The sequence below is a fragment of the Bacillus sp. FH genome, from assembly GCF_052216825.1.
Lineage (GTDB): Bacteria > Bacillota > Bacilli > Bacillales > Bacillaceae_G > Bacillus_A > Bacillus_A paranthracis.
On record NZ_JBQOUU010000001.1, the window covers coordinates 2,544,893 to 2,602,563 of the forward strand.

The following is a 57,671-nucleotide window of genomic DNA, read 5'->3' on the forward strand; positions in this document are numbered from 1 at the left end:
ATTACGTCTGCGAATAAAAGTAAAAACGTTCCTATTAGTGCAGCTGTAGGCAGCATAATTTGATGTTTCCCACCAACAAGGCGCCTCGCTAAATGGGGAGCCATTAAACCGATAAAACCAATTCCTCCGGCAACAGCGACAGATGCACCTGCTAAACAAACTGCAATAAATAATAATTTACGTCTTTCCTTTTCTACGTTTACACCAAGACCAACTGCTGTAGAGTCGCCTAGGTTCATTACATTTAGTATGTGTGCTTTACTAATAGCTAGTGGCAAGAAAATAACCATCCATGGAAGGACACTTAGCACGAACTTCCAATCTGTGCCCCAAAGACTTCCTGCTAACCAAATCGTAGCAAAGCGGAAATCGTTAGATGTCATCTTCATAGAAAAAATTAAACTAACAGCACCAAACCCGGCTGCAACAGCGATACCCACAAGTATCAATCGAGTAGATGAAACGCCGTCTTTCCATGCTAGTAAATAAATAATAACAGCTGCTAATATCGCTCCAACTAGTGCGAAGAACGGAAGAATGAATACAGATAAAAATGTACCAGTTCCTACTTTCCCGAAGAAAAAGTAGACAAAGATAACAACTGTTAATCCCGCTCCAGCGTTAATACCGATAATACCTGGATCAGCAAGTGGATTTCGTGATAACCCTTGCAAGATCGCACCTGACATAGCTAAAGCAGATCCAACTAATATAGCAATGACCATACGCGGCATACGGAATTCAAATAAAATAACAGACTGATCTTCAGCCCCGAGTCCAACCAATGACTTTAATACGTCCATTGGCGGTATTTTAAATGTCCCTGTATTTAAACTCACTAAAAATACAGTAACGATTAATCCTACTAAAATTGTTAAAACCGAAACGTTCTTTTTTGTTAAGACACTTGTCCTCACATTTTTCCTCTCCCTTCGTTACGTGCTAAGTAGAGGAAGAATGGAACCCCAATTAGCGCTGTAATTGCTCCAATTGGCGTTTCAAACGGCGGATTAATAACGCGAGATAACATATCTGCACATTCAATTAACAGCCCGCCTAAGACCGCAGAACATGGAATAACCCATCTATAGTCTGAGCCTACAAGGAAACGAGTCATATGTGGGATGACAAGACCAACAAATCCAACCGATCCTGCCATAGAAACTGCCGAACCTGTTAACACAAGAACAAGTACTGTCCCGATAAATTTAATTAATGTCGTATTTTGACCAAGTCCAATCGCAATTTCTTCACCGAAGCTTAAAATTGTAATATACCTCGACATCATAATTGCAATGAAGAGACAAACTAGACCAATCGGTACTAACATATTAATACTTTCCCATTTCACTCCAGCAACTCCGCCTGCATTCCACATACTTACCTCTTGGGCAAGATTGAAATATAGCGCAATTCCAGATGAAATGGCCCCTAATAAAGCACTAATCGCGGCACCCGCTAAAGCTAATTTCACAGGCGTTAATCCACCTGGTGAAGAAGATCCAATTCCATATACAATGCTCGCTCCAAACGCAGCACCAATAAAAGATGCGATAACGAACATTAAATAAGGTGAATTAGGGAAGAATGCATACATAATTGCAATTCCAAACACAGCCCCATCTGTAATCCCCATTAACGATGGTGATGCAAGTGGATTTCGCGTCATACCTTGCATAATTGCTCCTGATACCGCTAAAAAGGCACCTGCTACTACGCCCCCTATTGCTCTAGGCATGCGAAGTTCTTGAATTACATTATGATGCGTAATAGAACCGTCAAACTGAAATACAGCTTGCCATACAGTCTTTAAACTAATATCTGCAGCACCAAACGAAATAGACAGTGCCATGCTTAAAGCTAACAAAATTGTACCTGCTACTAAAATAATAGAGGCAATGAGCGGCCTGCTCTTAATCTCTTTAACATTCACATCTTGCTGTTCTATACTCCTTGCGCTCGCTTCCATCCCTCAACCATCCTAACCAACAACATATGTTTAATTTAATGAAATGAAATTTATTCTCAAATAGCAATAAAAAAATTAAATGAATCGGCCCTTTTCTGATAATGATTCTCAGAATCAGACACCTTCTATTCTACCTATCGCTTCAAAAGACTGTCAACCATTATTTTGAAATACAAATTCATATAGGCCGAGACCTTAATAAATAGATAATGCCTATCTGTCATGAACTATTATCATCACCAGTTAAGCTTTCTCAGAATAGATTCTTCCTCTTATGGGCATAAAAAAAGAAGAGTAATCTGTTCACTCTTCTTTTCCTTACTTATTTAACTTTGCCTCAATTTTTACAATTAATTCGTCTTCTGTTGGCGCTGCAACTGGACGATTATTTACAAATGCGAATGATTTTTTACGGCCAGGGCCACAGTAAGACTGACATCCAACTTCAATCGTTGCACATGAATCTACTTTTTTTAGCTTTGGAATCAGCGTTTTAACGTTCGTTGCCTGACAATCATCACACACACGAAATTCGTTTCCCATTATATAACACTTCCTCTATTTTAAACTTTTCTCAAGTACATTTAAAAATAAACACTAAATGGTATTTTACCGCTCTTTGAAGCTCGTTGCAAGTTTCCTTTCGACGCTCTTTCCACATATAATGCTACATATGTATATGTTTTCCTACAGCAGCTTCCGTCATTCTTGGCAAAATTTATCCCGCTTTAATGGGCAGTAAGATCCCCACCTTAAAATTCAGCGAAAGCAAAGAAGTTAGGTAGGGGATGAAGAACCTCCCCACTGATGAAAGTTTCACTTTATACCTCTCATCGAAATCTACCATATTTTTAAAAGCTTTGTATAAAAGCTCACTTTTTTGCCCATTATAAAAATAGGAAGTTCATAAAAAGAAAGGGAGTTGAATCTATGAAAGTAAGACAAGATGCTTGGACGGATGAGGATGATTTATTACTTGCTGAAACTGTACTTCGTCACGTTCGAGAAGGAAGTACCCAATTAAATGCATTTGAAGAAGTAGGAGACAGATTAAATCGTACATCGGCTGCCTGTGGTTTCCGTTGGAATGCTGTTGTTCGCTATAGCTATGAACAAGCTCTTCAACTAGCAAAAAAACATCGTAAAGATAAAATGCGTGCTGCAAGTGGTGAACAAGCGAAAAAGCGTTTACTTTATACACCACCAGCTTCAGATTCGATAACTAATTATGAAGAGTTCGTACAAGAGGAATCAATTGTACAATATAAAGAAGCTACTCCATATCAAGAAACTACCGTTCCTACCGCAAAAGGCTCTATGACAATGCAAGATGTTATTTATTTTTTACAAACAGTCGGATCTTCAAATATAAAAGTGACAGCTCTTGAAAACGAGAATACGAGATTGAAACAAGAAATTAAATCACAAATCCTTCGAAATGAAGAACTAGAAAAGAAACTGGAAAAATTAGAAAAACAATCTCATACTGTACAAGAAGATTACGAAACACTTATGAACATTATGAACCGCGCTCGTAAGTTGGCAGTCATGGATGAAGAAGAACGTTCTCAAACATCTTTCCGAATGGATCGAAACGGTAATTTAGAAAAAATTGCAGAGTAAAAAGGATGCATTACATGCATCCTTTTTGTTATTTCACTTCAACCATATGTGCTTCTTCTACTTTAGAATCCCTCTTTATATCTGGAAAAATCTTTTCCTTTGGATTCTCTTTAAAGGATGCTAAACCAATTGTTTTTACCGGTTTACTTATTTTTGCATATTCTGCATCACTAACAACTGCATACATATCTGTATATTTACGCGCATCACCAATTACTACATTGCCTTCGTACTTCATTTTCTTTCCATCAATTACTACATCTTTTTGTTCCTCTTTAGCAAATACAATTCCAGCTTCATCAGAAATAGCCGGCAATGCTTTAATAGGTTCTACATCTTCTTTCACTACTTTTTTCAGCATGTTTTCCTTTACCATCTTCTCAGCCGTTGTTTTATTCATGATTAAAACCTTTTTCTCATTAACAGTACCTAGTTTAGCTTCAAATTTATTTTGAGATTCAATTTTATCTTTATATTGATCCATTGTTTGTTGAACGCCTGTTTCATCTCCGTACATAACAACACCCGTTGCTTGTGGTGCAATCATATCCATAATAGAACAGCCACTAAATACAGCAGCTGACATAATCGCTACGATTCCTAATTTAACATTTTTCATTTGTATGCCTCCTAAAATCAATAATTACATCTCTTAGTTTAGCCATCTTAGATCATTTAACCAATTCACTTTCCTTACAACAACCTTACAATTCAGTAAGGTTTTCTCTTAAAAACTACTTTCATTATTTTTTGCTATAATAGAGATTGTCATTTTAAAGATAAGGGGTTAGTTATATGAGCAATTCCCGTTCCATTTTATCTCAGCCAGAGTGGCGTATTGTAGATCAGTCTAGTTTAGGACCAACATTCCATGCACTTCAATCATTCGCAATGGATGATACATTATGCACAAGCATTGGAAAGGGCGAATCAGCTGCAACAATGCGCTCTTGGGTTCATCACAATACAATTGTTCTTGGCATTCAAGATTCACGCCTACCACACTTAGAAGAAGGTATTTCCTTTTTAAAAGAAAACGACTTCAATGTTATCGTTCGTAATTCTGGCGGGCTTGCAGTCGTACTTGATGAAGGTGTGTTAAACGTATCACTTTTATTCCAAGAGACGGAAAAAGGTATCGATATTGATCTTGGATACGATACAATGTGGCATTTAATTCAGGAAATGTTAAAGGATTACGATGTTACAATTGAGGCAAAAGAAATCGTTGGTTCTTACTGCCCTGGTAGCTACGATTTAAGTATTCGCGACCAAAAATTTGCTGGTATTTCACAGCGCCGTATTCGCGGTGGTGTCGCTGTCCAAATTTATCTCTGTGCTACAGGAAGTGGCTCTGAACGTGCCGCACTTGTTCGTGATTTCTACAACCTAGCCATTCAAGGAGAAGAAACACGCTTTACTTATCCTGAAATTGTACCGAGTACGATGGCTTCACTTTCAGAATTACTTGGCGAAACCATTACAGTACAAGATTTAATGATGCGCCTTTTAAAAACATTGCAGCAATTCGCTCCAAAGTTAACACCATCTCAATTAACAATAGATGAAATACCTTTATATGAGACGAATTTACAACGTATTATTGATCGTAACAATAAAGCACTTGGCTTAGAAAAATAAAGACCGTCGCTATTTTAGCGACGGTCTTTATTTCAATTCGTTATAGAATTAAAGTGCTTGAGCTGCTGTAATTAAAGCTAACTTGTACACTTCTTCTTCGTTACATCCACGAGATAGGTCGTTTACAGGCATGTTTAAACCTTGTAAGATTGGTCCTACTGCTTCGAAGTTACCTAAACGTTGAGCGATTTTGTAGCCGATATTACCAGCTTCTAAGCTTGGGAATACGAATACGTTAGCATCACCTTTAATTGTAGAACCTGGAGCTTTTTTCTCAGCTACAGATGGTACGAATGCAGCATCGAATTGGAATTCTCCATCTAGAGCTAATTCTGGAGCCATTTCTTTTGCAATGCGAGTTGCTTCTACAACTTTTTCTGTTTCTGGAGATTTCGCAGAACCTTTTGTAGAGAAGCTTAACATAGCAACGCGTGGATCAATGCCGAATAGTTCAGCAGTTTTCGCACTTTCGATACCAATTTCAGCTAAATCTTGGCTATTTGGTGCAATGTTAATTGCACAATCAGCGAATACATATTTCTCTTCTTCACGTACCATGATGAATACGCCAGAAGTTTTTGTAACGCCTGGTTTTGTTTTAATGATTTGAAGTGCTGGACGAACTGTATCAGCTGTAGAGTGAGCTGCACCACTTACTAAACCGTGTGCTTTGCCCATGTATACAAGCATTGTACCGAAGTAATTTTCGTCTTTAAGGATTTTGCGAGCGTCTTCTTCAGTTGCTTTACCTTTACGGCGTTCAACGAAAGATGCTACCATTGCATCCATTTCTTCGTATGTAGCTGGATCGTAAATATCAACGCCTGCTAATGTTAAATTCATGCTAGCAGCTTTTGCGCTAATTTCTTCTTTATTACCAACTAAGATTGGTTTTACTAACTCTTCTTTTGCTAAACGCTCTGCAGCGCCTAAAATTCTTTCATCAGTTCCTTCAGGAAGTACGATAGAAATGCCTTTTCCTTGAACTTTTTCTTTTACTGTTGTAAATAAGTTGCTCACGAATAAACCCTCCTACATATGTTAAAAAACTCTATCTTTAAGAATACTTCTTTTCCTCTATATTTTAAACTTATAGCTCCCAAAAAATAGATAAAATAAAAATGATTATATTTTCATAAAATTCAGCCGTTAAATTCACCTTGCTTAAACACTTAAATGTGACAATTTTATGCGCCAAGGTTTTATATAGATGATTTTAAAACTATATATGCTATAGTTAACGTGTAAAACTATCATTAACTGAGGTGAATAGAATGAGTGAAGCAACAACAACGTTAGATGGCTGGTATTGTTTACATGATTTACGTTCTATTGATTGGGCTGCATGGAAAACATTATCTAGCGACGAACGCGGACAAGCTGTGTCTGAATTTTTAAATGTCGTTGAAAAATGGAACGACGTAGCTGCTGCAAAAAAGGGCAGTCACGCAATGTATACAGTTGTTGGCCAAAAAGCTGATATTATGCTTATGATTTTACGTCCAACAATGGAAGAGTTAAATGAAATTGAAACAGAATTGAATAAAACAACTTTAGCTGAATATATGGTTCCTGCATACTCTTACGTATCTGTTGTTGAACTAAGCAACTACCTTCCAGCTGATGAAGATCCATACCAAAATCCACAAATCTTAGCTCGCTTATATCCTGAGTTACCGAAAGCAAATCATATTTGCTTCTATCCAATGGACAAGCGTCGACAAGGTGATGACAACTGGTACATGCTTCCAATGGAGGAACGTAAGAAAATGATGTACAGTCATAGTAAAATTGGTCGCCAGTATGCAGGTAAAGTACGCCAAGTTATTTCAGGATCTGTTGGATTCGACGATTTTGAGTGGGGCGTAACATTATTCGCTGACGATGTTCTTCAATTTAAAAAGCTTATATATGAAATGCGCTTCGATGAAGTAAGTGCTCGTTATGGTGAATTCGGAACATTTTTCGTCGGAAACATTTTACCAGACGAAAAGGTAGAGAAATTTTTACACATATAAATCGTGAAAAAGGAACGAAATTCGTTCCTTTTTTATTCCCCTCTATATTTCTCCTCAAAAAACTTCTTTTTTCCGCAAATTTGAACAAAAATCGACAAATCCTTTTAAATACCTTACAAAATTGTAACCTTTCTATATCCAAATTTATGCTAAAATGGTACGAGCTATATGCTAATAACGATGCGAAGGTGATAATGTATATGAAGAAAATCTTTTCTATTTTACTAGTGTTTCTATTGTCAATTTCTTCCTTAGGAGTAACAACATCCCATGCGGAAGAAAAAATACACATTGAGGCAGCTGCTGCACTTCTATTTGATGCAGATACAGGAAAAATACTGCATGAACAAAATCCAGATGAATTACTAGCTATCGCTAGTATGTCAAAATTAATTGTTGTTTATGCCGTGTTAGAAGCAATTAAAGAAGGAAAAATCACTTGGGATACAAAGGTAAATATTTCCGATTACGCTTATGAAGTTTCACGTAATAATGAATTCTCTAACGTGCCGTTCGAAAAAGGACGTCAATATACTGTAAGAGAACTATATCATTCTATCGTTATCTTCTCTGCAAACGGATCTAGTATTGCCTTAGCAGAACTTCTTGCAGGAAGTGAGAAAAACTTCTTAAATCTTGCAAATGAACATGCAAAAAAACTAGGGTTAAAGAAATATAAATTTGTAAACGCTACTGGTTTAAATAACGCTGACTTAAAAGGAAAACATCCTGAGGGTACTGATCCAAATGCAGAAAACTCTATGTCAGCTCGCGATATGGGTATACTTTCAAAAGCAATGATTACAAAGTATCCAGAAATGCTAGAGGATACAAAACAAAGATTTAGAAACTTCCCAGATAATCATCCAAAACCAATTCGTATGGAAAACTGGAACTGGATGTTACCAGGAGCTGCTTTCGCTTATGAAGGTGCTGATGGTTTAAAAACCGGAAGTTCTGATACAGCTGGATACGGATTTACTATTACTGCTAAACGTGGTGATGTACGTCTTATTTCGGTTATTATTAAAACAAAATCAATGGACGAGCGCTTCACAGAATCTCGTGAGTTAATCGAATACGGGTTTAATAACTTCGAAAAACAAAAACTAAAGGTCGATAAAAACAATACACTCTCTGTAGTACAAGGGAAAGAGGATCAAGTAACTGTTGCACCGGAAAAAGAAATAACCGTAATTGCAAAAAAAGGTAGCAAAGACCCTTATAAAATTGGAACTGAAGTAGATAAATCTCTTGCTGAAGATGGTCATTTAATTGCTCCTATTAAGAAAGATGCAAAAGTAGGATCGATTACTTTAGAATCAACCGATAAATATGGTTTCTTAGACGGTAGTAAAAGTATGAAAGTTACTGCAAAAACGACAGAAGAAGTTGAAAAAGCAAATTGGTTTGTATTAACAATGCGCTCTATCGGTGATTTCTTCTCAAACTTATGGTCTAAAGTTTTTTAATAAAAAAGCTGGCTCACGCTAGCTTTTTTTATTTTCCACTCTCCATGTAAAACTTTGTTTGGTTGTCATATCTGAGTCCTTTTTCTCATACGTATGAACTAGTAATTGTTACACACTTCATCTAGACATAAACCTCTTTCCACAAGGTATTCCAAAAAGAGAGGTGACACATAATGGGCGTTATCGCGTATAACGAAGAAGATGTAAAGTTATTAGCTAGACTGATGCGTGCTGAAGCTGAAGGTGAAGGACAACAGGGGATGTTAATGGTCGGAAACGTTGGAGTAAATCGTGTCCGTGGGAATTGTTTAGACTTTAAAAATATTCGTAATTTACGTCAAATGGTGTATCAAAATCCTGGTGGTTTTGAGGCAACTCAAAAAGGTTATTTTTATCAACGTGCAAGGGAACAAGATATCGCATTAGCAAGGCGAACGATTCAAGGACAACGTTTTTGGCCTGCAAATTTTGCCTTATGGTTTTTTAGGCCTGAGGGTGCATGTCCACCAACTTGGTATAATCAGCAAAACTCTGGTCGCTTCAAAAAGCACTGCTTCTTCCAGCCAAATGCTCGGGATTGCCCTAGCATATATTAAGGAATGAAAACAAGGAGGGATTTTTGAATGGCACAGCAACAAAATCCGTATTACGGAACAGGTTTCTATCAACCATCTGGAACTTACGTACAACCGCAACAAATGACCCCACAACAACAGCAACAGCAGCAAGCAATGCAACAACAAGCTGCGCAAGCTCAATATGCTGTTTCTCAAGGCATGTTACCTCTAGAACAGTCATATATTGAAAATATTCTTCGCTTGAACAAGGGCAAGCAAGCCACAGTTGTAATGACTTATGAGCGTGGTAGTTCACTCGGTACACAATCCTATACGGGTATTATCGAAGCGGCTGGTCGTGATCACATCGTAATTAGTGAGCCACAATCAGGGAAACGTTATTTATTATTAATGATTTACTTAGATTATGTAGAATTCCCAGAAGAAATTACGTATTTGCCTAGTCAACAAGCAACTTATGCTCCAAGACCATAAAAAAGCTGGCGTATGCCAGCTTTTGTTTTTTATAATCCTTTTACAACTGCAGTTCCAACTAAGATCCATGCCACAATAAACGCTACACCACCAAGAGGTGTAATTGGACCAAAGAACTTAATACCTGTTGTACTTAATGCATACAGACTACCCGAGAACATAATGATCCCAGCTACCATAAGCCAACCAGCAGTAGTTAAGAGTGATGATTGAATTTTATCCATCAATAAAGCAACTACAAATAGTCCACCTGCATGAAACATTTGATATGTAACACCTGTTTTCCAAACCTCTAACATTTTTGCAGAAACTTTATTTTCTAAACCGTGTGCTCCGAAAGCCCCTAACGCAACAGATAGCCCCGCTGCAATACAACCTAGTAAAAAGAAAATTTTCATCTTAATTCCCCTTTTTTACTTTTATCATAAGCAATTTTTTCATATAAGCCAAACGATTTATCCTCTAAAAATCAAATAAAGAATTACCGTTTGCATCACTTTCTTTTATATATACTGGCTCATTAGAAACCGGTGCAATTGGTTGCATCGTGATTGGGTGTGATCCAATTATTTGTGATTGAACTTGTGGCTCTCTATACGTAGAAGATTCAACTTGCTCATCTAATAATAAATCACATAAAGCACGCACAACTAATACATGTTCTTTTGATTTTTGTCCTTCACTACTTTTTGCCTTTGCAATTTCATTCGCCATTTTATTTAAAATCTTATCGCTTGATATTTGCATCCCTTATCACCTCGTACTTTGTAGTTCTTTCTCAAATTGTCCCAGCTTCTCTACTGAACCAAATACTATTATCATATCATGTTCTTGCAACTTTTCCTGCCCCGTTGGATTATGTATAACATTCCCATTTCTCAAAATCGCTAAAATTGTTACATCAAATTGATTTCTAACATCACTCTCTAATAACGATTTATTAGCTAAAATAGAGCCCTTACCTACTGCAATTTCTTCAATTACAAATGACTGCTCCACGCCATACAGTACTGTATCAATATAATGAACTGTTAACGGATTCGCAATACCTTTTGCAATATGAATCCCTGCCATACTAGATGGATTAATCACCTTATTTGCACCAGCCCTCTTTAATTTGTCTTCGGTTTCTGGTTTTTCTGCTCTTGCCACAATTTTAATTGCATCGTTTAATCCTCTTGCAGTTAACGTAATAAATACATTTTCAGCGTCATTTGCTACGATAGCAACTAAACCAGCTGCCTTTGAAATCCCAGCATGATGTAACACTTGGTCTTCTGTTGCATCTCCATGTACATATAAAAGCTTTTCCTTCTCTAATATGCTTTCATCCTTATCCACGACGACAAATGGAATTTTCTTTTCTTGCAATTCATGTACAACTTGAAGCCCTACTCTACCGCAACCACATACGATAATATGATTTTGTAACTGTGCTATTTGTTTATCCATCTTCTTCCTCCGTACTGCATGAAATAAATTCCCTTCAATAATCATAGCTGCCACTACACCAATTGCATACGTAACAATACCGACTCCAACCGGTATGATAAGGAGCGCAAAAACTTTTCCTGCATGTGTTACAGGAATGGCGTCTCCGTATCCCACCGTTAATACGGTAATCATCGTCATCCAAAATGCTTGAAATAAGCTAATCTCTTCAATTGTCATAAATCCTAATGTTCCTAGAATTACAACAAAAGTCATACATATAACTGCTATCCATAATTGCTTACGTGCATTCATATCATGTTTCAACTCTTTTCTCTATCTACAATCTTTGCCAGTGGAAATGAAATACATATATACTAGATACGGAATCTATGAAAGAGGTTGATATAATGAAAACATTTCTTTCCGCCTTACAATGGGCACTATTTATTTTAGCTGGGAGTCTTATTGTACCAATTAGCGTCGCAACTAGTTATGGTCTTGATGGCGCTGAAGCTATCGCATTCGTACAAAGAACATTATTTGTTCTAGGCTTTGCTGGTCTCTTACAAGCTATATTTGGGCATAAACTTCCTATTCAAGAAGGTCCTGCTGGCCTTTGGTGGGGAATTTTCTCCCTATATGCAAGTTTAGGTGTCGTATTATTTGGATCAAACAATGAGACACTTAAAGTTCTTCAATATGCTTTCTTATTAAGCGGTATCATTTGTATTATTCTTAGCGTTTTTGGACTTATTGATAAACTCGTTCGCTATTTTACACCGACAGTCATTGGAACGTACTTATTTCTTCTTGTTGCACAACTTAGTGGTTCCTTCTTAAAAGGAATGTTCGGCCTGGATGGAAAACATACAGAAGTACAACCTAACGTATTTATTCTTTCACTCATTGTTATTTTACTATCCTTTTTCATCATGAAGCTACCTATTATCGGACAATATTCTGTTCTTTTCAGTATCGTTTGCGGCTGGATATTATTCGCATGCTTTGGATTATCCAATCCAATAACACCAGTGACAGACATAATCCGTTTTCCATCCTTATTTGTTTTCGGAATGCCTCGTGTTGAATGGAACATGGTAATTACGGTCATTTTCGTTACACTCTTACTTCTAACAAATATGTTAGCAAGTATTCGCGTTGTACAAAAGGTTGTCTCTAAATATGAAGAAAATGCTGCATCAGATCGTTTTAAACAGGCCGGTATTATAACAGGAATCAATCAATTACTAGGCGGCCTGTTTTCGGCTATCGGACCTGTCGCTATTTCTGGATCAGCAGGTTTTATTGCAACGACTAATATTTATAAACGCCTCCCATTTATATTAGGGTCAAGCTTTATTATTGTCGTTAGTATATTCCCAAAGATCACTTCATTCTTTGCGGCAATCCCAGTTGCAGTTGGTTATGCTGCCATTTATCCTGTATTTGCAAGCATGATCGGTCTCGCCTTTCGAGAATACGAAACAGTACAGGATAAAGAACGATTATTTAAAGTAGCAGGTCTGTCAATCTTCACAGGAATTGGGGTTATGTTCGTTCCAGCAGGAGCATATTCCACGCTTCCACCATTTCTAGCTTCATTCCTAAGTAATGGTCTCGTTCTTGGAGCTGTAATGGCAATCTTACTAGAAATACTATTTTCTCGTTCGACAATAAAACAAGTATCGTAAATTGGAAAACTTCCATTATTGCACTCTACCTTTAGAGTTGTTACGATAAAATAAACATTTAATCATTGGGGTTTTCTCCATCCCCAATGATTATTAATTAATATGATGAGAAAAACACTCATAAAAATGAATCTACTTCTTTTTAAAGAGGTTCGATGTCTTACTATTATTTCTTACATCTCCATGAACATATATTTGATTTAAATAAAGAAGGGAATTTTCAATATGACTTATAAAATGATTGTTTTAGATTTAGATGATACTTTATTACGTGACGACCATACTATTTCACCTCGTACGAAAGAAGCTCTAATGACTGCACAAGAACAAGGTGTAAAAGTTGTACTTGCTTCCGGACGTCCAACGTTTGGTATGCGCAATGTAGCGAAAGAACTTCGTTTAGAAGAATACGGCAGTTTCATTCTATCTTTTAATGGTGCAAAAATTATTAACTGTAAAACAAACGAAGAAATCTTTAGTAGTACGCTTTCTCCTGAAATCGTTCACAACTTATTTGAAATTAGTAAAACTGAAGATGTATGGATTCATACTTATATTGGCGATGATATCGTAACAGAAGAAAATAATCCTTACACTGAAATTGAGGGCGATATTACTGGGATGCCTATCGTTGTAGTAGATGACTTTAAAGCTGCTGTTAAAGAGCCTGTAGTAAAAGTATTAATGAATAAAGAAGCTGAACGCCTTGTTGAAGTAGAAAAGAAATTACAAAAACAACTAGAAGGACAATTAAGCGTTATGCGTTCTAAACCATTCTTCTTAGAATTTACTGAAGCCGGTGTTACAAAAGGAACGAGCTTAAACCAATTAATCCAAAAACTTGGCATTAAGCGCGAAGAAGTTATCGCAATGGGCGATAGCTATAACGATCAAGCGATGATTGAATTCGCCGGTCTTGGTGTCGCAATGGGCAATGCACCTGATGATATTAAGGAAATTGCAAATTATGTAACAGATACAAATATGAACGATGGTGTAGCAAAGGTTGTAGAGAAGTTCGTACTAAAAAAAGAAGCACTTGTTTAATATTTCCACTCATAAAACCTATTTGAAGTCAAACACTTCAAATAGGTTTTTATTTAAATTACCATGCTTTTGTGACTATATTTTGAACTTTACACTATTCTCGTAGTGTAAACTTTCTTTTTGTATATAATGAAACAAAATAGACTATTTTATTTTAAAAAAGAATACAAATTTACTATAAACAAGCATACGTTAAGGGAGGCTATTTTACATGTTATCTACACCAATCGGACGATTAAGAGCAATTGGACTTATTGAGGGGATTTCTTTTCTACTACTATTATTTGTAGCAATGCCATTAAAATATTTCGCAGGATTTGCAACAGCTGTTAAAATTACAGGCATGGCTCACGGTGTTTTATTTATTTTATTTATCTTCGCAGTAATTCAAGTAACAATCGTACACCGTAAATCAATTTTATGGGCACTTGGGGCATTCGTTTCATCAGTTATCCCATTTGGCACGTTTGTACTAGATGCAAAATTAAAGAACGAGCAACAATAATGAAAAGGTAGTTAACGACTGTTAACTACCTTTTTTATTTACAAATTTGGAATTTCCCAATCAATTTCCCTCTCGCCCATATTAGCTAAAATCGTATTTACTTTAGAGTATGGCTTACTTCCGAAGAAACCACGTCTTGCTGATAGTGGGCTTGGATGTACAGATTCGATAATGTGGTGCTTCGTATTTGTAATTAATTTTTTCTTCGCCTGTGCATGGCGTCCCCACAATATGAAAATAACTGGCTTTTCACGTTCATTTAATAGCTCAATTACGCGATCTGTGAAATGCTCCCATCCTTTTCCCTTATGAGAATTTGCTTCACCTTGTCGAACTGTTAATACAGTATTTAATAATAAAACGCCTTGCTCTGCCCACTTTACTAAATAACCGTTATTTGGAATATCATACCCATATTCATCTCGAAGTTCTTTATACATATTTAACAACGACGGTGGCGTTTTAATACCGGGTTGCACAGAAAAGCTTAAACCATGCGCTTGATTCGGTCCATGATATGGATCTTGTCCTAAAATAACGACCTTTGTATTTTCATAACTTGTATACTCTAGAGCGTTAAAAATATCTTCTTTCTTTGGGTAAACAACATGTGTACTGTACTCTTCTTTCAAAAAATCAGCTAGCTTACGATAATATTCTTTCTCAAATTCTGGTGCCAATAATGGCCCCCAATCATTCTTTAAAACATTTTCCATACTGTCACTTCCTGTCTAATTAATTCACCATATCCTGTTTTGTAAATACTACGAACGAAATAATAAGGGAAACAACTGCCCAAACCGTTAAATTCATTAAAGAAAACTCCATCGATAAACCTTGTAATGCAGGTAGTTTTCCTGATAGATAATCTGTTAATGATAAATTCACACTAAAAATATATTTCGCACCTTCCCAAGATGTTGCGAACGAGCTTAAAATACCGCCTGCAATTAATGCAGCTAGCATAACGCCCATACCAGCTGGTGTATTACGAATTAAAACAGAGACCATAAATGATATAGTTCCGACAACGATAGCAACAAACCAAGCTAATCCATACGCCATCAAGATATATTGCCATTGCGGAATAAGATGTACAAAATTCGTATTTAACGTTTCCTTATCAATAACAAATCCAGTTAACACAGGTAAATTCCATCCCGAGTATCCAAATACAAGCCCTGATAATATGTATGCAAACACACCTACAAGGAGCAGTATGAGCGAAATGAAAAATAACATCGTTACGTATTTACTAAGGAGTATTTTCCAGCGCCTAATCGGCCGCGTAAGTAACATCTTCATCGTTCCATCACTTCGTTCTCCTGAAACAATATCAATGGCGACAATCATTACGAGAAGTGGAATAAATAATGTAATTCCTTGCTCAATAAACGCCCTTACAAAAGTTGGTGCGCCCGGTGCCATCGGGTTAATATCATGATCTAAATAATATTGTTGCTGCTCAACTCTTACCTTTAACCAATCACGCCATTCTTCTGGCAACCTAGAATTGTTCAACCGGTTCTGGGAATCAACAATTTGCTGTTGCAATGAAACCTTCCAATCAGTTGTACCGAGTCTTTTTTGTGTCGTTTCTATTTCACGATACTGCGCATATACAAAAAGCGGGATCAAGATTGCTAAAATAAGCATAACAACAAAAATACGCTTCTTACGATAAATCTTCTCCGATTCGTTTAAAACTAGATTCGCAAATTCACGCATGCTGCTCACCCCTTGTGAGTTCAATAAATAAATCTTCTAGCGTAAATACAAGTTCCTTAACACTATGTACATCTATCCCGTTTTCTACAAAATGTTTATTCCAATTACTTATAGATGCGATATTCATGCGGCATAGTAATCGATCACCTTCTATACTCACTTCTCTTACTTCCTCAGCATCTTCTAGCATATCTTTTGCCTTCCCAATCGGCGTAACAATCCATTCTACACGATCACTTGCTGTTTTAATTAACTCTTCAACCTTGGCAACTGTTATCATCTTTCCTTTATGAATAATAGCAACGCGATCGCATATCATTTGCACTTCACTTAGCAAATGACTTGAAATAAACACGCTCATATTTTCTTCTTTTACAAGCTTATGTATAAATTCCCTAAGTTCTCTAATCCCTGCTGGATCTAAACCATTCGTTGGCTCATCTAATATGAGCAATTTTGGATTCCCAAGGAGCGCCTGCGCAATTCCAAGTCGTTGTTTCATACCAAGTGAGTACGTTTTTACCTTGTCATGAATTCTTTCATCTAAATGAACCATTTCAGCAATTTCAATAATACGTTCATCTGATATATCACCTAACATACGAGCAAATTGCTTTAAATTTTCCCATCCCGTTAAATATGTATACAACTCTGGGTTTTCAACGATACTCCCAATTTGACGCATCGCTTCTCTAAAATTTTCCTTAATCGAATAACCACCGATAGAAATCGTACCTTCTGTCGCCTTAATTAATCCGACTAACATTCGAATGGTAGTCGTCTTTCCAGCACCATTTGGTCCTAAGAACCCGAACACTTCTCCTTGCTTTACATCAAAGGAAATATTCTCTACAAGAGTCTTCTTTCCAATTACCTTCTTCAAGTCTCGTACGGAAAGTATCGTCGTCATTTTACCCCTCCTTGTTCTAGTTTTAATTTACTTACAACATTTTGAACTAAACGTTCTGCCATATACGTATAACCTACTTCGTTCGGATGAAAATGATCAGAGTATAATAAATCTTTCCCACGGTTTTGGAATAAATCAAATGTCGGTGTAATATACACATTTTTATCGTTTAGCGCTAACTTCTCTAAAGATGCATTCCAGTCCACAACAATGTTTGAAGACCCTTTTAAATCTTCTACATCTTCAAAAGGATTGTATAAGCCAAGCCAAAAAATCGGACTATCTGTATTTAATTTACGAATTTCTTCTATAATTTTCTTCGCTTCATTTTGGAATGTTTCTGTATCAGGACGATATGTTTCTAAATCTATCTTTCCAAGCGATTCCCAGCCTGGAAATAAATCATTTCCTCCAATCGTTAAAACGATTACATCTGCTTGTTTAATTGAATATTGAGCGCCACTACTTTCAATTTGCTTTAATAAATCAGGCATTTTTGCACCACTAACTGCTAAATTTGTTAATGCAATTTTTTGCTTATAATCTTTTTGTAAATCCTCTTTCATTCGCCCAACATAGCCAATTCCTTCTTTATCACCAACACCGCGTGTTAATGAATCACCTAAACTGACGATTTGTAACGTTCCTGTTTTCTTTTTCTCTTTTGCCACTACATCGGTCTTTTTAATTAAATTTGAAGCTTTCGGATTTAATACATCATTTACACCTGAAACAAAGCCATATGCAAATAAACAGAAAGATGCAATTGTAATGAGTAGAATTACTTTTACTACTTTTGATCTCATATCAAAACCCCTTTTAGCCCTCATAGATTGTCCATAATTATACCAAACGCAATTTTGAAAAGCGATTTTCATACCTTATCTATTATGTTGTTTCCCTTTGTACGAATTCTGGCAATAACTCTACGTGCTTTACATCTATTTGCTCATCATTAATCTTTTCATATAATAATTCAAATGCCTTCACGCCAACATTTTTACTAGAATATGAAATCGTCGTAATGCCTAAAATGTCTGCTACATCTTGATCATCACAACCGATAATCGTAACATCTTCTGGAATACGAATTCTTTGTTTTTTCGCCTCCGTTACCATTCCCGCTGCAATATGGTTACAAGATACAAGAAACGCAGTTGGCTTTACTGACATAGAGGCCCACTCCCTAATTACATTACGCCCATCTTCCACCGTAAAACAGCCTTCAAACTTCCAAGTTCCTATCGGTTTTTCAGCAATCTGTTGAAGTGAATCCGCATATGCTTGTTTTCTTCTCTGGCTATTAATGCTATTACTTCTTCCAATGCAATATCCAATACGTGTATGACCAGCATCTATTAAGTTTTTCATCCCTTGTGAAAACACTTTATAGTAATCAACATGGACACTTGAAATGCATTTTGAATCTATTTCTTCACACATAACAATTGGACCAAATTTCGTATATTCTTCAAGCTTCTCCTTACTATTTGCCCGAGAACAAATAATAACCCCATCAAGCTTTTTCATTTTTAACATATTTAAAATTTCTAGTTCTCTTTCTTCACTATAATTCGTCTGACAAAGCATCATATTATAATTATTCTTTGCTGTTTCCTTTGATATTCCCTCAATAATGGCACTATAATATTGATCATTAACGTGCGGTAATAAAACGCCAATTACATTCGTTTTTCCTTTCACTAAATGAATTGCATTCACATTTTGCGTATAATTTAACTCTTCTATAATTGCTAAAATTTCTTTTCGCTTCTGTTCATTCACATATGGATGATTATTTAGTACACGTGAAACAGTTGAAACAGATACCCCAGCAAGTTCAGCAATCTTTCTTATATTCGTCATCTCATTTTCCCCTCCCCTGCAAAAATTCTCCCTTGACCTGGTAAGCTTTCCACAATATATCCTTTCCTAGCAAATACATTTTGAAAGGATATACAACTATGCTTCGATTCAAATTAGAATATATATTTTTCATTGGTGGTCTACTCATTCTCGCCATCGGTATTAATATGATGACGACCATTACTTCCTTTGGACTTAGCCCTTATGATTCCTTCTTTATTGCACTATATCAAAATTTCGGGATAAGTATCGGTTTTTGGATTTTCATGATTAATTTTGCCTTTACCCTTATCGTCCTCTTTTGGAATAAAAGACAAATTACAATCGGTACAATCGTAACAATGGTTCTTATCTCTCTTTTTGTTGATTGGATTGGTTCCATTACAACTATTATGGACGCTGTCCGTTCTCTTCCAAAATATATAACACTTATTTGCGGAAATCTATTCGTTGGAGCCGGAATTGGTCTTTATGTCTCTACAAACCTTTGTGCAGCACCGCAAGAAGCTTTCGTTTTAACAGTTGCTGAGAAAAAGAAATGGACATTTAGAAGAACAGAAATTTCGTTAGCGTTTTTATTTTTAACATTAAGCTTTTTATTAGATGGACCTATCTATTTTGGAACAATCATCTTATCTTTTACAACAGGCTGGATTATCCAAGCATTTATTCAAGTTGGTACGAAGATTTTAAATAGAAAAAAACCTATTAAGCAAGCCGCTTAATAGGTTTTTTCTTAGAGGAGATACTACTTTGCATCCCCTTCAATTCGATAGTTTGCTTTCAAACAATCTATTTCTTCATACCCTTGCAACGTATGTAGAATATAATCATAATCAGCAAGAGAAGCACGATGCGTTACAATTACAATTTCAGCTTTTCCTTTCTCTTCAAGTGGCATTTGAATAATTTTTTCAAAGCTAACGCCACGCTCAGAGAATAACGAAGTAATTTTTGCAAATACACCAATTTCATCTTTCACATGAAGTCTTAAAAATTTCTTCACAACAATTTCGTCTGGCTCTTTTAATACTTTTTGATATTGTGGGACTACAGCACTATTTCCTGTTACCCCTAATCTAATATTTTGCATTACAGCTACTAAATCGGAAACAACAGCTGTTGCTGTCGGTAAACTTCCTGCACCTGGTCCATAAAACATCGTTTCTCCAACTGCTTCACCATACACATATACAGCGTTATATTCATTTTGCACGGCCGCAAGAGGATGTGTATTTGGAAGTAAAGTCGGTTCAACTGTAACCTCTAATTTTTCACCATCTCGCTTCGCAAGACCGATTAGTTTAATCGTGTAACCTAAACTCTTACTGTATTCGATATCTTCCTCTGTAATAGAAGTAATCCCTTTTACCTTCACATCTCCAAGCTCTACATTTGTAGAGAAACCAAGGGTAGCCAAAATTGTCATTTTTCTTGCTGCATCTAAACCTTCTACATCTGATGTTGGATCCGCTTCTGCAAATCCAAGTTGCTGGGCTTCTTTTAACACGTCGTTATATGCTCTCCCTTCATCTGACATTTTCGTCAAAATAAAATTTGTCGTTCCATTTACAATTCCCATTACTTTCGTAATAAGATCTGAAGAAAGTCCCTCTACAATACTTCGTAAAATCGGAATCCCTCCGGCTACACTTGCTTCATAAAACAAATCTGCTTTATTATCTTTTGCTACCGCTAAGAGTTCCGCCCCATGTAACGCCATTAAATCTTTATTGGCAGTCACAACATGCTTCCCGCTTTGTAAAGCTTGCAAAATATATGCTTTTGCATCATCAATGCCACCCATTACTTCGATGACAACGTCGATGTTTGGATTGTCTAAAATTTCATGTGCATCTTGTGTTAATAGAGTAGAAGGTACCTCTACTTCTCTCTCTTTTTCAATATTTTGTACTAGTACTTTCGTTACTTTTACAGGACAACCTACTTGGTGTATAAGTCGCTCTTGGTGATCTGTAATGATACGAACTACTCCGCTACCAACTGTCCCAAGGCCTAATAAGCCAACTTGAATTTCTTTCATAATACTGTCCACCCCTCAAAAATTGTGTTTAGATGAAATTATATGAATAAAAAATCTGAAAAACAATGTTTTTTGAACATTCGGAAAAATATAGATTAATCTTTACAGAGAAAACGTTGCCACGTGTGACACAATCTTTTTTTATAATACATAAGGGGTTTCTTGATACACGTAATAATTTAGCCAATTAGAGAATAATAGATTCCCATGGCTTCTCCACCTTACAAGCGGCTTCTCATTTGGATTATTATGCTTAAAATAGTTTTTCGGCACATCAATATTTAACCCTTTTTGGCGGTCCCGTTCGTATTCTTGCTTTAACGTATCACAACTATATTCACTATGCCCGAGCGCAAACACTTGTCTTCCTTCTTGCCCAATAACAAGGTGAACACCTGCTTCCTCAGAGTTTGCTAATAATGTTAATTCTTTCACCTCTCTAATATCACTCTCTCGTACTTCTGTATGACGCGAATGCGGGGCGAAAAACAATTCATCAAAACCTTGTAACAGTTTCACATGTTGCTCACGGACTTCATGTTCAAATACACCAAACATTTTTTCCTTAAGAGGATACTTTGGAACGCCATAATGATGATACAAACCAGCCTGTGCCCCCCAGCAAATATGAAGCGTAGATGTTACATTCGTTTTTGAATACTCCATAATACGTTTAAGCTCTTCCCAATAATCTACCTCTTCAAAAGAAAGGGTTTCAACTGGTGCTCCTGTAATAATGAGTCCATCAAATTTCTCATTCTCAATATCACGGAATGTTTTATAGAAACTCGTTAAATGTTCCTGTGCAACATTACGAGACAAATGCGATTCCATATGAAGTAAATGAACATCTAATTGCAACGGTGTATTTCCAATTAAACGAAGTAATTGCGCTTCTGTTTCTTGCTTTGTAGGCATTAAATTTAATATAGCAATTTTCAATGCCCGAATATCTTGTGTTTCTGCTCGCTCTTTTGTCATTACAAAAATATTTTCCTCCTGCAACACTTTGCGAGCTGGCAAATCTTTATCAATTATGATCGGCATGTTGTTTGCCTCCGACTAGCGCTGCTTCTAAATCTGCAATAATATCCGAAACATCTTCTATACCAACTGATAAACGAATTAAATCTGATGTGACGCCAGCTAAGCGCTGATCTTCGGCACTTAATTGTCTATGCGTTGTACTAGCAGGATGTATAACGCAAGTTCGTGCATCAGCTACATGCGTTACGAGAGTTGCTAGTTTTACATTTGCGATAAATTCTTTTGCTGCTTCTAATCCTCCCTTAATGCCGAATGTTAAAACACCACTCGCACCTTTTTTCAAATACTTTTGTGCTAACGAATAATTTTCATTACTATTTAATCCCGGATAATTCACCCATTCAATACGTTCATGATCAGCAAGCCATTTAGCAACTGCAAGAGCATTTTCACTATGACGCTCCATTCGTAAATGCAATGTTTCTAAGCCGATATTGCTAATATACGCATTAAATGGGCTCATACAGTTTCCGTAGTCTCTTAATAATTGAACACGTGCCTTCACAATATAAGCTGCTGCACCAAAATTTTGAACGTAACTTACGCCGTGATAACTTGGATCCGGTTCAACTAGTTCAGGATATTTCCCGTTTGTCCAATCGAAGTTCCCTCCGTCAATTACAATGCCACCTAACGAACTTGCATGACCATCAATATATTTCGTCGTAGAATGAACGATAATATTTGCTCCATGTTCAAATGCTTGGCATAAATAAGGAGTTGCCAATGTATTATCCACGATAAAAGGTACTTCCAACTCTTTCGCTGCATCTGAAAGTTCTTTGAAATTTAAAACGTTCATCGCCGGATTTCCTAGCGATTCTGCATAAACAAGTTTCGTCTTATCATTAGCAAGGGCCACAATTTCATCAGCAGTTAAATTCGGATTAAAGAATGTAACATCGATACCAAGTTTACGCAAACTCACTCCAAATAAATTAAACGTCCCGCCATAAACTGTGGAAGAACAAAGCAAGTGGTCTCCGCTACTACAAATATTTAAAACAGCAAGCATAATAGCAGCTTGCCCAGAAGCCGTTGCAACAGCACCTACACCACCCTCTAAATCCGCTAACTTTTGCTCAAATGCAGCTAAAGTAGGATTTCCAATACGCGTGTAGATATATCCTTCTGCCTCTAAATTAAATAGCGCTGCTAAATCATCTGAAGTATCGTATTTATACGTTGTACTTTGATAAAGCGGTAAAACACGCGGTTCACCATTCTTTGGCGTATAGCCACCTTGCACACAAATCGTTCCTTTCCCCCATGATTCTCCCATTTCTTATTCTCCTTTCTTTTATACAAAATAAAAAACTGCCCCTTTCCTGAAAACAAGAAAGGAGCAGTTTGAAAACACGCTCTAAAGGCTCTTTCTTATCTCTCAGGGTTATTACCTGCAGGATTTGGCACAATTCCGTTATACGGCTGTTGCCAAGGTTTCATCGGGCCTGTCCCTCCACCTTTTCTTGATAAGACTATGCAATTACCGTTGATTTTATAGCAATAATTTCCTCATGTCAATTAGTTTTTCTGAATGTTCTAAATTAAATACAAAGAACTTAATGTACATAACAAAAGAAATATATTCTATATCCATTTGAAAAAGACCTTTTAAAACCTCCGCTTAATTTACTATTACCAATGCTTGGGGCAGCTACTATCGGAAATGCATTTCCACTTCCAAAACATAACGAAACTACAAATAAAAAAAATAGGCAGTGTGGACAAAAGTTCCACTGCCTATTCTCATTACACATGCTGCTTCAATAATGCATATAACTCCTCAAAATTATGCACTTCATATGTCGGTATAATCCCACTATCATTTAATTTCCTTTCTGGATTAAACCAACAAGTATCAATTCCCGCTACATATCCACCTTTCATATCAGCGCTTAACGAATCCCCAATAATGAGCCCTTCTTCAGGAACAAAGTTAGGAATCCTTTCAAAAACATAATCAAAATACTCTTTCATCGGCTTTTGATAACCTGTATCTTCAGAAACGAAAATATCTTGAAACAAGGCATGTAACCCTGCATTACGTAATCGTTTATCTTGCGTCTTAGAAATACCGTTTGTCACTATATATAAATCGTACTCACTTTGAATTTGATTTATAAATTGTAAGGCACCTTCCATGAGCTGATTTCCTTCTTCTAAGTAACTGCGATAATTATTTTCGAATAATATCCCATCTACTTCTTCCCCGTATTCTTTAAACAAAATTGAAAATCGTGTATTTACAACTTCATCACGATTTATTTCACCTTCTTCAAAAGCAGTCCAAAGACTTTTATTAATTTTTTTATATTGCGCTTCAATCTCGCTAGTGAGAGACATCCCTTTCTCTTCAAAAAGCATACGTAATGCCGATTTTTCTGCCTTTTGAAAATCCAACAATGTATCATCTACATCGAATAATAATGTTTTATATTTTTTCATAAGCCCTTCACACTCTCTTTTCTACAAAAACAAATTTACGTAAATCGTATCATTCTTTCTTGTAAAAATAATAGGAGATATCTCATACTAAACATGAGGTGAAAACATGAAAGTCAGCAGAAATAGCGAAGAAATCTCTCATTACATACAAACTTACAATTTCCATACTCTTTTTTCTTTTGATATCTTACCGTATGCTGAACTACATTCCTTTCAGAAGAGAGAAAAGATATGTAATGAAGGGGTCGATGTTCCTTATCTTTATTACTTAATTTCTGGGAAAGCAAAAATATATATGAGTCACAAAAACGGAAAGGTCTCCTTGATTAACTTTATTCAGGCACCTTCGTTCATTGGGGAATTAGGATTAATTGGCGTAGAATCTGTTACGAAAACGGTGGAAGTAATGGAAGATTGTATATGCTTAGCGCTTCCTCTTAAAGATTGTCAGCATCTTTTGTTACAAGATGCTACCTTTCTACAGAAACTATGCAAATTTATCGGTGAGAAAACCATTACCCGAACAGAAAGTTATGCTAAAAATAATAGTTATCCGTTCGAAAATCGATTAGCGGCGTTTATTCTATTAACAGAACAAAATAACAGTTATATAGAAAAACATACTGAGGTTTCGGAATACTTAAATGTTAGCTACCGTCACCTTTTATATGTATTAAACCAATTTTGCCAACAAAATTACTTAAAGAAAGATGGAAGAACCTATTACATACAAGATCGAATTCAGTTAGAAAAACTAGCTGACGAACTTAAAATATAAAAAAGTAGCATTAACGTTTATCTGTTAATGCTACTTTTTTGAGTGACGATTCTATTTTCAATTAAAATTTACTTGCTACTTTAGCTGCTTCTTCAAGACCAGCTGTAATGATTTCTTCTGCTTTATCTGGGAATTGGTTATGTCCTTCAATAACTACTGTTTCCATGTTTGTTGCGCCGAAGAAGCCCATCATGCTTGCTACATATTTAACAGCCATTTCTACTTCTGCTGCGGGACCTTCAGAGTATACACCGCCGCGCGCGTTTAATAATGCAATCTTCTTATCTCCAATTAGACCAACTGGACCTTCTGGCGTATATTTAAACGTTTTACCAGCACGGTTTAAATAATCAATATATGTGTGTAACACTGCTGGAATCGTTAAGTTCCATAATGGGAAACCGAAAACGACTTTATCAGCTTCTAGGAATTGATTTAAATACTTATCAGCAACTGCTACTGCTTTTGCTTCCTCTTCAGTTAAATCAAACCCTTTACCAGCTTTGAATGTACCATTAATCATATCTACGCCTACATATGGTAATTCTTCTTTATATAAATCAAGTTCTACTACTGTATCGTTTGGATGCGCTTCTTTGTAACTTGCTAAAAACGCTTCATATAATTTTACACTAACTGCTTGTTCCGCTGGACGGTTGTTTGCTTTTACGAATAAAACTTTTGTCATTATGTTTTCCTCCTAGTACTAACTCTTCTGTTGTTATATGCTTTCAAAAAAGGTATCCCTTGTAATTGTTGTTTTGTTGCTTACAAACATATTTTATCTTTATATCAAGACAATTTCGTCCTCACATAGACGTATTTTTCCATAAAAAAAGTCCACCTTCTAAAGGCGAACTAGGTCTTACGACTTTCGTCTTATACAATTCCATTTTTTACTGCATATAATGCTGCTTGCGTACGATCAGATAAATTCAACTTACTCAAAATACTACTTACATGAGCTTTTACCGTTTTTTCCGTAATAACTAAAACAGAAGCGATTTCTTTATTACTCATCCCTTTCGCTAATAGCTGCAATACTTCATTTTCTCTCGCTGTTAACACATCCACTTGAATAGAAGGCTCTTCTTCCTTTTCTTCTACAGGTAATGTTTGAGAGAGAAGAGCATTTGCTATATCAGGATGTAATTGAATATTACCTTTATATGCACTTCGAATAGCCTCAACAAGCTGATCCGGTTCTACATCTTTTAAAATATACCCGCTTGCTCCAGCCCTTAATGCTGGTAACACATGCGCCTGATCAGAAAAGCTAGTTAATACAATTACTTTCACATCCGGATATTCTTTTTTAATACACGCTGTCGCCTCAACACCATCCATTTCGGGCATATATAAATCCATTAGTACAACATCAGGATTCGTCTCCCCTACTTTCATTAGTGCCTCTTTCCCATTACTTGCTTCTCCAACTAACTCTATATCTTCCTGTGTACTTAAGAAAAATGCTAATCCTTTTAAAACGACTGTATGATCATCAACTAACAATACTTTTATTTTCACAAACTTCCCTCATTTTCACATCATAATGGCACGTTTATTTTTACACTTGTCCTTTTCTTATCACTTACAATTTTAATTGTTCCACCGACTAATTCTACTCTTTCTCGCATCGTAGTCATGCCAAGTGATTTCTTCTCTTTTATATCCTTTTCTACGAAGCCGGTTCCTTGATCGACTATTTCTAATGATACATTCTTCTCCGTCACTTTGAAATAAATCGTCGCTTCTCTAACATTTGCATGCTTACTTACATTATTTAAAGCTTCTTGTCCAATTCTCCATAGCGCTTCCTCTACTACGCGTGGCAAATCACGGACACCTGTAACTTGTTCTCGAATTTTCAATCCCAAACTTTCACCATATTGCTTTAAAGCTGGTAATAATCCTTTCTCCAAACCCGCTGGACGTAATTGCCAAATTAACGTCCTCATTTCTTTTAAAGCTCCTTGCGCTAGTTCACGCATATCATGCAAAGATCGATCCACTTTTTCGTTTTGACCTTTTAAAACCGCCTCAGCGCCTTTTGTCATAAAGGTTAACGAAAATAGCTTTTGTGAAACAGAGTCATGTAAGTCCCTTGCTAATCGATTTCTTTCTTCCATTCGTACGAGTTCACGTCGTTGCTCATTTAACCTTAAATTTTCTATCACGAAAGAAATATGAGTTGTTATTGCTTGAAGTACATCTAACGTATTTACATCAAATTCACCATTATTTGAACTAACACATAAAACACCAAATATGTGAGTTTGAATCTGTATTGGGGTGGCGATAACCGTCCTATTAGAGGCAATCTTATGACTGATTTGATCGTTTAATAAAATAGGTTCACCTTTTTCTAACGCTTCTTTCGCTGCTTCTTTTATATCCTCCTGCCATTCTTCCTGGCAATAAGATGCCCGCAAGGATAATTCTTTCTCTTCCCTAATAAAGAATGCGACTTGATTCCACTGAAACACTTCACCTAATTGACCTACAACTTTTTCAGGCAATATATTAAATTGATGAATCGTTCTTAAAACTTGAATGAACCGTTCTAATTTCACATAATAATGTGCTCTTCGCTTTTCATTTTCATATAACTTTGCTCGTTTTAAAGCCGTTCCAATTTGGAAAGCAACTGATTGAAGCAATACTAATTCTTCTTCTGAAAAATGTGTTTTACCTGGGCTTGCCACATTTAACAAACCAAATTTTTCTCCTCCAGCCTTTAAAGGAACCGTAGCATGATGAAGAATTCCTTCTGTATCTCCCCAATTATATTCAATTGCATTATTAATTCTTTTACATTCAATAATATTAACAGCTCGTTCTAATTTTCCATCCACAAAGCCACGTAAACACCAACATTCTCCTTCACACATCGGACGTTTGTTTTCATATGTAAGTGCCTCTGGTAATTGATAATCAATTAATTTTGTATACCTACCATTTTCATCCGCAAGAAATATCCATCCTGTCGTTAAACCTGTTACACTCAGCAATTTTTCTAGTACTGCTTGCAATACATGATATGTATCATTTGATGTATTTAGTGTTTCTGCAATCTCTTTTAATATAACTAATTCATTTGTACGATTCTCTTGAAACATAATTCGTCTCCTACATACAAGATTTTACATAGTTCCTAACATAAATCATCTACTTTTCACTTTGTACTTATTCGTAACATTGATATAATGGTGAAAACATAGTTTTCATTATATCACCTGAGGGGGCTTTTCATAATGACATTAAATAAAGCACTTACTATCGCTGGTTCTGACACAAGTGGCGGTGCTGGTATACAAGCAGATTTAAAAACATTCCAAGAACTTGGTGTGTACGGAATGACATCTCTTACGACAATCGTAACGATGGATCCACATAACGGTTGGGCACATAACGTATTCCCAATCCCAGCTTCTACATTAAAACCACAATTAGAAACGACAATTGAGGGCGTTGGCGTAGATGCTTTAAAAACAGGTATGCTTGGATCGGTAGAAATTATTGAAATGGTTGCTGAAACAATCGAAAAACATAATTTCAAAAATGTAGTAGTTGACCCTGTTATGGTATGTAAAGGTGCTGATGAAGCATTACATCCTGAAACGAATGATTGCTTACGTGACGTTCTTGTTCCAAAGGCATTAGTTGTCACACCAAACTTATTTGAAGCTTACCAATTAAGTGGCGTAAAGATTAATTCTCTTGAAGACATGAAAGAAGCAGCGAAAAAAATCCATGCTTTAGGTGCGAAATATGTCCTAATTAAAGGCGGTAGCAAGCTTGGTACGGAAACTGCAATCGACGTCCTATATGACGGAAAGACATTCGACATTCTAGAATCAGAAAAAATTGATACGACAAATACACACGGCGCAGGTTGCACATATTCTGCTGCAATTACAGCAGAACTTGCAAAAGGAAAACCTGTGAAAGAAGCAGTAAAAACTGCTAAAGAATTTATCACAGCTGCTATCCGTTATTCATTCAAGATCAACGAATACGTAGGCCCAACACATCACGGTGCATATCGTAAATTCGTTGTATCAAAAGAGCTTGTCTAACCTATAAATAAAAACACCCACAGAGTGTGTATTTTCCCTCTCTGTGGGTGTTTTTATTTATAAGCTCTTCTGGTCATCTTATCTTTAAGATGCAGAACTGACCTGATTTCTACCATTTCTTTTGGAGTAATATAATGCATCATCAGCAGCTTGAATAAATTGCTCTGGTGATTGTTCATATACTGAAATTCCTACTGAAACTGTAATTTTTATTTTTGTTCCATCTAACAATTGGAATGAATGTTTTTCAACAGCTGCGCGAACTTGTTCCCCCATACGCATTCCGTAAGCTAATCCCTTCTGTGGTATAAGAAGCGCGAACTCCTCTCCACCCTTTCGAAAAGCCAAATCTGGAAACGTTGAAACTTCTCGTAAAATACGCCCTATCTGTTTTAATACTTCATCTCCTGCAGGATGCCCGTACGTATCGTTTACAGACTTAAAATGATCAATATCTATAAGTAGTAAACAAAGTGAATCATTTTTCATGCGCTTATTACCAATATGATGATTCATTTCTAAATCAAACTGCCTTACGTTTCCTAACCCTGTCAATGCATCTATCGTTGCATATTGCTTCATCTTTTGAAATAACTCATTGGATTGCAATACATAATTCGCGCTTATAAATGTGATATATGCTGCAACACTACTACAAGCTAAATATAATGATACTATAGACATATCCTTAAACAGCATAGAAAGTGGCACCGCTAAAATAAATAAACTATATACATTAAACCAGATCCATCTTGTAAACATAGAAACTTTCATCCGCCAAATGAAAGTAACCCCAATACCTATCAATACAATAGTATAACAAGCCAATTCAGAGGCTAAAGAGTACTCGGTTAAAAATAATCGGGTAATTAAAATAATCGTAACTGTTATACTACTAGCTATCGGACCTCCAATTATAATTGCCAAAATAACAGCTAAATAGCGTAGATCTAACATAATATCCCCAATATGTACGCCAAAGTACATCAACAGTACACTTAATATTCCAGTAAAAATACCTACTACACATTTCTGCCAAAAAGAGAACTCTTCTTTTAACGGTTTATCTCTTAAAAGCTGACCTCCAATAAAAATAAAGGAAAGAATAATTGTTGTGTTTACAAATAAGTCCCTTAACATAAAATAATCTCCCTACTTTTCTATCTATCCCTTTCCTTATTTTATTGTATACGAAATCCCTATAATTCCCAAATATTTTTATTTATTTTTTGCTGTTCCACGTGAAACAGCAAAAAATAAAAAGGACGAAAATTCGTCCTTTTCACTAACAACAGCGCGATATCTTTCCACCCTTTGCATTAAATCTAGCTTCTTGCGCTTCTGCAAAAAATTGTTTTTGACATACAACTTCTTCTTCTGGATGATGCTTTTTCATATGCTCTACATATGTTTCATAGCTTGGTACCCCAACAAGTAAGCTAATAAAGTGTTTCCTTTGTCCCCATACTTGCCGTAGTCTTTTAAGCATAGTTCCTCGACTCACTTTCATCTTTAGGGATATATGGTGCCTCTTTTAGCGGCATCGGCTTATTTCTTAATACTTGAATCCAAATTCGAATTGCAGAAATTAATACAGCGATTACAACGATCATAAAAATTCCACAAAGTGCTGCATCAATATAATCATTGAAAATAATTTGCTTCATTTGAGCTACATTTTTAGCTGGCGCTAACACTTTCCCCTCATCTAATGCTCCTTGAAACACCTTTGCGTGGGATAGAAATCCTATTTTAGGGTTTTCATGAAATAGCTTTTGATAACCCGCCGTCATCGTTACAATAAGCAATCCGACAGTTGGAATAAGCGTCACCCAAACATATGCCTTTTTTCCCATTTTGAACAAAATTGTCGTTCCAAGTAATAACGCAATACCTGCTAACATTTGATTTGCAATACCGAAAAGTGGCCATAATGTATTAATTCCACCAAGCGGATCAACTACCCCTTGATATAAGAAATAACCCCATCCTAACACACATAACGTTGTAGCTATTACATTCGCTAATGTAGAATCCGTTTTCCCAAATGGCTTATATACATGCCCTAAAATATCTTGAATCATAAATCGACCTACGCGCGTTCCAGCATCAATCGTTGTTAAAATGAATAACGCTTCAAAGAGAATCGCAAAATGGTACCAAAATGCCATCATGGCCGTTCCACCTATTACTTTTGAGAAAATATATGCCATACCTATCGCTAACGTTGGTGCACCACCTGTACGTGATAAAATCGTTTGCTCTCCAACGTTTACAGCGAGATCTTTTAGTTCATTTGGTGTAATAGCAAATCCCCATGAGGAAATAACTTGAGCTGCCTGCGAGACATCTGTACCGATAAGTGCTGCAGGACTATTAATTGCAAAGTACGTTCCCGGTGTTAATACACAAGCTGCAATCATCGCCATGGCTGCTACAAACGACTCCATTAACATTGCTCCATAACCGATTGGCTGTGCGTGTCCCTCTTGCTCAATCATCTTCGGCGTCGTACCTGATGAAACAAGAGCATGGAATCCAGACACTGCACCACAAGCAATAGTAATAAATAAGAACGGGAATAAATTTCCAGAGAACACAGGACCAGTTCCATCAATAAATTTCGAAACTGCTGGCATTTGTAAATCTGGTGCTACAATTAAAATACCGATTGCTAATCCTACAATTGTTCCGACTTTTAAAAATGTACTTAAATAATCACGTGGTGCTAAAAGCATCCAAACTGGTAATGCCGATGCGATAAATCCATATACAATAAGCATTATAGCAATTGTTTCTCCGCTAAACGTGAACATGCTTGCAAGCGCTGGATTTTCCGCTACATACTGCCCTCCAATAAGAGACAGTATAAGTAGGATAATTCCAATTACTGACCCTTCACCAACCCGTCCAGGCCTAATGTAGCGCATATATACTCCCATTAAAATAGCAATAGGAATCGTTGCTGCTATCGTAAACATTCCCCAAGGGCTTCCGACAAGCGCCTTTACTACTACTAATGCTAATACTGCTAATAAAATAATCATAATGCCTAAAATACCAATCATTGCAATAAGTCCTGTAACAGGACCAATCTCATCTTTAATCATTTCACCGAGAGATTTACCATTACGTCTCATCGAAGCAAATAAAATGACAAAATCTTGCACAGCTCCAGCGACAACTACCCCTACAATAATCCATATTGTCCCTGGCAAATATCCCATTTGTGCCGCCAAAATCGGTCCTACTAAAGGACCAGCCCAGCGATTGCTGCAAAATGATGCCCAAATAATACCCATTTATTTGTCGGAACATAATCTTTTCCATCATTTAATGTATGAGCTGGCGTTTGTCGATTATTATCTAAACCGAATACCTTTCTCGCTATAAATCTACTATAAAAGCGATAAGCAACTGCATACACACATACCGCAGCTACTAAGAGCCATACAGCATTAATAGTTTCACCTTGTGATAAAGCTATTACACCAAAAGCCCCGGCTCCTACTGCTGCAATAACTCCCCAAAGTAAAATCGACTTCAATGTTCTCACATACAATCCCCCCAATACTATTTCTTAGTGGGATTGTACTAAATTTTCTGAATATTTAACTTGAATCCTCCCTATCATGAAGGATTTTTAGTTTATCATGTTAAAAAATTCGCACTATCTACTATAATTCAATTTTATTTCGAAGTCGTTTCACATAATTACGACTTACTGGAATCGGTTGCTCATCATATTTATCTAAATACAGATTATATGTGCCATTATAGTAAGGCTTTAACTCTTGTACATATGACATATTAATTAAATAACTTTTATGCACACGTAAAAAATCATATGCATTTAGCTTATTTTCTAGCTCCTGGAGTGTATATGTTGAAATATACTGATTATTTGTTGTATAAATTGAAACTGTTTTGTTTTCCTTATTTTTGCTTACATATACAATATCTTCAGGAAAAATATACCGAATCCCCTCTTGACCTTCTATCGGTAGTTTACGCAAATAGCTCTTTGCTTTCTCACCTTGCTCTTTAGCCATTCTATATAAGAGGAATTGCAAATCTTCCTCGCGAAATGGGCGTAGTAAATAATAAACTGCTTGAAAACGAAATGCTGTAATGGACTCTTCTATATCTTCACCCATAAAAATAAATTTCGTATAACAATTTACTTCCCGTAATAAACTCGCATATTCAAAACCCGTTCCATCTAGTAATTTTGAATTTAAAAAAACAAAATCTGGTGTATGCTTCTTCATCATAAATAATGATTCTGTTCCTGTATTTGCTTCAAAACATTCTACATTCCTTATATTTTCAGTAAATTTTTCAACTAAACTTCTTCGCTCTTCTGCATCTTCCATGATCAGTAAAATTTTCATTTCTTCAACCACCTAATTCTTTTGTCCGTATGTCCTGTTGTATACATTCGCTTTTATAAGGAACATTCCCTTTTTCTTACTATACCATTATTTATCTAAAAAAACAGAAAAAAGGGAACCATCATGGTTCCCCCTGCCCTTTTTTCCGTTATTTGTAGGCAGTAAAACCCACTGAATGAGAAAACATGGGCTCTTATTTTTACTACTCTAAAATATAATTGGTACGGACCAATAATTGAGATCACTTACCGATTAAAGTTTTACCTTATACTAATTCTCGTTGTTTCGTTTCTTGCCCAAGTATAATTACAGCAAATACGCCTATTAAAATTGATCCACAGAAAATCGTAAATATTAGTGATAGTGAAGCCTGTAAAGCAACTAAATATCCTACTAATAGCGGTCCAAGAATACCACCAATACGACCGAATGCTGCCGCCATCCCTGCACCTGTACCACGAATAACTGTTGGGTATTGTTCAGGTGTATAAGCATATAATGCACCCCAAGCACCTAAATTAAAGAATGATAGTAACATGCCCGCTACGATTAATACCGTTAATGACTCTGCCACTCCAAATAAGTAAGCACTGCAAGCTGTACCAATTAAATACGTAACTAAAACAAACTTACGACCAAGACGTTCAATAAACCAAGCAGCTGTGAAATAACCTGGTAATTGAGCTAACGTCATAATAAGTACGTATTGGAAACTTTTTATTAAACTAAATCCTTTTAATACCATTACACTAGGTAACCAAAGGAACATGCCATAATAGGAGAAGACAACAGAAAACCATAAAATCCATAACATAATTGTTGCCTTACGATATTCTCCAGACCAAACTGACTTTATATTTTCGATAACGGATGGCCTTTTTTCAACCTTTTGGAATCTTGGAGAATCCGGTAAATTCCATCTTAAATATAAAGCATATAGTGCCGGAACCGCACTCAATATCATCGCAACTTCCCAACCATATTTCGGTATAACAAAATACGAGATAAGAGCTGCGATTAGCCATCCACCTGCCCAAAAACTTTCTAATAGCACAACTATTTTGCCACGTTCATGTGCTTCAACACTCTCCGATACTAATGTAGAAGCAACTGGAAGTTCTCCACCAAGCCCCATACCAATTAAAAATCGTAAAACAAGGAACATAGCAAGTGTCGTCGTTAAAGCCGTTAAACCACTACCGATAGAAAATAATAATAATGTAATAATAAAGACTGATTTCCGCCCTATTTTATCTGATAGTATTCCAAAAACGAGCGCCCCGACCGCCATACCAATTGAATTAATACTGCCTATCCAGCCCATTTCTTGGGTACTTAATCCCCAATCTTTTTGCAGCGCTACCATTACAAATGAAAGCATTCCAACATCCATTGCATCAAATAACCATCCAAGCCCCGCTATACCAAGTAGCTTTCGCTTCGAAATTTCTTTCACCTTGCCCACAAGAAGTCCTCCTTACACAGCTGTCTTTACACATCATTTTACATGTGTGAATTGTATAAGTAAAATACTTTCGTGTAAAAAATTCTCCTTCATCATTCCCAAAAAGTAAAATACTTATCCGACTATTTGAGAGCAGTAAGACCCCTCACCTCAAAATTCAGCTGAAGCAAAGAGCGATAGATAAAAAAACCATGGCCATTAAACACCCGATTAGTGAGTGTCCGCAATCGGTAGTAGATGAATAAAAACGCACTTTATTAAAAATGGACAAATAAAAAAGTAGCGATAGAACGCTACTTTTTTGAACGCATGACTTCTTTTAAAAATTCCGCTAATACTAACTGACGACGCCAACGCGTTGGATTGCTACACAATCTATAAAACCACTCTAAATGGATCGCTTGAATCCATTTTGGTGCACGTTTTACCTCTCCAGCCCATACATCTAAACTTCCGCCTACTCCAACGGCCATTTTCGTTTCTAAACGATGCTTATTCGTTTGGATAAAGTTCTCTTGTCTCGGGAAACCAAGTGCAACAAGCAATAGGTCTGGTTTTGCCTTTTGAATACGAGAAACAATATTCTCTTCTTCTTCTTGTTTAAAATACCCATCTTGTATACCCACAATAGATACAGCTGAATACGTCTTCGTTAAATGATCTGCTGCAGCTTGTACAACATGCGGTTTTGCACCTAATAAGAAAACTGATACTGGTTTATTGTCTTCTGATAACGCCGCAAGTAAATTACACATTAAATCAAAACCTGCTACACGTTCCTTTACAGGTGTACCTAACATACCACTTGCTTTTACGACTCCAATACCATCAGGTGTAATTAAATCTGCATTTAATAATGTTTGATGGAATGCTTCATCCTTTTTTGCACACATAACAATTTCAGGATTTGCTGTTACTACCTGAAAAGTATGTGTTCGCTCCACTTCTAGTTGTTCTTTTAAATATTGGACCGTTTCATCCATTGTCATTGTAGAAAAAGGAACGCCTAGAATATCAACTGTTTGTACTGCCATAGTTAACTATCCTCTCTATCATTACAAGTTTTTCGCTATTAATTGCTTATATGTTTCCTTTGTATCTTCATATAGTTTTTGAAGTGAGAAGTTCATAATAGCATGCTCATAAATATGTTTCCCCATTGCTGCTAATTCTCCAGTTTTCCACTTATCATACGCTTCTTCTAAAGCTAATGCTAATGCCCTTCCATCATCTGTTGGCACAATCCATCCATACGTTTCATCTACAATTAATGGTTCAATCTCTCCAGCCCTAGTCACAATTGATGGTACGCGTTGATTTGCCGCTTCTAATAAAACTAGTGGGAACCCTTCACTATGGGAGGTTAATAAATTCACATGTGACGACGCAAATAATTGTTTTACATCTTGACGATGCCCTAAAAACTCGACTTTATTATTAATCCCTTTTTCAATAGCCAATGACTTTAGATTTTCTTCTAACGGGCCATCGCCAACTAACAATACTTTAATTTTCTCTAATTTTGTTCGTTGTAACGCATCAAATAGAACTTCATGTCCTTTCACAGGATGCAATCGTGCTACTTGGATTGCCGTAAATACATCTTCATCAATATTGAACATTTCTTTTTTATTATAACCTTCTGCTTTTTCCTTATCGTATTCAATTCCATTATAAATAACATGCATCTTTTCATTAGAAATACCTAAAGCAGCTAAACTTTTCTTTAATCTATTTGTTACAACAAAAAATAAATCTATATTTTTTAAGGCTTTCAAATTCAATTTCGTAAAAATCCAACCTTTTAAGCCTTGTTTAGTAAAGTCTTCAAATGGATCACTATGAATAGTCGTTACCCATTTTGCCGTTATTCTCTTTTTCATTAAAGAAACATAGAAATTAGCCCTAGGACCATGCGTATGAACTATATCAAATTTTTCATTATTAATGAATTCGCTTATATTCTTTAAAATAGATAAATCATAGCGGGATTTTTGTGAAAACACATGGACTTTTATCCCTAACTCTCTTGCTTCTTTCGCAACAATTCCATCTTCAAATACCGCTAATTCTACTTCACCAGTTGGAAACTGATCGAGAAGTGAAATAATATGTGTTTTCCCTCCCCCATCTTCTGCTCCTGCATTCATATGCAATATCCTCATATTTTTTCCTCCTTTAAATCCTCGCCACATTTCCATCTATCTTTATTTTACTGTACTAAAAAATAAAAGCTAACAAAAGTTAGCTTTTATTTTAATCATTCAATTTCTAAGTCTACAATTAGATAAGCTAACACCACTACAAAGTAGATCCCAACTCCTGGTGCTGTTAAAATATGTCCTGCAATATAGGCAATACCTAATGCTAACAATAAGCTTGCTGCAATCATTCCATATTTTATATTAAATATCTCTTTAAACCTTGTAATAAATACTAGTAGGATTCTTAAGCCGTAATAAATAAATGGAATCATTAGTAATGCAAAACCAATAATCCCAAAGTCATAAAACCAATCATGGAAGTCCATTTCAATTAGCTTTGGATCTGGCTGCTTTTGTTCATTATATTTAAAATTACCTGCATAACCCATTCCTAATAACTTTTGTGACATTGGCGCTTCTTTAAAGAACTGCTTATGTCTTTCTTCATATACTTGACGTCCGCTGAAAATAAGATTTTCTTGATTTTCTTTCTTTTGCTCTTTCTCAAGCTCTTTCTTAACTTCCTCTTCTATCTTCGCCTTTTCTTCTGGCTTTTCAACTTTATGATGCTTTTCTTCTTTTGCTTTAAGTTCTTGCTCTTTTTTCAGCTTTTCTTTAATTTCTTTTTCCTTTTGACCTTGCTGTGCCACATTTTGCTCTGATAAATAGTTATTGTGAATACCCATATTTTGTGCTAATGGCGTTTGTTTAAACGTTCCAACTACACCAGCTAATAGGACAATAGCAATTACTGCATTAAACGCAAGGGATTTTTTGTTCGGATTTTTTCTATCAAATAATAATTGTAGTACAATGATTCCGATTGCTGCCGCTAACGTAGCACCAATTGAGCCCATTCCTACTTTCGTACCGACCTGAATTAATGAGTAAATCATTAAAAGCGATGGAATCCAATATAAAACGTGTTTCCAGCTCTTTGTTTTTTGAATAGAATATAGTACCACAATAGGGAAAATAATAGCTAAGATTGAACCTAGTTCATTCCCTGCATAGAACCAACCTCGAGAACCTACCTTCATCCATTCATAACTACCAAAATCAGTAGATGTTGAAATAGAAATAACCATAATTGCGTTAATGATTAATGTAGCATATACAATACTATTTCGAACCTTATCACTAATATTAACTTTCTTTTTCAATGATTTTAAAGCTAAAATGTATGATCCCAGCATGATATATATATATAATGCTTTCGCAACGAATTTAACTTCTTCACTAAGTACAATAGGATCCTTAACTAGTTTATTATTAATAAATCCTACCCCTAAAACTCCGGCTAATAATATAAGATAAATTAAAAACTTTCTATTTTCCTTCTCTTTTGCCTGAATTAAAATGTAAATACCACCAACAGCCATAATAAGGAATCTTACTAAAATTCCAACGGTAGCACTTGACTTTAATAAAGTGATGCTAAGAGACGTTAATAAATCTAAAACAGGCTGTAAAATAATAAAAAAGAGCAAAAAACGCTCAAATCTAACCCTAGCTTGATTTGCTAACATTCCAAGACCTCCATACAAAATCTTAACATTATCTTTTAATCATAATTTTTTATCATTCAAACACACCTAGCAATTATAACATAACTCATATTCAAATCGAGAACTATTTTTCCAGCTAAAACTAGCCAGGACAAGTATTAATCAGTAATAGAAATTACTGTTCTTTCGCTATACTCCTTATTTTTACAAAAGCTATCTAACAACCATCCCCTTATTTTTGTCAGTATATAAATATTTTTTTATCATTTTATACAGATGTAAACAACATACCTACCATTGTAACATTTTACCAAGTAGGTAACACCAAAAAAAAATGTAAAATTAATCTTTTCATATCTTTTTCAAATTACTTTATAGCTATTTTCCAAACATTTTCAAACGCTTTCTTTATGTATTTTATCCGTTTTTCTACATGTAGCGAAAAGTAATTGTTATTTCCAATACTTTAGTGTATATTTTTTCTCTGGAACATCTTTAAGAGGAAGGGATTAAGGCCATGTTATTAATCGATATATTTACGTTTCTTGGCATTATCGCCGCTGCCATTTCTGGTACATTAGTTGGTTTAAAAAAAGATTTAGATTTATTCGGTGTCCTTTGTTTAGCTGTAGCTACTGCGCTCGGCGGCGGTATTATTCGTGATATTATGATTGGTAACCTGCCTCCCGTCGCATTTGTTAAACCCATTTACTTTTTCGTAAGCGTATTATCAGCATTATTTACTTGTATGTTTTTTGAGCGTATCAATAAACTTCAAGTTGTTATTATGCTTTCTGACGCTGTTGGCTTAGGCGTTTTTACAGCTATTGGTGCAAATGCGGCAATGTCACATCATGTTGACGCCTCATTTTTAGTTGTTTCAATGGGAGTTATTACAGGTATTGGAGGCGGTATTTTGCGTGACATTTGCGCTCAAGATATCCCCTACGTCTTCCGAAAAGAAATTTACGCCATCGCTTCTATTTTAGGGGCAATTAGTTTCCTAATCACATATGCAATGGGGGCACACGTATTGGCTTTCTATGTTTGTTTATTAGTAACATTCATTATTCGTGTTGTCACTGTCATATATAATGTACATTTCCCAGTTTTCTTTAAAACACATGCTAAAATTAATAAAGGTCATTAAGAGAATTCTATATGGAATTCTCTTAATTTATATACTATTCTACACACTAACATAGAGTAATTGTATATAAAAATATATAATTATATTAGAACCAAAAATGAAAACGCTTTACAAACAGGGGGAAGAACGATGCTTGGGGTTTTTAAAAAACATAACAATAAAACAAACGTCAGTATACTTGAATTAAGTAAGAATCAACAAATCACTTTTAACGTTCCTACTAATTCTGAACTGAAAATTCAAATGGATATGCTACATATTTCAAAAGAAGATTTACAAATCGTAAAGGTACTACAGCCCTTTATTTATGAAAAAATTGATTGGATTACTGAAAAATTCTATTCCAATATTACAAAACAGCCTAATTTAATTACGATTATCGAACGTTATAGCTCTATTCCAAAACTAAAGCAAACTTTAAAAACACATATAAAAGAATTATTTAGCGGAGATATGCATGAAGACTTTATTGAACAACGTGTTAGAATTGCAAAAAGACATGTACAAATCGGGTTACATAGAAAATGGTATACTGCCGCTTATCAAGAATTATTCCGCTCTATCATGAAGATTTTAAAAACGAAAATTACAACAATTGACGATTTTTCTTATTCCATAAACGTAATAAACAAATTACTTACTCTTGAACAAGAACTCGTTATTGCGGCTTATGAATCTGAATATGAAAGAATGCAAAAAGAACTTGAAAAAGAAAAAGAAATAACAGCTATGACCATTACGCACATTGCAACAGAACTAGCATCTGTATCTGAAAAAACAAGTGCTTCTATTCAGCAGTTAACCGCTAGATCTGAAACGATTGTAGAAATTGCTAAAACAGGTACGTCATTAGCTACAACATCAGAAGAAAAAGCAAATAAAGGTAAAGAACAATTAAATGAGCAAAATAAACGAATGGAATACATTCAAACGAACATGGAAACGATTATTACAGATACGCATGAACTTCTCGATATTTCTAACAAAATTAACGAAATTATAGATATTGTAAAATCAATTGCCGAGCAAACAAATTTACTCGCACTAAATGCTGCAATTGAATCTGCGCGTGCTGGGGAATTTGGCAAAGGCTTTTCTGTTGTAGCTGGAGAAATTAGAAAGTTATCAGAGCAAACGAAAGAATCTATATTTAACGTTACAAAGCTCGTTGAAAAAACAAATGAACAGATTGTTCGTGTCTCTTCTTCTGTGAAACAAATTAGCTCTCTCGTATCTGAAGGAACTGATAGTATGTCTGCAACGGATCAATACTTCCAAGAAATCGTAAAAGACATGTCTAACTCAAAAGAACAGAATAAAAAAATTGAAAATGAGTTAGAAACCATTTCACAAGTAATGAAAGGAATTCAAGATGATTCCTCAAAAATGGCTCTAACAGCTGATAGTTTACAACTAGAACTGAACCGATAGAGCGATTATGTCAGTAGAGATTCTTTATCTCTACTAGCTCTTAGTATTCATCTTCCATCAAAAAAAGAATCCAAATTGGATTCTTTTTATTTTCTAAAGAATATTTTTTGACAATACACATAACTCATATAAACACCAAAGCTTTGCAAAATAAACAATGCTGGCACAATAAGATTATAATATGCCATATCGACTTGGAAGAGCTTTAACAATACGTAGCCACTAGTTAAAAATAAGAACAACATATATCCCTCATTTTGTTGTTTCTTAATAAGGAAGTGTAATAGAGCTATAGTCATAAACAATGTTACGGCTATATATATCAGTTTTTCACATTTAAAAAGAATAGAATTTATTCCCTCATCTGAAAACTGATTTATCATCGGTTCTAAAAGTTTAAATCTTTCTCCCTCAATCTCTTTTAACTTTTGATCAATATGCTCTGTTACACTTTGATTTTTCGATACTCTTTCCTCATGTTGCGTTTTTCCAATTAAGACAGATTGAACATACGTCTCATTCGTAATCGTATATTGTGACAGTCCCATTGTCTTAATTCCATAATTCACACTAAAATGAGCACTATAAAATAGAATAAGTATCCCTATCATCTTTAGTAACACTTTTTGTTTCGTTGCTGATTGAAACACTTCAATTAATAATACATATATCGTGATAAAAATAGGAAGAAATAATCCCATTGGGAAAATCATATTACTACATGCAAATAAAATCGCTGAAAACACCCACATATAAGGATGATCTAATCCTTTATATAAAAGTATGTAGCAAGCAAAATAAAATAAAAATATTGCAAGTGACTCAGGAGTTAATACGGAACTCATGAATATATTTGGAATATACAGAGCATAAAATGTGGAAGCAATACGACCGCATTCTTCTCCAAAAACTATTGCCGCAATACGATAAATAAAAAATGCAGTTCCTGCGCAAAATAACACATTAAATAGTTGTAAAGCGAATAATGTATCACCAAATATGCGAATAATTACTGACTCATATATAATAAACGGCAAATGAGTTACAGTCCCTATATTATTACCAATTGCAATCTCCTTTGCAGACTCATACATCACTTTCATATCACCAATTATTGGAGCGTCTACAAATAACAGCATACTAAGCCTCACAACTATAGATATACTTATAAGAAAAATAAGAAATTGTTTGTCTGTAAAACGATATTGTAAAATTGATGCCACTAACAAAATGAGTATGACGAAAATTGCCAATATGATTGTTACACTTGTTGTACTTCCCCCAAAAAATTGCTTACTTGTCTCAAATGCTGTCCAACAACTATAAACAAAAAATGCAAGCATCGCACCAATCGTAATTTTATTGAAGAAAGATGAAAAATTTGTTTGTATATGATTCATATGTCCATTGCACCTCTATTTCCATTCATAACAAAACGATTCTATCATGAATGGGTACACGGCTGATAGGGAATTTCTATGACAAATACATAGTCATTACTTTTTGCTTGCAATGTAAGCGAATCCTCTTTTACACTACATTTTAGATAAAATAAATTTTCTTTCAGTTACATGAATACAAATACAGAAGTTTAAATAATCCTCTTTTGGAATACGCTTTACTTTATTAAATATCTAATATGAGTAATCCACTTACACATATTATTCTGATTGAAAACAGACTATAGGGGCTGAATATATGGAAAAGAAATTCATGCGAGAATCTAAAGCAATTAAAACAACACGTGTTTTTCCTAACGATTTAAATAATCACCAAACACTTTTTGGAGGGAAATTATTAGCAGAAATTGATAGTATTGCTTCAATTGCGGCTGCAAGACATAGTCGTAAACATTGCGTAACAGCATCTATTGATTCAGTTGATTTTTTAACTCCAATTCACCAAGCTGATTCTGTTTGTTATGAAGCATTTGTATGTTATACAGGGAAATCTTCAATGGAAGTTTTCGTAAAAGTAATCGCAGAAAATTTATTAGAAGGCGAGCGTAGAATTGCCGCCACTTGCTTCATTACATTTGTGGCAATAAAAGACGGAAAACCTTCGTCCGTACCACAAGTACTTCCTGAAACTGAAGAAGAACATTGGTTACACACAACCGGTTCAGAACGCGCGGAAAATAGAAAAAAAGGACGTTTAAAAAGTAAAGAAATGGCTGAGGTTTTAACTTTAAATAAACCTTGGAATATTTAATACGATACTCTTCCATATACATGCATAGGTTCTTTCTTCCTTGCATGTATTTTTTATGCGAAATATTCCCTCTTATCCTTTTATTCTCAATCTGTCCTCTTAAATCATGCACCAGCTTTTCCTTTATTTTGTTATACTGTTAATGGTATATTAAAGAAAGTTCGTTTAAAAATAACCATAATATGATTAAGTATATAAGGGATGGTGCGGTAATGACTATTGAAGTACCAATTTCAATACCAAAAACGTTAATTATTATTCCAGCGTATAACGAGGAAGAGGCAATTGCAGATACATTAACAAGATTATTAAAACTAAAACAGCATTTTACTGGATTAAGCATTTGCGTTATTAATGATGGATCACACGATAAAACAGCTCAAATCGTAAAAGAATTTCCTGTTCACCTTGTGAATTTACCGTATAATCTAGGTATTGGCTCAGCTGTACAAACTGGATATAAATACGCATATGAGAATGGATATGATATTGCGATTCAGTTCGATGCTGATGGACAACATAACCCAGATGATTTATATAAAATTATAAAGCCTATCGCTGAAGATGAATGCGATATGGTACTAGGGTCACGTTTTACAGAAAAAACAGCATATAAAGGTAGTATTTCCAGAAGAATCGGTATTTTTTATTTTACTGCCCTATTGAAAGTACTAACAAAACAAACATTTATGGATCCAACTTCTGGATATCGTGCTATCAATCGAGAAGTAATTACAATTTTTGCACACAATTATCCAAAAGATTATCCAGAACCAGAAGTTCTTATTCATTTAAAAAAGAAAAAACTTCGCATTAATGAAATATCTGTAAATATGCAAGAGCGACAAGGTGGACAATCTTCTATCACACCTTTTAAATCTGCATATTACATGATTAAGGTAAGTCTTGCTATATTGATGCAAAAAATCGTGAAAGGTTGATAATAAATGCCTATAATTACCTTTTCATTCATCTTTATTTTATTATTATTATTATTAATTATTAATTCTATTCGTCGCGGAACTTTAGAAACGAAATATGCTGTTTTGTGGATTTTTGTTTGTATTGCAATGGCTATTTTAAGTTCTACCGATAAAATTATAAACTGGATTGGAAAACTATTAAAAGTAGAATATCCCCCTTCCATTTTATTTTTATTTGGATTATTATTCTGTTTCATCTTAATTTTTGATCTAACAAGAAAAATTTCTAAACAACATCATCAACTTGTAACATTAACGCAAGATTATGCGTTACTAAAGCAAAAATTACATGCAACTGAGCCAGACAAAGATTAACCTAATAGTTCAAAACCAATATAAAAAACCTCTTAATTTATTTCAAAAATTAAGAGGTTTTTTATTCTCAATAATAATTTATTCCCCTTCACAATCGTTACGATAAATATATCCTACTTACTAACTAATTGACACTCCCACGGCTAAAGCCGCAAGCTGACTAACGTCAGTGGGATTCTTGCTACCAAAGGCGAAGTCTATTTCTAGTATCGCTGACGTGCAAGATTGCGGTGTGCCATCACCACTCCATATCCAGTGCATCTAGCAGATACGGCACTCGTTCTATTACCAAACGCGTCAGATTGTGAATTCTCAAATGTGTTTTAGCGTCTTGTACTTGACGACTCAATACATTTTACGGAGCAGAAGAATTTGTTACTCCAACCTCATATGTATTCTGTTTTCAGAGAACAAGATTGTTTTAGAGACTTTCACTTGTCTGTTATGAAAATTATACCATTTAAAATACTCGATGCACAGAACATACTTTCGGTACTTTATCTATACATCGCATTTGACCTCACTATCATCCCACCCCTAAAGGGGGTACTATCGCACCGTAGTGGGCTTTCCTATTCGGAAAATCTGTAAAAATAGTATAAATAAGAATTTATATGCAATAAACATATTAAAGCCGTTTGAAATACGAGAATTAACCATAAGTCACCACCTTTTTAATAGAAAGTTGATTTACAAAGTTTATATGCGTTAAAATTATACAGATGTTCTTGTAATCTTCTTCCTTTCAAAAGGCTTGTATATATGGTGCAAGACATAAAAAACTTGAGGAGATAAAAATTCTATGATGGAACAAAAACAACTTGTTTCTGTTGTCATACCTCTGTATAACACGGAAAAATATATTGAAGAAACGATGCAGTCAATATTAGATCAAACATATAAAAACATCGAAATTGTAATTGTAGATGATGGGAGTAAAGATCAGTCACCTTCTATCGTAAAAAATCTTGCTGAAAAATACCCAGGGCAAGTAAAATACGTTCATCAAAAAAACCAAGGCGTTTCAGTAGCCCGTAATACAGGTATGGAAAATGCTAGCGGAGAATATGTCGCTTTCCTTGATAGCGATGACTTATGGCATCCAACTAAAATTGAGAAGCAAGTCGAAAGTATGCATAAAAACGAAATGGACGCGTGCTATTGTGGTTATATGAATTTCTACGAAGAAACAGGCGAGAAGGTTGAACATACAACAAACTTTATTAAAGGTGATATGACAAAAGCATTCCTAACACATCAAGTTGTTGCTCAAACAAGTACTTGGATTTTCAAAAAATCTATCGTAATAGATCATAACATTCGTTTTACACCAGGATGTAGTTGGGGAGAAGACTTGGAGTTTTTATTTAAACTTATGAGTGTGACAAATGTATGTTATGTCGATGAATATTTAACATATTACAGAATCTTATCAGAAGGAAATCTTTCTTCTAAATATAAAGATTATGAATTAAAAACGGCAAAAGAGCTGGAAGTATTCAATCGTATGAAGGACTGGGTACATAATAAGTCTCAAGATTTCATTACAAAAGACCCTCAGTCACTTATTGAGGTTCTTGAGACTTATTTATTCCCTTATACAGTCATCAATAACGCTTGTATATATATTAAGGGAAACTCTCAATTAGATAAATCACAAGTTCAATTAATCAAAAAAGATATCAAGAAATATTGCCGTAAAATCTATTCAAAGAATGGAAAGCGTAGTAAAAAACTATATGCAATGCTTTGGTTTGTACGAATTAAATTTCTGTTTTCTTAAACTGAAAATATAACTATACTCTCTCTTTCTGTGAACAAATCAAATTTACAAATAGGACAAGCTAACCGGGTCCTAAAGAATAGAAAGGTCTTTTCTCATGAAAACAAATAAAATTCTAAAAAACGCATCCTACCTCTTTGTAGGAAACATTACTGTTCGTTTTGTACTGGCTATTGCAACAATTCTCTTTGCAAGATATGTTTCACCAGATGAGTACGGGATGTTTACAGTTGCATTAGCAGTTTCCGCTGTCATTTGCTATTTTACGGATGCAGGTTTGACACATACGTTTATGCGTGAAGGAACAAGAAGCAACGCTAACATTAGCGTATTAATAAGCAGTTATTTACGAATTCGTTTAGTATTAGCTATCGTAATTTCTGTGCTCTTCGCCATTTTCGCTCAGTTCTTCTACACTGATGCTTACTTACGTGCCATGGTATATTGGGTCGTACTACCAACCATGTTTGGAGCTACTTTACAAGGGGTTGGGATGGCCTATTTCCAAGTAACAGAGCGTATGCAATTCACAGCGATTATTTCTGTACTACAAGGTGTGACGGCCGCTGCCGCTCTTCTGCTAGGGATGTCATTTAAATGGTCACTTATGATGGTTGCTGCTATGTATGGAATATCTAGCCTTATAACAGGAGTCATTGCCTTTATAATGACAATCCGCTATACAACAATTCATAAGGGTTGGAATAAAGGCATTTTAGATCAATTACTTATTTTCACAGTCAATGGCGTTATCATTATGCTTTTACCGCAGTTAGGTCCTATTATCTTAGAAAAAGTTTCAACGAAAGCACAAGTTGGATTCTTTGGGGCCGCCTATAAAATACCTGCTGTACTTTACCAAATACCTGGTGTAATTGCAGCAGCCTTTTATCCAAAATTGTTTGCTTTTGGAAACGAAAATAATATTGATGAACATAGAAAGCTATCTCAATTCGAATTAAAGCTTATGTCTTTCTTAGGGATGGGAATTTCTATCCCGTTTATTGCCGATCCAAGTTTTTGGATTGTAACTCTATTAGGTGAAAAATATGCGCCAGCTGGTAATGCACTTGCAATTTTAGCCTTTATGGTCATTTTACAATCTATCAACTATCCGCTTGCTGATAATTTAACAACAGCTGGTCAACAATGGAAACGTGCGACAACTATGGCAATTGGATTAGCTGTTGCTATCATAAGTTACATCATATTAGGTAGCCAATTTGGAATGATGGGAGCTGCTGTAGCTGCTATCCTTACTGAGATTACATTATTAATCGGATTTTCATTATTCGTTCGTAAAGGATTTTCATTGCTATTCAAAGGAATAATATTCAATACACTAGCATTTATAATTAGTTATGCAATATATCGCACAGTATTAATTAGCTTACCACCACTAGTAGCTTTAGTACTTACTGGTATATTGTATGGCATTATTGGCCTTGCAATTGATCCACAAATACGTGGATTAATTTTAGGGTTTGTAAATAAAAAGCTAGGTAGATAAACAATAACAAGGCAAGCTTCTAAATTGTAAATAGAAGCTTGTTTTTTTACTTATATACAATTCCCCTTCATAATAAAAGGTTCTAGGTACAACCCCAATATATTTCTCGCACTTCTCTCCACTTAATACAACTGGTTTTTCCGTCAAATATAGTATTTCCACAAATTCATTGATCTGCTTATCAAACAGACCAAAGAACTGGATTATTCCTCTCTTTACAGTTATTACTCATTTGGTATATCCCGTTCATTCTCGTATGTGTTAAATCAATTCCTCACCTGTAATGTCACCATAACCTGATATGTTCCAATTTTGTCCATAGGCCTCGCCATGTGAAGCTAATTCAACTATTGCTTTTGCACCATCTGGTGTAAAACTATATTCACGGACAATCTTTTTACCTCCAATAAAGCTAGACATTTTATTTGCAAGTATTCCTTTTAATGTATGATGGACAAGTGTGTTTTCTGCATTTGGACCATAAAAGTTTGGGAAATGAGCAATAAACATTCATACATTAGCTTATTTTGAAAATATATACATTTTGAAATGATGGCATTATATGAAAGAATTTAGTATCATGATTCAAGGTACTATTTCAAGTTGGACGGAGGATACTATGAGCTTATTAACAGTTGAAAAATTAGGACATACATTTGGCGATCGTACATTATTTAAAGATGTATCTATGCGATTACTAGCAGGTGAACACGTTGGATTAGTTGGTGCAAACGGCGTTGGTAAATCAACATTTATGAATATCATTACTGGTCAACTTATTCATGACCAAGGTCGTGTAGAATGGACACCGGGCACACATTACGGCTACTTAGATCAGCATACTGTTTTAACGCCTGGACGTACAATTCGTGACGTACTAGCGGATGCATTTTTACCGTTATTCGAAAAGGAAAAAGCTTTAAATGAAGTTACAGAAAAAATGGGAACTGCTACACCAGAAGAGCTAGAAGAACTTCTTGAGCAAATGGCAGAAATACAAGATGCACTTGAAGCAGGTGGTTTCTATTTACTAGATATGAAAATTGAAGAGGCTGCACGTGGTCTTGGAATTGATGCAATTGGTTTAGATCGTGATGTTTCAGCACTAAGCGGTGGACAACGTACAAAAGTATTGCTTGCAAAGCTATTACTTGAACAACCAGAAGTGTTATTACTTGATGAACCTACTAACTATTTAGACGTTGAACATATTCATTGGTTAACAAATTATTTAAAAGAATACCCACATGCATTCTTATTAATTTCTCATGATACGGAATTTATGAACAAATGTGTTGATGTTATTTTCCATCTAGAATTCACAAAAATGACACGCTATACAGCGACATATGAAAAATTCCTAGAACTAGCAGAAATCAATAAAAATCAACATATAAACGCTTATGAAAAGCAGCGCGAGTTTATCAAAAAGCAAGAAGATTTCATTGCAAAGAACAAAGCCCGTTATTCAACAACAGGTCGTGCAAAGAGTCGTCAAAAACAACTTGATCGCATGGAACTTATTGATCGCCCAGAAACAGCAATTAAACCTGAATTCTCATTTAAAGAAAGTCGTGCAAGTAGTCGCTTCGTCTTTGAAGGTGAAAATGTAGAAATTGGATATACACATCCGCTACTACCAAAGCTATCAATGACAATTGAACGCGGTGAAAAAATTGCTATCGTTGGATGTAATGGTGTTGGTAAATCAACGTTACTAAAAACAATTTTAGGTAAAATTAAACCTTTAAGTGGTAAAACAAGTCTTGGTGACTTCTTAGAGCCAGCATACTTTGAGCAAGAAGTTAAAGCTGATAATATAACACCAATTGATGATGTATGGAATACATTCCCTGGCCTAGACCAGCATCAAATTCGTGCGATGTTAGCAAAATGTGGATTAAAAAATGAACATATTTCTCGCCCATTAAGTCAATTAAGTGGTGGAGAACAAGCAAAGGTTCGTTTATGTAAGCTAATGGGTGAAGAAAGTAACTGGCTACTATTTGATGAGCCGACAAACCATCTTGATGTTACAGCAAAAGCGGAACTTAAGAAGGCTATGAAAGCATATAAAGGAACAATTCTTCTTGTATGTCACGAACCGGACTTTTATGAAGATTGGGTTACAAAGGTTTGGAACATAGAAGAATGGGCACAACAAAACTCTTAATTACCTAACCTGCCCTTTATACTGTAACTTAACGTACAAAGGGCAGTTAAGTTACATCCTTAATAAATTTTGATAAGGGGTTTTGAAATATAATGGAAAGTACGTTCTCTCTCAAACTTAATACGTTTTTTGTGAAAATTTTATTATTACTATGTCTAATCATTTCTGGTGCTATCACATGGCATTCGGTAGCAGTGATTAAAGAACATGATGAGACTAGCCTCTTAGTTTTAATACCAGTCCTTATTCTAATAGGTCTTGTATTTTTACTTTTTGGCTATATTTCTAATAAATATATGTCAAAATTGACATTTTCTATCTCACTAATCATTTTGGCTTTTTCTATTCGATTAATTTGGATGCTCAATATTCAAACTCCTGTAGAAACAGACTTTTCAATGATGTACCATAGCGCTATACAAGCTGCTAAAGGAGACTTTAGTTTCGCACAAAATACTTATTATACTTCATGGGTTTACCAACTTGGCTTTACAATGTACCAAGCCTTTATTATTAAGTTATTTGGCGAAGGAACGTTTCTCTTAAAATTTTTAAATATAATCTATTGTACAGGAACAACATTACTAATTTATAAAATAACTTCTTATATATTTAATGAATGGTCTGGACGAATAGCTGGATTACTATATGCATTTTATATCCCAAGTATTGTATTGAGTTCTGTACTAACAAATCAACACCTTGCTGTATTTTTATTTTATCTAGGCTTCTATTTATTAATTACAAAAGGCCTAAGCAATAAATATACGTGGATTTTTATAGGGGCTATCCTAGCTTTAGGAGACATCATGCGTCCACTTGGTGCTATAATCTTAATTGCAATAACTATATATGTCTTTTTACAAGGTATATTAGGAAAATCAAGAAAAGAGATTTTTACTTCTGTAAAAAAACTTAGTGGCATTTTGATTGTATTTTTCCTTTTACATCAAATTGTAAGTTACTCATTTATATATTCCGGAATTACACAATATCCTCTCTCTAATCGTGATCCACTTTGGAAATTCACGTTAGGATTTAATCATGAAACAAAAGGTAGCTATTCTGGTGCAGATGCGGAATATATTATGTCCCTTAAACTTGGCGAAGAACGAACTGCGGCCCAAAAAAAACTAATTCAAGAGCGACTATCTGATCCACAGAAAGTTTTATCTTTATTTGGGGATAAATTTGTACTCATGTGGGCAGATTATGACTCCGCACCATTATGGAGCCTAGTAACATTGGAAAAGACAGATAAGGATATGGTGTCATTAAAAGAGGATCTTACAAAATATGAAAAGTATATGTATACTGCGGCTATGATATTTGGCACATTATCACTCCTTTATCTCATCCTAACTAAACAAAATAAAACACATTATACTCTATTTTTATTACTAATAATTGGTTACGTAGCTATTCATTTCTTAATCGAATACCAAACAAGGTACCGATACTTCATTATCCCTAGCTTTACAATAATTCAAGGCTACGGAATATATATTTTTTATAGTCTAATATCGAAAAAGAAATTGTCATAAAAAGAAAATAAGAAACTACCTTTCAAAATATTTATAATTGCCCTCAATTTTACTTATAATTTACATTTTGAGGGCAATTTTTTTATGATTAATTCCATTTGAAACTTAAAAATATGGTATAATTTTTATTTGTTGTATATGAATAACACTTCTATATTTTTTGTTTTACTTATATATTATTATAAACATGAGGATATTATTATGGAAAAACTCTTAAAGTTTGGCTTAGTAGGGATCTTTAATACACTCATTACAATTATTAGCTTTTGGATATTATTAAAATTCGGTATGAACTACCTTATTGCGAATACCATTGCCTATTCAATTGGTGTTGCCAATAGCTACTATTGGAATAAAAATTGGGTATTTAAACCTAATAATAAAGGCTCGTCAATGTTCTTTAAATTTCTAACTGTAAATTTAATTGTATATGCTTTTAATACATTATGTTTATTTATATTAGTAAATAAACTTACCTTTAATGCATTAATTGCACAGATCTTCGCAATTGGTTTCGGAATGGTTATAAATTTTGTCCTTAATAAAATTTGGACATTCAACCAAACTAAAAAAGTGACTAATTAAATTTGAACAACTTATTAAAAATACGGAGGATGCAACATGCAAAAATTAATTTCGGTTGTAGTTCCTATGTACTTCGAGGAAGAAGTAGCACAAGAATGTTATAACCGTTTAAAGTCCGTTATGCTTCAAAATAACATTAATTACGAGTTTGTCTTTGTAAACGACGGTAGTACAGATCGCACAATGGAAATCTTATCTGAAATTGCAGCAAATGATTTCCGTACAAAAATTGTTAATTTCGCACGTAACTTTGGTCACCAAGTAGCTGTTACAGCTGGTATTGCTGCCGCAAAAGGTGACGCTATTGTAATTATAGATGCAGACTTACAAGATCCACCTGAAGTTATTCCTGAACTTATTGCAAAATGGGAAGAAGGATATGAAGTTGTTTATGCAAAACGTAAGCAACGTAAAGGTGAAACTTGGTTCAAACTTTTAACAGCTAAGTATTTCTATAAATTCTTAAACTATATGTCTGATATCGATATCCCAAAAGATACTGGTGATTTCCGAATCATCGACCGTAAAATAGCTGATGTTTTCAATCAAATGACTGAGCGAAATCGCTTCATCCGCGGTATGATGTCTTGGGTTGGCTTCCGCCAAACATATGTTGAATATGAACGTGATGAGCGCTTTGCTGGTGAAACAAAATATCCATTAAAGAAAATGATTAAATTTGCATCTGACGGCATTATTGCATTTTCGACAAAGCCATTACGCATCGTTATGTCTTTAGGTTTATTATCAGTTCTTATTTCTATAATTGTCTTACTATATACAATTACTGTGAAGGTCTTTGGACATGGCACGCAAACAGGTTGGGCGTCCATTATGGTTGCTATTACATTCTTTAGTGGTATTCAATTACTTGGTCTTGGAATCGTTGGCCAGTATATTGCTCGTATTTATGACGAAAGTAAAAACCGTCCGATTTATATCGTAAAAGAAACAATTAACATTGATGAAGAAGAGACAGCACTGCAAAAAGAAAAAGTGAATGCATAATAAAAAGGTAACAATGAAAACTATCATTGTTACCTTTTTATATTGTAATAGCCCATAAGCCTCAAACGAAATTCTTTTAAAGTTGGATATGCCTCTAAATTAAACAACATCCCTTGGATAACCGGAATTCTTGGATTTTGCATCCTCATTTCTGCCTCCAAAACATCTAATGTAACAAGCAATTCCTCATCTTCTAATTGATCCGCTAAAGTACGTTTAAACACAATAATTTCTTTTAGAAAATGTTCCTTAACCTGTTCCTTAATAAGCTCTGATTTACAAAGAAATTCTCCAAGCTTTTCTTCATGTAATACAGGTTCTTCTGAAGATTCTACCAATCCATCTACTAAATGATCCACTCTTTTCAAAATAAAAGCAGAGACGTAAGATAAGTCTATTTCTGGTGCTTGTAAAATAATTAGTTCTAAATATCCGCGGCATATGCCTTCTACCATAATGACTAAATCTAATAAATATGGCATAACCTTATCACCATAAATAGACAGTAAACTATTCCGATAAAATGCGTGAGACTCTAACTTCATCCGCATCATAAATTCTTCTACTTCTTTATTAAAAGGAATCGCATTTTCCCTTGCATGCATAATAATAAATTCTTTATGCTTTTGTATATCATTAAACTGGCAATGCAATTGTTTTGCAAATTTTTCACGTGGCAATAATGACTCTTTTTCAATATCCATCATTTTGTTTTGAATCTTGTCATAGTAATATCGAAGTGTCGCTAATAAAAGTTCCTCTTTTGATTTAAAGTATAAATAAAAGGCTCCCTTAGATATGCCACAAGCTGTCACAATTTCCTGCACCGATGTCGCATTTACACCCTTAGTCGCAAATAACTTCATAGCCATCTCTATAATTAAGCGCTCTTTTTCTTTCATATCATGTCTCTCCTAAATTTAATCTCGCATCTTATTATGAATGTATTATACCATCCCTTTTCATTGACGGCTGACCAATCAGTCAGTTATATTATGTATTAGACTGACCAGTTGGTCAATATAATACAAAGGGAGCGCAAACATGAACAAAATTATTAATTTTTCGTTAAAAAATAAGTTCGCAGTTTGGCTACTAACCATTATCGTTACCATTGCAGGTATTTATTCTGGGCTGAATATGAAGCTGGAAACAATTCCTGATATTACAACACCTGTTGTAACAGTAACCACGGTTTATCCTGGTGCTACACCAGAAGAAGTAGCTGATAAAGTTTCAAAACCGATGGAAGAGCAACTGCAAAATTTAAGTGGTGTAAACGTTGTTAGTTCATCATCTTTTCAAAATGCATCTTCTATTCAGGTAGAATATGATTTTGATAAAAATATGGAAAAGGCTGAAACAGAAATAAAAGAAGCTCTCGCAAATGTGAAACTGCCAGAAGGCGTAAAGGACCCGAAAGTTTCACGTGTAAACTTCAATGCCTTTCCTGTTATTTCATTAAGCGTAGCAAGTAAAAATGAATCTTTAGCTACCTTAACTGAAAATGTGGAAAAAAATGTTGTGCCAGGATTAAAAGGACTTGATGGAGTCGCATCTGTTCAAATTTCAGGTCAACAAGTAGATGAAGTACAACTTGTCTTTAAAAAAGATAAGATGAAAGAATTAGGTTTAAGTGAAGATACTGTAAAAAATGTAATTAAAGGATCGGACGTATCTTTACCACTTGGCCTATATACATTTAAAGACACAGAAAAATCAGTTGTTGTAGATGGAAATATTACAACAATGAAAGCATTAAAAGAATTAAAAATCCCTGCTGTTCCTTCATCAGCAAGCGGTCAAGGTAGTCAAACTGCTGGAGCTGGTGCACAAATGCCACAAATGAATCCAGCTGCTATGAACGGGATTCCGACAGTTACATTAGACGAAATTGCTGACATTAAGGAAGTCGGAAAAGCAGAATCTATTTCTCGAACAAATGGAAAAGAAGCAATTGGAATTCAAATTGTCAAAGCTGCTGACGCCAACACAGTTGATGTTGTAAATGCAGTGAAAGATAAAGTAAAAGAACTTGAGAAAAAATATAAAGACTTAGGGATTATTTCAACATTCGACCAAGGTGCACCTATTGAGAAATCAGTAGAAACAATGCTGAGCAAAGCCATTTTTGGTGCTATTTTTGCGATTGTTATTATTATGCTGTTCCTACGAAATATCCGAACAACATTAATCTCTGTCGTTTCCATACCACTTTCTTTATTAATTGCTGTATTAGTCATAAAGCAAATGGATATTACACTTAACATTATGACACTCGGAGCAATGACAGTCGCTATCGGGCGCGTTGTGGATGACTCCATTGTTGTTATTGAAAATATTTACCGACGTATGTCGTTATCAGGAGAGAAACTACGCGGGAAAGATTTAATTCGTGAAGCTACGAAAGAAATGTTTATTCCGATTATGTCTTCTACCATTGTAACAATTGCTGTATTTTTACCGCTTGGACTAGTAAAAGGTATGATTGGTGAAATGTTCTTACCATTCGCCTTAACTATCGTCTTCGCTTTATTAGCATCGTTACTAGTAGCAGTTACAATCGTACCGATGCTAGCTCATTCTTTATTTAAAAAAGAGAGCATGAGAGAAAAAGAAGTACATCATGAAGAAAAACCAAGTAAATTAGCAAAAGGTTATAAACGTATACTTGCATGGGCTTTAAATCATAAAATCATCACATCAAGTATTGCTGTCCTTCTATTAGTTGGTAGTCTTGCACTTGTTCCAATTATCGGTGTAAGTTTCTTACCATCTGAAGAAGAAAAAATGATTATTGCAACGTACAACCCTGAACCAGGTCAAACGTTAGAAGACGTTGAAAAAATTGCAACGAAAGCTGAGAAGCACTTCCAAGGTAATAAAGACGTCAAAACAATTCAATTCTCATTAGGTGGCGAAAACCCAATGAGTCCTGGTCAATCAAATCAGGCAATGTTCTTCGTACAATATGATAACGACACGAAAAACTTCGAAAAAGAGAAAGAACAAGTCGTTAAAGATTTACAGAAAATGTCTGGAAAAGGCGAATGGAAAAACCAAGACTTCGGAGCAAGTGGCGGTAGTAACGAAATCAAGTTATACGTTTACGGAGATAACTCAGAAGACATTAAGCCTGTCGTAAAAGATATTCAAAACATAATGAAGAAAAACAAAGACTTAAAAGATATAGACTCTAGTATTGCAAAAACATACGCAGAATACACTTTAGTCGCAGATCAGGAAAAGCTAAGTAAAATGGGTCTAACGGCTGCACAAATTGGAATGGGACTTTCTAATCAACATGATCGCCCTGTTCTGACAACAATAAAAAAAGACGGTAAAGATATCAATGTATATGTAGAAGCTGAAAAACAAAATTATGAAACAATCGATGACTTAACAAATCGTAAAATTACAACGCCGCTTGGTAGTGAAGTGGCTGTAAAAGATGTGATGACTGTAAAAGAAGGAGAAACTTCGAATACAGTGAAACACCGCGATGGCCGTGTTTATGCGGAAGTAAGTGCAAAACTAACATCTGATGACGTTTCAAAAGCATCCGCCGCGGTTCAAAAAGAAGTAGATAAAATGGACCTTCCTTCTGGCGTAGATGTTTCTATGGGAGGCGTTACAAAAGATATTGAAGAATCATTCAAGCAACTTGGCTTAGCGATGTTAGCTGCGATTGCTATTGTATACTTCGTTCTTGTCGTGACATTTGGCGGTGCTCTTGCACCATTCGCAATTTTATTCTCGCTACCATTTACAATCATTGGAGCCCTTGTTGCCTTATTAATCTCTGGTGAAACGTTAAGTGTCTCTGCAATGATCGGTGCCCTTATGTTAATCGGTATCGTTGTAACAAACGCAATCGTGCTTATCGACCGCGTTATTCATAAAGAAAATGAAGGTCTATCAACACGTGAAGCTTTATTAGAAGCTGGTGCAACACGCCTTCGCCCGATTTTAATGACTGCAATTGCAACAATCGGTGCTCTTATCCCGCTCGCATTAGGATTTGAAGGTAGCGGCTTAATTTCTAAAGGACTTGG

At 35.1% G+C, this 57,671-nt stretch carries 53 protein-coding genes, 3 pseudogenes and 1 riboswitch (2 of these 57 running past the window's edge); of the genes and pseudogenes, 25 read left to right on the forward strand and 31 right to left on the reverse strand.

Annotation, left to right across the window (positions count from 1 at the left end):
* The 3 genes from ACTT1L_RS13450 to ACTT1L_RS13460 form a co-directional block, all read right to left on the reverse strand.
* On the reverse strand, nucleotides 1-917 hold the 5' portion of the coding sequence (locus tag ACTT1L_RS13450) for a FecCD family ABC transporter permease (RefSeq protein WP_001260776.1). 100 nt of this gene lie to the left of the window's left edge; the window shows 917 of its 1,017 coding nt (coding positions 1-917); its start codon is at nucleotides 915-917; the stop codon falls past the left edge of the window.
* Complete coding sequence (locus ACTT1L_RS13455) at nucleotides 914-1,969, reverse strand: FecCD family ABC transporter permease (protein ID WP_000388276.1); 1,056 nt, start codon at nucleotides 1,967-1,969, stop codon at nucleotides 914-916. The genes ACTT1L_RS13450 and ACTT1L_RS13455 overlap by 4 nt, the downstream gene beginning before the upstream one ends.
* 318 nt (nucleotides 1,970-2,287) lie before the next feature.
* Complete coding sequence (locus tag ACTT1L_RS13460; RefSeq protein ID WP_000526077.1) at nucleotides 2,288-2,512, reverse strand: DUF1450 domain-containing protein; 225 nt, start codon at nucleotides 2,510-2,512, stop codon at nucleotides 2,288-2,290.
* A 387-nt stretch (nucleotides 2,513-2,899) separates the two neighbouring features.
* Between ACTT1L_RS13460 and ACTT1L_RS13465 the strand changes: the two genes are divergently transcribed.
* Nucleotides 2,900-3,592: an RsfA family transcriptional regulator gene (locus ACTT1L_RS13465; RefSeq protein ID WP_000868375.1), complete on the forward strand. Its 693-nt coding sequence runs from the start codon at nucleotides 2,900-2,902 to the stop codon at nucleotides 3,590-3,592.
* A gap of 28 nt (nucleotides 3,593-3,620) precedes the next feature.
* On the opposite strand, the gene ACTT1L_RS13470 is transcribed toward ACTT1L_RS13465, so the two are convergent.
* On the reverse strand, nucleotides 3,621-4,211 hold the full coding sequence (locus ACTT1L_RS13470; RefSeq protein WP_240814408.1) for a lipoprotein BA_5634 family protein: 591 nt from the start codon (nucleotides 4,209-4,211) through the stop codon (nucleotides 3,621-3,623).
* A gap of 176 nt (nucleotides 4,212-4,387) precedes the next feature.
* Here ACTT1L_RS13470 and ACTT1L_RS13475 point away from each other — a divergent pair, with 176 nt between their 5' ends.
* The gene (locus tag ACTT1L_RS13475) at nucleotides 4,388-5,233 is read left to right on the forward strand and encodes a lipoate--protein ligase family protein (protein WP_000071927.1); all 846 of its coding nucleotides are present in this window, start codon (nucleotides 4,388-4,390) and stop codon (nucleotides 5,231-5,233) included.
* A 48-nt stretch (nucleotides 5,234-5,281) separates the two neighbouring features.
* On the opposite strand, the gene pta is transcribed toward ACTT1L_RS13475, so the two are convergent.
* Nucleotides 5,282-6,253: a phosphate acetyltransferase gene (gene pta, locus ACTT1L_RS13480; protein ID WP_000067214.1), complete on the reverse strand. Its 972-nt coding sequence runs from the start codon at nucleotides 6,251-6,253 to the stop codon at nucleotides 5,282-5,284.
* Between the two features lie 254 nt (nucleotides 6,254-6,507).
* Here pta and hemQ point away from each other — a divergent pair, with 254 nt between their 5' ends.
* The 4 genes from hemQ to gerQ all read left to right on the forward strand — a co-directional run bounded on the left by hemQ (nucleotide 6,508) and on the right by gerQ (nucleotide 9,775).
* The gene (gene hemQ / locus ACTT1L_RS13485) at nucleotides 6,508-7,251 is read left to right on the forward strand and encodes a hydrogen peroxide-dependent heme synthase (RefSeq protein ID WP_001287585.1); all 744 of its coding nucleotides are present in this window, start codon (nucleotides 6,508-6,510) and stop codon (nucleotides 7,249-7,251) included.
* A 194-nt stretch (nucleotides 7,252-7,445) separates the two neighbouring features.
* Nucleotides 7,446-8,723, forward strand: coding sequence for a serine hydrolase (locus ACTT1L_RS13490; protein WP_001998707.1), 1,278 nt, complete (start codon nucleotides 7,446-7,448; stop codon nucleotides 8,721-8,723).
* Nucleotides 8,724-8,896: 173 nt separating this feature from the next.
* Nucleotides 8,897-9,319 carry a cell wall hydrolase CwlJ gene (cwlJ, locus tag ACTT1L_RS13495; RefSeq protein ID WP_442821950.1) on the forward strand — a complete coding sequence of 141 codons (423 nt, stop codon included), beginning with the start codon at nucleotides 8,897-8,899 and terminating at the stop codon, nucleotides 9,317-9,319.
* A 27-nt stretch (nucleotides 9,320-9,346) separates the two neighbouring features.
* A complete protein-coding gene (gene gerQ, locus ACTT1L_RS13500) occupies nucleotides 9,347-9,775 on the forward strand; it encodes a spore coat protein GerQ (protein ID WP_000068648.1) in 429 nt (142 codons plus the stop codon).
* 29 nt (nucleotides 9,776-9,804) lie between these two features.
* On the opposite strand, the gene ACTT1L_RS13505 is transcribed toward gerQ, so the two are convergent.
* The 3 genes from ACTT1L_RS13505 to ACTT1L_RS13515 all read right to left on the reverse strand — a co-directional run bounded on the left by ACTT1L_RS13505 (nucleotide 9,805) and on the right by ACTT1L_RS13515 (nucleotide 11,521).
* Entirely contained in the window at nucleotides 9,805-10,173 is a 369-nt protein-coding gene (locus ACTT1L_RS13505) for a DUF423 domain-containing protein (RefSeq protein ID WP_000688322.1), read from the reverse strand.
* Between the two features lie 64 nt (nucleotides 10,174-10,237).
* Nucleotides 10,238-10,522, reverse strand: coding sequence for a YwdI family protein (locus ACTT1L_RS13510; protein WP_442821951.1), 285 nt, complete (start codon nucleotides 10,520-10,522; stop codon nucleotides 10,238-10,240).
* A gap of 6 nt (nucleotides 10,523-10,528) precedes the next feature.
* Nucleotides 10,529-11,521: a potassium channel family protein gene (locus ACTT1L_RS13515; RefSeq protein WP_240814425.1), complete on the reverse strand. Its 993-nt coding sequence runs from the start codon at nucleotides 11,519-11,521 to the stop codon at nucleotides 10,529-10,531.
* Nucleotides 11,522-11,616: 95 nt separating this feature from the next.
* Here ACTT1L_RS13515 and ACTT1L_RS13520 point away from each other — a divergent pair, with 95 nt between their 5' ends.
* The 3 genes from ACTT1L_RS13520 (at nucleotide 11,617) to ACTT1L_RS13530 (ending at nucleotide 14,452) form a co-directional block, all read left to right on the forward strand.
* Nucleotides 11,617-12,900 (forward strand): purine/pyrimidine permease, encoded by a 1,284-nt coding sequence (locus tag ACTT1L_RS13520; protein WP_000847023.1) that lies wholly within the window; start codon nucleotides 11,617-11,619, stop codon nucleotides 12,898-12,900.
* A 225-nt stretch (nucleotides 12,901-13,125) separates the two neighbouring features.
* Nucleotides 13,126-13,947 carry a Cof-type HAD-IIB family hydrolase gene (locus ACTT1L_RS13525; RefSeq protein WP_000221376.1) on the forward strand — a complete coding sequence of 274 codons (822 nt, stop codon included), beginning with the start codon at nucleotides 13,126-13,128 and terminating at the stop codon, nucleotides 13,945-13,947.
* A 211-nt stretch (nucleotides 13,948-14,158) separates the two neighbouring features.
* A complete protein-coding gene (locus tag ACTT1L_RS13530) occupies nucleotides 14,159-14,452 on the forward strand; it encodes a DUF3817 domain-containing protein (protein WP_000953390.1) in 294 nt (97 codons plus the stop codon).
* A 38-nt stretch (nucleotides 14,453-14,490) separates the two neighbouring features.
* Here the strand turns inward: ACTT1L_RS13530 and ACTT1L_RS13535 are convergent, their stop codons facing one another.
* Genes ACTT1L_RS13535 through ACTT1L_RS13555 form a run of 5 tightly spaced genes read right to left on the reverse strand, consistent with a single transcriptional unit; the run spans nucleotide 14,491 to nucleotide 18,956 of the window.
* Nucleotides 14,491-15,168: a uracil-DNA glycosylase gene (locus tag ACTT1L_RS13535; RefSeq protein WP_000432535.1), complete on the reverse strand. Its 678-nt coding sequence runs from the start codon at nucleotides 15,166-15,168 to the stop codon at nucleotides 14,491-14,493.
* A gap of 19 nt (nucleotides 15,169-15,187) precedes the next feature.
* Nucleotides 15,188-16,180, reverse strand: coding sequence for an ABC transporter permease subunit (locus tag ACTT1L_RS13540; protein ID WP_001206492.1), 993 nt, complete (start codon nucleotides 16,178-16,180; stop codon nucleotides 15,188-15,190).
* Nucleotides 16,173-17,090, reverse strand: coding sequence for an ABC transporter ATP-binding protein (locus tag ACTT1L_RS13545; protein ID WP_000207715.1), 918 nt, complete (start codon nucleotides 17,088-17,090; stop codon nucleotides 16,173-16,175). Before ACTT1L_RS13545 ends, ACTT1L_RS13540 begins: the two co-directional genes overlap by 8 nt.
* A complete protein-coding gene (locus ACTT1L_RS13550) occupies nucleotides 17,087-17,968 on the reverse strand; it encodes an SGNH/GDSL hydrolase family protein (RefSeq protein ID WP_139303565.1) in 882 nt (293 codons plus the stop codon). The genes ACTT1L_RS13545 and ACTT1L_RS13550 overlap by 4 nt, the downstream gene beginning before the upstream one ends.
* 10 nt (nucleotides 17,969-17,978) lie before the next feature.
* Nucleotides 17,979-18,956 carry a LacI family DNA-binding transcriptional regulator gene (locus tag ACTT1L_RS13555; RefSeq protein WP_000181968.1) on the reverse strand — a complete coding sequence of 326 codons (978 nt, stop codon included), beginning with the start codon at nucleotides 18,954-18,956 and terminating at the stop codon, nucleotides 17,979-17,981.
* A gap of 98 nt (nucleotides 18,957-19,054) precedes the next feature.
* Between ACTT1L_RS13555 and ACTT1L_RS13560 the strand changes: the two genes are divergently transcribed.
* Nucleotides 19,055-19,681 (forward strand): YczE/YyaS/YitT family protein, encoded by a 627-nt coding sequence (locus ACTT1L_RS13560; RefSeq protein ID WP_000943413.1) that lies wholly within the window; start codon nucleotides 19,055-19,057, stop codon nucleotides 19,679-19,681.
* Between the two features lie 23 nt (nucleotides 19,682-19,704).
* Here the strand turns inward: ACTT1L_RS13560 and ACTT1L_RS13565 are convergent, their stop codons facing one another.
* The 4 genes from ACTT1L_RS13565 to ACTT1L_RS13580 form a co-directional block, all read right to left on the reverse strand.
* Nucleotides 19,705-21,000 (reverse strand): homoserine dehydrogenase, encoded by a 1,296-nt coding sequence (locus ACTT1L_RS13565; RefSeq protein ID WP_000659098.1) that lies wholly within the window; start codon nucleotides 20,998-21,000, stop codon nucleotides 19,705-19,707.
* A gap of 141 nt (nucleotides 21,001-21,141) precedes the next feature.
* Nucleotides 21,142-22,047, reverse strand: a complete 906-nt coding sequence (gene metA, locus ACTT1L_RS13570) for a homoserine O-acetyltransferase MetA (RefSeq protein WP_001121520.1) — start codon at nucleotides 22,045-22,047, stop codon at nucleotides 21,142-21,144.
* Nucleotides 22,031-23,329 carry a bifunctional O-acetylhomoserine aminocarboxypropyltransferase/cysteine synthase gene (locus tag ACTT1L_RS13575; RefSeq protein ID WP_000504756.1) on the reverse strand — a complete coding sequence of 433 codons (1,299 nt, stop codon included), beginning with the start codon at nucleotides 23,327-23,329 and terminating at the stop codon, nucleotides 22,031-22,033. The genes metA and ACTT1L_RS13575 overlap by 17 nt, the downstream gene beginning before the upstream one ends.
* A gap of 92 nt (nucleotides 23,330-23,421) precedes the next feature.
* Nucleotides 23,422-23,526: riboswitch (SAM riboswitch) on the reverse strand.
* Between the two features lie 273 nt (nucleotides 23,527-23,799).
* Nucleotides 23,800-24,495, reverse strand: a complete 696-nt coding sequence (locus tag ACTT1L_RS13580; RefSeq protein WP_000760172.1) for a YjjG family noncanonical pyrimidine nucleotidase — start codon at nucleotides 24,493-24,495, stop codon at nucleotides 23,800-23,802.
* A 106-nt stretch (nucleotides 24,496-24,601) separates the two neighbouring features.
* On the opposite strand from ACTT1L_RS13580, the gene ACTT1L_RS13585 reads away from it, so the two are divergent.
* Entirely contained in the window at nucleotides 24,602-25,273 is a 672-nt protein-coding gene (locus tag ACTT1L_RS13585) for a transcriptional regulator YeiL (RefSeq protein WP_000868836.1), read from the forward strand.
* Nucleotides 25,274-25,334: 61 nt separating this feature from the next.
* On the opposite strand, the gene ACTT1L_RS13590 is transcribed toward ACTT1L_RS13585, so the two are convergent.
* The 3 genes from ACTT1L_RS13590 to ACTT1L_RS13600 all read right to left on the reverse strand — a co-directional run bounded on the left by ACTT1L_RS13590 (nucleotide 25,335) and on the right by ACTT1L_RS13600 (nucleotide 28,392).
* Nucleotides 25,335-25,961, reverse strand: a complete 627-nt coding sequence (locus tag ACTT1L_RS13590; RefSeq protein ID WP_000170050.1) for an FMN-dependent NADH-azoreductase — start codon at nucleotides 25,959-25,961, stop codon at nucleotides 25,335-25,337.
* A 191-nt stretch (nucleotides 25,962-26,152) separates the two neighbouring features.
* A complete protein-coding gene (locus ACTT1L_RS13595; RefSeq protein WP_000695784.1) occupies nucleotides 26,153-26,800 on the reverse strand; it encodes a response regulator in 648 nt (215 codons plus the stop codon).
* 20 nt (nucleotides 26,801-26,820) lie between these two features.
* Nucleotides 26,821-28,392 carry a GAF domain-containing sensor histidine kinase gene (locus tag ACTT1L_RS13600; protein ID WP_000485091.1) on the reverse strand — a complete coding sequence of 524 codons (1,572 nt, stop codon included), beginning with the start codon at nucleotides 28,390-28,392 and terminating at the stop codon, nucleotides 26,821-26,823.
* Nucleotides 28,393-28,527: 135 nt separating this feature from the next.
* Here ACTT1L_RS13600 and pdxK point away from each other — a divergent pair, with 135 nt between their 5' ends.
* Complete coding sequence (gene pdxK / locus ACTT1L_RS13605; RefSeq protein ID WP_061131905.1) at nucleotides 28,528-29,352, forward strand: pyridoxine/pyridoxal/pyridoxamine kinase; 825 nt, start codon at nucleotides 28,528-28,530, stop codon at nucleotides 29,350-29,352.
* Between the two features lie 84 nt (nucleotides 29,353-29,436).
* Here pdxK and ACTT1L_RS13610 read toward each other — a convergent pair whose 3' ends face one another.
* From ACTT1L_RS13610 to ACTT1L_RS13645, 8 genes and pseudogenes are all read right to left on the reverse strand, one after another.
* Nucleotides 29,437-30,492, reverse strand: a complete 1,056-nt coding sequence (locus tag ACTT1L_RS13610) for a GGDEF domain-containing protein (protein WP_071742889.1) — start codon at nucleotides 30,490-30,492, stop codon at nucleotides 29,437-29,439.
* Between the two features lie 145 nt (nucleotides 30,493-30,637).
* Nucleotides 30,638-30,841, reverse strand: a complete 204-nt coding sequence (locus tag ACTT1L_RS13615; RefSeq protein ID WP_000919824.1) for a YbdD/YjiX family protein — start codon at nucleotides 30,839-30,841, stop codon at nucleotides 30,638-30,640.
* A pseudogene (gene cstA / locus ACTT1L_RS13620) lies at nucleotides 30,834-32,908 on the reverse strand (carbon starvation protein CstA). The gene ACTT1L_RS13615 and the pseudogene cstA overlap by 8 nt, the downstream one beginning before the upstream one ends.
* 121 nt (nucleotides 32,909-33,029) lie before the next feature.
* A complete protein-coding gene (locus tag ACTT1L_RS13625) occupies nucleotides 33,030-33,746 on the reverse strand; it encodes a LytR/AlgR family response regulator transcription factor (RefSeq protein WP_000698252.1) in 717 nt (238 codons plus the stop codon).
* A 265-nt stretch (nucleotides 33,747-34,011) separates the two neighbouring features.
* Nucleotides 34,012-35,211: an MFS transporter gene (locus tag ACTT1L_RS13630; protein WP_000521096.1), complete on the reverse strand. Its 1,200-nt coding sequence runs from the start codon at nucleotides 35,209-35,211 to the stop codon at nucleotides 34,012-34,014.
* Nucleotides 35,212-35,504: 293 nt separating this feature from the next.
* Nucleotides 35,505-36,245, reverse strand: a complete 741-nt coding sequence (locus ACTT1L_RS13635) for a WecB/TagA/CpsF family glycosyltransferase (RefSeq protein WP_000290759.1) — start codon at nucleotides 36,243-36,245, stop codon at nucleotides 35,505-35,507.
* A 21-nt stretch (nucleotides 36,246-36,266) separates the two neighbouring features.
* Entirely contained in the window at nucleotides 36,267-37,376 is a 1,110-nt protein-coding gene (locus ACTT1L_RS13640) for a glycosyltransferase family 4 protein (protein ID WP_061131907.1), read from the reverse strand.
* Between the two features lie 95 nt (nucleotides 37,377-37,471).
* On the reverse strand, nucleotides 37,472-38,944 hold the full coding sequence (locus ACTT1L_RS13645; protein WP_061131908.1) for an O-antigen ligase family protein: 1,473 nt from the start codon (nucleotides 38,942-38,944) through the stop codon (nucleotides 37,472-37,474).
* 496 nt (nucleotides 38,945-39,440) lie between these two features.
* On the opposite strand from ACTT1L_RS13645, the gene ACTT1L_RS13650 reads away from it, so the two are divergent.
* The 3 genes and pseudogenes from ACTT1L_RS13650 to ACTT1L_RS13660 all read left to right on the forward strand — a co-directional run bounded on the left by ACTT1L_RS13650 (nucleotide 39,441) and on the right by ACTT1L_RS13660 (nucleotide 41,504).
* Nucleotides 39,441-40,073: a trimeric intracellular cation channel family protein gene (locus ACTT1L_RS13650; protein ID WP_000924376.1), complete on the forward strand. Its 633-nt coding sequence runs from the start codon at nucleotides 39,441-39,443 to the stop codon at nucleotides 40,071-40,073.
* Nucleotides 40,074-40,322: 249 nt separating this feature from the next.
* A pseudogene (locus tag ACTT1L_RS13655) lies at nucleotides 40,323-40,700 on the forward strand (protoglobin family protein); the annotation flags it as partial.
* The gene (locus tag ACTT1L_RS13660) at nucleotides 40,698-41,504 is read left to right on the forward strand and encodes a methyl-accepting chemotaxis protein (protein ID WP_373870501.1); all 807 of its coding nucleotides are present in this window, start codon (nucleotides 40,698-40,700) and stop codon (nucleotides 41,502-41,504) included. The pseudogene ACTT1L_RS13655 and the gene ACTT1L_RS13660, both read left to right, overlap by 3 nt.
* Before the next feature lie 86 nt (nucleotides 41,505-41,590).
* Here ACTT1L_RS13660 and ACTT1L_RS13665 read toward each other — a convergent pair whose 3' ends face one another.
* On the reverse strand, nucleotides 41,591-42,904 hold the full coding sequence (locus tag ACTT1L_RS13665) for an ArnT family glycosyltransferase (RefSeq protein ID WP_061185281.1): 1,314 nt from the start codon (nucleotides 42,902-42,904) through the stop codon (nucleotides 41,591-41,593).
* A gap of 298 nt (nucleotides 42,905-43,202) precedes the next feature.
* On the opposite strand from ACTT1L_RS13665, the gene ACTT1L_RS13670 reads away from it, so the two are divergent.
* The 5 genes from ACTT1L_RS13670 (at nucleotide 43,203) to ACTT1L_RS13690 (ending at nucleotide 48,306) form a co-directional block, all read left to right on the forward strand.
* A complete protein-coding gene (locus ACTT1L_RS13670; protein WP_061131911.1) occupies nucleotides 43,203-43,715 on the forward strand; it encodes an acyl-CoA thioesterase in 513 nt (170 codons plus the stop codon).
* 212 nt (nucleotides 43,716-43,927) lie between these two features.
* Complete coding sequence (locus tag ACTT1L_RS13675; RefSeq protein ID WP_000151538.1) at nucleotides 43,928-44,656, forward strand: glycosyltransferase family 2 protein; 729 nt, start codon at nucleotides 43,928-43,930, stop codon at nucleotides 44,654-44,656.
* A gap of 6 nt (nucleotides 44,657-44,662) precedes the next feature.
* The gene (locus ACTT1L_RS13680) at nucleotides 44,663-45,013 is read left to right on the forward strand and encodes a DUF2304 domain-containing protein (RefSeq protein WP_001121772.1); all 351 of its coding nucleotides are present in this window, start codon (nucleotides 44,663-44,665) and stop codon (nucleotides 45,011-45,013) included.
* Nucleotides 45,014-45,815: 802 nt separating this feature from the next.
* Entirely contained in the window at nucleotides 45,816-46,796 is a 981-nt protein-coding gene (locus ACTT1L_RS13685) for a glycosyltransferase family 2 protein (protein WP_061131913.1), read from the forward strand.
* Between the two features lie 97 nt (nucleotides 46,797-46,893).
* On the forward strand, nucleotides 46,894-48,306 hold the full coding sequence (locus ACTT1L_RS13690; RefSeq protein ID WP_000856141.1) for an oligosaccharide flippase family protein: 1,413 nt from the start codon (nucleotides 46,894-46,896) through the stop codon (nucleotides 48,304-48,306).
* Here the strand turns inward: ACTT1L_RS13690 and ACTT1L_RS13695 are convergent.
* Nucleotides 48,295-48,816, reverse strand: a pseudogene (locus ACTT1L_RS13695) (short chain dehydrogenase); the annotation flags it as partial. The gene ACTT1L_RS13690 and the pseudogene ACTT1L_RS13695 overlap by 12 nt on opposite strands.
* Before the next feature lie 109 nt (nucleotides 48,817-48,925).
* On the opposite strand from ACTT1L_RS13695, the gene ACTT1L_RS13700 reads away from it, so the two are divergent.
* The 4 genes from ACTT1L_RS13700 (at nucleotide 48,926) to ACTT1L_RS13715 (ending at nucleotide 53,616) form a co-directional block, all read left to right on the forward strand.
* A complete protein-coding gene (locus ACTT1L_RS13700; RefSeq protein WP_061131963.1) occupies nucleotides 48,926-50,479 on the forward strand; it encodes an ABC-F family ATP-binding cassette domain-containing protein in 1,554 nt (517 codons plus the stop codon).
* A gap of 92 nt (nucleotides 50,480-50,571) precedes the next feature.
* The gene (locus ACTT1L_RS13705; RefSeq protein WP_061131916.1) at nucleotides 50,572-52,023 is read left to right on the forward strand and encodes an ArnT family glycosyltransferase; all 1,452 of its coding nucleotides are present in this window, start codon (nucleotides 50,572-50,574) and stop codon (nucleotides 52,021-52,023) included.
* A gap of 201 nt (nucleotides 52,024-52,224) precedes the next feature.
* Nucleotides 52,225-52,608 (forward strand): GtrA family protein, encoded by a 384-nt coding sequence (locus ACTT1L_RS13710; protein WP_000413286.1) that lies wholly within the window; start codon nucleotides 52,225-52,227, stop codon nucleotides 52,606-52,608.
* Nucleotides 52,609-52,644: 36 nt separating this feature from the next.
* Entirely contained in the window at nucleotides 52,645-53,616 is a 972-nt protein-coding gene (locus tag ACTT1L_RS13715) for a glycosyltransferase family 2 protein (protein ID WP_061131917.1), read from the forward strand.
* A gap of 29 nt (nucleotides 53,617-53,645) precedes the next feature.
* On the opposite strand, the gene ACTT1L_RS13720 is transcribed toward ACTT1L_RS13715, so the two are convergent.
* Complete coding sequence (locus ACTT1L_RS13720) at nucleotides 53,646-54,518, reverse strand: TetR/AcrR family transcriptional regulator (protein WP_044791879.1); 873 nt, start codon at nucleotides 54,516-54,518, stop codon at nucleotides 53,646-53,648.
* Nucleotides 54,519-54,660: 142 nt separating this feature from the next.
* Between ACTT1L_RS13720 and ACTT1L_RS13725 the strand changes: the two genes are divergently transcribed.
* Nucleotides 54,661-57,671: the 5' portion of an efflux RND transporter permease subunit gene (locus ACTT1L_RS13725; protein WP_242277064.1), read on the forward strand. 106 nt of this gene lie beyond the right edge of the window; only the first 3,011 of its 3,117 coding nucleotides appear in the window; the start codon lies at nucleotides 54,661-54,663; the stop codon falls past the right edge of the window.

Coding starts and splice junctions, on each gene's coding strand:
- ACTT1L_RS13455 (WP_000388276.1), bottom strand. CDS start 1,969: ATGGAAGCGAGCGCAAGGAGTATAGAACAGCAAGATGTGAATGTTAAA.
- ACTT1L_RS13460 (WP_000526077.1), bottom strand. CDS start 2,512: ATGGGAAACGAATTTCGTGTGTGTGATGATTGTCAGGCAACGAACGTT.
- ACTT1L_RS13465 (WP_000868375.1), top strand. CDS start 2,900: ATGAAAGTAAGACAAGATGCTTGGACGGATGAGGATGATTTATTACTT.
- ACTT1L_RS13470 (WP_240814408.1), bottom strand. CDS start 4,211: ATGAAAAATGTTAAATTAGGAATCGTAGCGATTATGTCAGCTGCTGTA.
- ACTT1L_RS13475 (WP_000071927.1), top strand. CDS start 4,388: ATGAGCAATTCCCGTTCCATTTTATCTCAGCCAGAGTGGCGTATTGTA.
- hemQ (WP_001287585.1), top strand. CDS start 6,508: ATGAGTGAAGCAACAACAACGTTAGATGGCTGGTATTGTTTACATGAT.
- ACTT1L_RS13490 (WP_001998707.1), top strand. CDS start 7,446: ATGTATATGAAGAAAATCTTTTCTATTTTACTAGTGTTTCTATTGTCA.
- cwlJ (WP_442821950.1), top strand. CDS start 8,897: ATGGGCGTTATCGCGTATAACGAAGAAGATGTAAAGTTATTAGCTAGA.
- gerQ (WP_000068648.1), top strand. CDS start 9,347: ATGGCACAGCAACAAAATCCGTATTACGGAACAGGTTTCTATCAACCA.
- ACTT1L_RS13505 (WP_000688322.1), bottom strand. CDS start 10,173: ATGAAAATTTTCTTTTTACTAGGTTGTATTGCAGCGGGGCTATCTGTT.
- ACTT1L_RS13510 (WP_442821951.1), bottom strand. CDS start 10,522: ATGCAAATATCAAGCGATAAGATTTTAAATAAAATGGCGAATGAAATT.
- ACTT1L_RS13515 (WP_240814425.1), bottom strand. CDS start 11,521: ATGAATGCACGTAAGCAATTATGGATAGCAGTTATATGTATGACTTTT.
- ACTT1L_RS13520 (WP_000847023.1), top strand. CDS start 11,617: ATGAAAACATTTCTTTCCGCCTTACAATGGGCACTATTTATTTTAGCT.
- ACTT1L_RS13525 (WP_000221376.1), top strand. CDS start 13,126: ATGACTTATAAAATGATTGTTTTAGATTTAGATGATACTTTATTACGT.
- ACTT1L_RS13530 (WP_000953390.1), top strand. CDS start 14,159: ATGTTATCTACACCAATCGGACGATTAAGAGCAATTGGACTTATTGAG.
- ACTT1L_RS13535 (WP_000432535.1), bottom strand. CDS start 15,168: ATGGAAAATGTTTTAAAGAATGATTGGGGGCCATTATTGGCACCAGAA.
- ACTT1L_RS13540 (WP_001206492.1), bottom strand. CDS start 16,180: ATGCGTGAATTTGCGAATCTAGTTTTAAACGAATCGGAGAAGATTTAT.
- ACTT1L_RS13545 (WP_000207715.1), bottom strand. CDS start 17,090: ATGACGACGATACTTTCCGTACGAGACTTGAAGAAGGTAATTGGAAAG.
- ACTT1L_RS13550 (WP_139303565.1), bottom strand. CDS start 17,968: ATGAAAATCGCTTTTCAAAATTGCGTTTGGTATAATTATGGACAATCT.
- ACTT1L_RS13555 (WP_000181968.1), bottom strand. CDS start 18,956: ATGACGAATATAAGAAAGATTGCTGAACTTGCTGGGGTATCTGTTTCA.
- ACTT1L_RS13560 (WP_000943413.1), top strand. CDS start 19,055: ATGCTTCGATTCAAATTAGAATATATATTTTTCATTGGTGGTCTACTC.
- ACTT1L_RS13565 (WP_000659098.1), bottom strand. CDS start 21,000: ATGAAAGAAATTCAAGTTGGCTTATTAGGCCTTGGGACAGTTGGTAGC.
- metA (WP_001121520.1), bottom strand. CDS start 22,047: ATGCCGATCATAATTGATAAAGATTTGCCAGCTCGCAAAGTGTTGCAG.
- ACTT1L_RS13575 (WP_000504756.1), bottom strand. CDS start 23,329: ATGGGAGAATCATGGGGGAAAGGAACGATTTGTGTGCAAGGTGGCTAT.
- ACTT1L_RS13580 (WP_000760172.1), bottom strand. CDS start 24,495: ATGAAAAAATATAAAACATTATTATTCGATGTAGATGATACATTGTTG.
- ACTT1L_RS13585 (WP_000868836.1), top strand. CDS start 24,602: ATGAAAGTCAGCAGAAATAGCGAAGAAATCTCTCATTACATACAAACT.
- ACTT1L_RS13590 (WP_000170050.1), bottom strand. CDS start 25,961: ATGACAAAAGTTTTATTCGTAAAAGCAAACAACCGTCCAGCGGAACAA.
- ACTT1L_RS13600 (WP_000485091.1), bottom strand. CDS start 28,392: ATGTTTCAAGAGAATCGTACAAATGAATTAGTTATATTAAAAGAGATT.
- pdxK (WP_061131905.1), top strand. CDS start 28,528: ATGACATTAAATAAAGCACTTACTATCGCTGGTTCTGACACAAGTGGC.
- ACTT1L_RS13610 (WP_071742889.1), bottom strand. CDS start 30,492: ATGTTAAGGGACTTATTTGTAAACACAACAATTATTCTTTCCTTTATT.
- ACTT1L_RS13615 (WP_000919824.1), bottom strand. CDS start 30,841: ATGCTTAAAAGACTACGGCAAGTATGGGGACAAAGGAAACACTTTATT.
- ACTT1L_RS13625 (WP_000698252.1), bottom strand. CDS start 33,746: ATGAAAATTTTACTGATCATGGAAGATGCAGAAGAGCGAAGAAGTTTA.
- ACTT1L_RS13635 (WP_000290759.1), bottom strand. CDS start 36,245: ATGGCAGTACAAACAGTTGATATTCTAGGCGTTCCTTTTTCTACAATG.
- ACTT1L_RS13640 (WP_061131907.1), bottom strand. CDS start 37,376: ATGAGGATATTGCATATGAATGCAGGAGCAGAAGATGGGGGAGGGAAA.
- ACTT1L_RS13645 (WP_061131908.1), bottom strand. CDS start 38,944: ATGTTAGCAAATCAAGCTAGGGTTAGATTTGAGCGTTTTTTGCTCTTT.
- ACTT1L_RS13650 (WP_000924376.1), top strand. CDS start 39,441: ATGTTATTAATCGATATATTTACGTTTCTTGGCATTATCGCCGCTGCC.
- ACTT1L_RS13665 (WP_061185281.1), bottom strand. CDS start 42,904: ATGAATCATATACAAACAAATTTTTCATCTTTCTTCAATAAAATTACG.
- ACTT1L_RS13670 (WP_061131911.1), top strand. CDS start 43,203: ATGGAAAAGAAATTCATGCGAGAATCTAAAGCAATTAAAACAACACGT.
- ACTT1L_RS13675 (WP_000151538.1), top strand. CDS start 43,928: ATGACTATTGAAGTACCAATTTCAATACCAAAAACGTTAATTATTATT.
- ACTT1L_RS13680 (WP_001121772.1), top strand. CDS start 44,663: ATGCCTATAATTACCTTTTCATTCATCTTTATTTTATTATTATTATTA.
- ACTT1L_RS13685 (WP_061131913.1), top strand. CDS start 45,816: ATGATGGAACAAAAACAACTTGTTTCTGTTGTCATACCTCTGTATAAC.
- ACTT1L_RS13690 (WP_000856141.1), top strand. CDS start 46,894: ATGAAAACAAATAAAATTCTAAAAAACGCATCCTACCTCTTTGTAGGA.
- ACTT1L_RS13700 (WP_061131963.1), top strand. CDS start 48,926: ATGAGCTTATTAACAGTTGAAAAATTAGGACATACATTTGGCGATCGT.
- ACTT1L_RS13705 (WP_061131916.1), top strand. CDS start 50,572: ATGGAAAGTACGTTCTCTCTCAAACTTAATACGTTTTTTGTGAAAATT.
- ACTT1L_RS13710 (WP_000413286.1), top strand. CDS start 52,225: ATGGAAAAACTCTTAAAGTTTGGCTTAGTAGGGATCTTTAATACACTC.
- ACTT1L_RS13715 (WP_061131917.1), top strand. CDS start 52,645: ATGCAAAAATTAATTTCGGTTGTAGTTCCTATGTACTTCGAGGAAGAA.
- ACTT1L_RS13720 (WP_044791879.1), bottom strand. CDS start 54,518: ATGAAAGAAAAAGAGCGCTTAATTATAGAGATGGCTATGAAGTTATTT.